This is a genomic window from Vibrio sp. T9, assembly GCF_003123985.1.
Lineage (GTDB): Bacteria > Pseudomonadota > Gammaproteobacteria > Enterobacterales > Vibrionaceae > Vibrio > Vibrio diabolicus.
The window spans coordinates 687,480-745,150 of record NZ_NIGY01000001.1 but is presented as its reverse complement, the minus strand read 5'-3'; the positions used below and the strand labels follow the sequence as shown (position 1 = coordinate 745,150).

The window sequence follows — 57,671 nt, the reverse complement described above, 5'->3', positions numbered from 1 at the left end:
ACATGATGAAAGTGCTGGTGAAAGATATGAAGTGTTTTGACGAGTTTTATAAGCGCTTAGTTAATAGTGTAAAGGGATTGTCTAATGTGACTTCAACATTTGCTATGGAATCCATTAAATATACGACTGAGTTACCACTTCTCAACTAAATAGCTTTATACGAATTTTATTTAATGGTTACTCTACCTGTTAGCATTTTAAGTGTTAACAGGTAGCAGGGTTATTCTAACTAGGTTACTTTTTACTGGGTTGGAATAAATATAAACGATATTTATTCTCTCTTCTATTTCCGCATTAACTGTTTGTTTTTTATCCTTTATTAAGCGCCCATACAGCAAAACGCATGAAAAAATAACGCAATTTTTTCTCTTTATTTTTTCGTGTTTTATTTTTGTTGAATATTCATTCTTACTAAATTAATTAATTGGTTTAATTTAAACGTTTGCTTTGTGTTGTTTTGTGTATTTTAGTCACCACTTCTGAACATTTATTTTTATGCGTAATACAGTAGCAAATACTTAAGTAATAAAGTACTCAAAAATGGATATAGTGATTAATAAAACATCGTATTATTATCGCTAGCACTTATTTGTGACAAAGTGTTTCTAAAAATGAACAGAAAATATTATTTGCTTTTTCTCGCGGCTTTACTCGCTGGTTGTGGTGGTGGAGGTGACTCTAAAACGAACAATACAAAGACACCAACTACGATAACAAAGCAGAGCCGTCCACAGTTAAAAGCTGAAGACACGGTATTGAAGTTTGAGGGCGTGGGAACCGTTACAGAGGCAAAATTGAGCAATGTACATGGTTCGGTGTCTTATCAGGTCATTGACTCTAATCCGCTAAATGTTGTGAAAATTAATGACTCTGGAATGCTACAAATTTTGCGTCCAGGAACGGCAACAATTCTGGCTACGGATAGCAGTTCTGCTTATGAATCCTCTGAAGCACGATTTTCTATCACTGTGGAACGAGGTATTAACACAGACCTTTCGGTTAGTGATCTAAACTTCAATGCAATCGAATCTGAAGGGAAAGCGCTGACCGTTCGTGGCCAAAAAGGTGAATTGAGTTATGAAGTAGAAAGTGGTCATAACTTGATTCGGGTTGATCAGAACGGTTCGGTATATTCATTAGGCTCAATTGGTCAGGCGTCGGTACTGATTACTGACTCAGGTAACGAGCTTTATCTGCCGAAGCAAGTTCGCGCGACGGTGAAGCTTCATGGAGTAGCATCCGGGCAACTTCAATTCGCCTTGCTGGAAGACGAATATAGAAAAGGGCTGACGTTAGAACCTGCACGTTTAGATAAAGCTCAAACGCAAAGCATCACATACAAAATCATTCGCAGCGAACCAGACAACAAAGTTGCCGAGTTACTCAACCCTGAGTCAGGTGTGCTCCTTGTTCATAATGTTGGGCAGTTAACCGTTGAAGCGACAGCAACTTACAGCGATGCCTTTTTAGATAAGCAGCAAACGGCGCAATTTGTTGTGGATGTAAAACAAGGTCAACGCGAAGCAATCAGCGTAGCGGATGTTGTGAAAACTTATGAGGAAGGTGGCCGAATTTTCCCTAAGGTGACGAATGCTCGCGGCGACTATTCACTGCGAATTATTAGCGGCACAGATGTTATCGCTAAGTCTATGAGCAGTGAAGCACTGCTGATCAAAGGTGTAGGTACGGCTGAAGTTGAAATCTACGAGCATGAAATGCGTAATTATCCTGCAAGTAAAGCTCGCTTCAATGTTGAAGTTAATCGCGCGCCTCATCCAGTGATGAACGACATTGAAATGTCGCTTATTTATCAGCCTAGCCTCTCAATTCCTTTGGCATTTTCAGGACAAAAAGGCAACGTAAGCCTAGTCGGTAGTTTACCGGACGGCTTAAGAATGACCGATGGCAAGTTAGAAGTAGAGACGGCTGGAGAATATCGTCTTAAGTTTGAAGATGATGGTGGGGATTTATATCAACCAATTCAGTTTAATGTAGTCATCAAAGTAGCGAAGGCTGCGGGACAAGCCATGGTGACACAAGGTTATGAAATGGTGTATAGCAAAGACTATAGCTTTGATCTTCGTCGTGACTTTGGTTTAAGTACAAGTAACGATCATGTAGAACTCGTTGATAACACTGCTACAGATGTTATAGAGGTTACTGCGGATGGACGTGCCTATGTTTACAAAGCGGGTAAAGCGACGTTAACAGTTCGCAGACAGGAGAGCGTGAATTATACTGCGGGTCCAGATCAGAAAGTGTACGTTAATATTCTGAGTGCGCCGAGTCGGATTGATGTGCAATCCGATGTGGAAGAGACTTGGAAAACCAGCCAGCCTTATGTTCAAAAACCGACCATCTCTGGTACGGTTGGCGAAGTTTCGTATCGATTTGCAGAAAATGCAGCAACGGATGTGGTTTCCCTAGACAGCAAAACGGGCGAGATGCGCATCCTCAATGCTGGCAGCACAAGAGTTGTTGTATCGGATGCAGGGGACGATAAATTTACTCCGGGTGAAAGCAGTTTCTCTGTCACGATCAAACAGGGCACAAACCCTGTATCGATTGCTTATCCAACGGTAGACTTTTCAGCGGGTACTATTATCTCACCAGTGATGAGTGGAGGAGAGGCGAAAGCCAGCTATCGTCTTATTAACCAAAAAGATCCTGTGGTTGAGTTAGTCTCTTCTGAAACGGGGCGTTTGAAGATTTTGCACGCAGGCGAGTACCAATTAGAAGTGACGCTAACTGCACGTAACTATACAACTAAAACCGTATTGGTTAACGGCACCATTAATAAAGCGGATCATCCCGGTCTTACCACGAAACTTCAAACCGTTGAGTTTACGCCTTTCAAGGCAATTGACTTAGATTTCGGTAGAACGGTCGGTACTCGCACTTACTCATTTGGCGATACTGTGAGCAAAGATCTTGCCACGTTAGACAATGCGAATGCAGAGTTGACGCTAACCAATTACTCTCAATACCATTCTATTGCGCTAGACATCTCTGAGAGTGAATCGCGAGATTACAAAGCGTTACCAAGAACAAAAGTCACGGTTAGTGTCGATTTGGCAGAGTCGGGTGTTGCAGATAAATACACACAACTTAATAGCGAACAAACCGTCATTGTGAGCACGCTTAGTGCCCCACAGTTTGCCAATTTAGAAGAGAGTGAATTTGGTATCTTGGGTTCGCGTTCGGTACGTGAACCGACGGATGACGAGCTGCAAAAACACGGTAAAGGTAAGGTTGTGCTATTTATGTTTAAGCCAGTTGGTAGCGATGACCGAAGACAAGAAAAGGCAGCGTGGGTGCATGTTGCTCGATTCGATGGATGTACATCAGAGCTATTTGCTGATGACCTTAAGCCATTTAATGCAATTGGTTATGATGATCCAGGGTATTGCACCAGCGGTAGCACTATCCGTATGACTCGGTTCTTAGTGATTGATGATTCTAATTTGGAAGACATAGAGTATGAGTTGGCTGCACCGATCATTACTTACCGTCGTGGGGTGCGTGAATTTTTAGCAACGGATAAAGGTGGATTCTATGCTGACCCAAATGTCGTTTACGGGAAAGGCGAATACGGTTACCCGAAATCACTTTACGAATGGTCGGTCATTACTATGAAGTATCAACCAAATTAATTATCGTTTGATACCCACAAAAAAGGAGTGCTGAGCACTCCTTTTGTCGTTTAAGGTTTAGCGGTTACTTGGTATAGCGCATTACACCTTCTTGCACTGCGGTTGCCACTAAATGACCTTGCTGGTTATAGATTTCGCCACGCACTAACCCACGAGTATTACTCGCTGTTGGGCTTTCTATTGCGTACAACAGCCATTCATCCATTTTGAACGGACGGTGGAACCAGATTGAATGGTCAATGGTTGCAACTTGGAAGTTTGGCGTCATTAATGACACTTCATGTGGGTGCATTGCTGTCACGAGGAATCCCCAATCTGATGCATAGGCCAACAGGTACTGATGTATAAGCAGGTTCTCTGGCATTTCACCATTGGCACGAATCCAAAGATACTGTTTAGGCTCTGCTTTTTTGGGTTTTAGAGGGTTGATGACCGTAACAGGACGGGTTTCAATTGGCTTTTCACCACAAAATGTTTTGCGTAGTCGCTCTGGCAGGAATTCGGCTATATGGCTAGCAAGCTCACTCTCAGAGGCGAAGTTTTCTGGGCCAGGAATGTCTGGCATTTCCTTTTGATGATCAAACCCAGGTTGATCGCCATGGTAAGACGCCGTTAGGTAGAAAATAGGGCGTCCATTTTGAATCGCCTTAACGCGTCTGGTGCTGAAGCTACGGCCATCCCTTAGGTTTTCTACATCATAAATGATGGGCTTTTCTGGATCGCCAGGGTACAAAAAATAGCTATGGAAGGAGTGCACCGCGCGTGTTTCTTCAACGGTGTAGCGCGCAGCAGAAAGCGCTTGCCCAATCACTTGGCCGCCATACACTTGAGGCAAACCTAGGTTTTCACTTTGGCCACGAAACAAGCCTTCTTCTAATTTTTCGAGTTGTAGTAGGCTGAGCAATTCTCGTAATGGTTTACTCATTGTGTCTCCTCACCGTTGTCTTTCACTCCAACTTACCTCAACAGTCTCACTCTTGTGAAGTGCCATAGTTAAGAACTATTGAGTAACTTAGAAATAGTATTGTTCCGATTATGAAACAAAATCAATTGTTTGATAAATTCTAACTCAGTCAAACTATTGTCAAATAAACTGGCAGGAAGCAGACAGTTTTATATTCCACACCTATAATTGCTCCGGTTTAATACTCTTTTCGAGGAAGATATGAAAAAAACACTACTGCTTGTTACTTCTTTACTCTTTGGGGCTGCGTTAGTGGGTTGCCAAACTTCTCAAAATACAGAAATGGAATCTGCAGAGGCGTCAATGAAGACGATTACAGGTACAGTGGCTTACCGCGAGCGTATTGCTCTGCCGCCAAACGCAGTGGTTACCGTCGCGTTAGAAGATGTGTCTTTGGCTGACGCGCCAGCAAAAGTACTAGCAAAACAGACATTCGAAACGGAAGGTAAACAAGTTCCTCTTTCTTTTGAGCTGAACTACGATAACAATGAAATCAAACCAAACCATCGTTACAGCGTCCGTGCGCGTATTGAAGTGGATGGTAAATTGCGTTTTATCAGCGATACGCATAACGGTGTAATTACAGATGAAGCACAAACTCACCAGTTGGATATTCGTCTAGTTGGTACGCGTTAATATCAAACTCAGCGAACAAAAAATGGCAGCCTAAGGCTGCCATTTGTATTTTCTTAGCGAAATTTTTCCAATCTCAGATACTTCAATTCCTTCGGCTTCTAATTTCTTTGTTTGTCGTTCTAAATTACTGCCTTTTAAGGATATTTTTCCTTGACTATTTATCACTCTAAACCACGGGAGTTTGCTGTCCTCTGGCAAATTACCAAGCGCCTTACCAACATGTCTTGCGTAGCCCGGGTAACCTGCCATTTTTGCGATTTCCCCGTAGGTGGAGACTTTTCCTTTTGGAATTTGGTGAATTACAGCAAAGATTTGCGCTAAAAATTGGTCCATACTCAAAAGTGTCTATTGTGGATTACTAAGGAATGGTAAACCATCGGACTTGTATATTGCTAACGGTTCTTAACGTTTATATTGCCCGCGATTGACTTTTGTTGATCACATTTTATCTTCAGTCGTGCCGTATGTTAATGAGCGGTAAAAAGCATAAAACAAACACAAGCTAAGCTTGAATCTAGACCCTCTCAACGACTTTTAATCCCAGTTTTTGCCGTTGAGTTACCAAGTAGGTGGGGAAGCCAGGAGGCGCTATGATTTTATCGACACTTCAATTTTTCATTACGACTTTACTCGCAGTGGTGTGCGTTCGAGCGATGAGTTTGAGCGAGGGAGATATTCCTGTTCTTGCACTCATGATCCCGGCGTTGTGGATCTTGCCACAAGGCGGGTTTGCTGGCTTGGTGTTGCTGGGCGCAATGATGGCTTTTGGCGCTACGCTCTCAATGCAGCCAATCGCGCTATCGATTGGTATTTTGATCCTTTTCCCACTTTTAATGGTAGTGTTCTCTCGTAGAAGTTCGTTGGGCGTCCTACTCACCGCAGGCCTAATCGTACTTACGCTACAAGTCGGTATTATGGTCACGCAACAAGGTGGGAAGCTGGATGGATCCGCTTGGGTTACAGTGGTTCAAACTGTCGCGGTCATGGCGATGTGGTGGTCTGCTGTACATTGGACCCCTTCCAATAAGCACAGCTGGTGGCCGATGCTGTTGTTGTTCCCATTATGGATTGCTGGCTTGCCATATGCCGTTCTTGTGGCATTGAGCGTGACAGGAATGCTGGCTTCAATGGAAACCCTCGCGAAGCTTAAACACTCCATTCGTTGGAGTAAACTATTGTGCTGGACGTTACCGACCGTTGGCTTTGCTGCCTTAGTGGTGAGTCCGACTACAGATGTACCAAACCCTGTTTTTGTTGTTTGGATCTGTTTGTTAGGAACGGCTTGGATGACGGACTATATCTTACGTAGCAGCGATGAACAGGCAGAATTATGAGTATTTCGTCAGGTAAAAAGTGACACGTGCGGCAGACTATCGAATTGGTTGTGGAACAAAATGAAGATTAGTATATGTTCTTCATTTCATATTTACTAAACTTCCAATAATAATAACCACATTATAAGTGGTTGATTTAAGATAAGTTTGTCATGACTACCTTTGCTCGAACACTGTTGCTTTTTACTTGTTCCCTACTGAGTTTGAATGTAAAAGCTGAATCACCTTTAATTGCTCATTATAACGTTGCGACAGAAGCGGATGATGTCGTCACCCGTGTTCTTTTTAATGCTGCATCGAAAGAGTTCGGCTTTACCGTTCAATATGTGAACTATTCCAGCTTTGATGCCATTCTAAATTCCGTCGCGAATGGGGAAGCGGACTTTGCTGCGAATATCACTTACACAGAAGAGCGTGCTCAACGCTTTAGTTACTCCCGTCCAACTAATATCGAATATACCTACCTTTTTGGATTAAAAGACTCGACGTTGAGTGACATTTCACGAGTTGGCGTCCCTAAAGATACGGTTTATGCCGAATTACTTAAACAATACTACCCGGAGCTAAAACAGGTCTCTTATCAAGGTCATGAGCAAGCGGTAACGTTACTGAGATCAGGCGTTGTTGAAGGCGTAGTCGATGCCATCAATCAGCTTAAGCCGATGCTGCTGGAGGGCTTTGACGCTAAGATGTTGAATGATCAGATTTCGATAAAGCCAGTATCGATCATCAGTAAAAAAGATCATCACCTCGAAGAGTTGGATACGTTCGCTACGTTTATTCATGGGGAAGGAGTGCAAAAGCAACTTCGTGAAGAGATCTCCCAGTATCAATTTGAATTAAGGCGAGCGGCATTGCGAGAATCTATTCGCTTATTACCTCTCGATTTTAGTGAGCCTATACGGATCAAGCTCGAATCTATCTTTCCATATGTTGTTTACAACGAAGACGGCAGTATCGAAGGGATGACGGCAGATGTCGTCCTGAGAAGCTGTGAGATCTTGGCATTAAACTGCGTGATCATTAGTGAGCCAAATGAAAGTTGGGGTTCCATGTATCATGAGTTTATGCAGGGGAATTTTGAAATTTTAGCGCCCTTAACGGTCAGTCGCGAGCGGCATGAATTTAGTTACTTTCCCAAGCCCCATTACTCACCAGCATCCGTTATGGTCAAGCGTTTAGGTTACAAGCCGAACACTTACTCCCATGTGTCACAGTTGATCTCTGAGCGGATTGGTGTGGTTGAGGACGACTTTTTCGACCAAATGATGACGCAACTTTTACCGCTAAAAGAGCTGAAACGTTATCGTACCCAACAAGAACTCATTCAGGGTTTATTGAATGAAGAGGTCGATTACATTCCGATGGATACCGCGATGCTCAACCACTTTTTACGTCTGAGCGAGTTGGTTCCGATAGAGCAGGACACGGCGATTGGCGAGTTTTACCAGTCACAACTTTCTGTTGGATTGGTGGCGAACGAGAAAGGTGCCATGCTTGCTCCTTTTTTCAGTCGAGCGATAGCGATGTTGGAAGTTGATAAGATCATTGCCCAGTACGACCTGCGCCCAGATTGGCGTACCGCGCTTGAATATGAGGTTCGGCTGGCAACGCAAACGCAGGCTGTGTTTGTCTTTGTATTGTTGTTTGCGATTTGCGTTTCGCTTTATCTTTATCGTCAATCGAATACCGACAATTTAACGGGGTTAAGAAATCGCCGCGCGTTGCAAGTAAAACATCGAAAAGGCGTAAACAAAGAGCTATCCATACTTTACTTAGATATTAACCACTTCAAACGAATCAATGATACGTACGGTCACCGTGCTGGTGATGAGGTGTTGCAATTATTGGCGCTAAAAATTCATTATGTATGGTCAGGGAAAAGTTACCGGATAGGGGGAGATGAGTTCATCTTGTTGGGCTACCCGACTCAAGCAGAATTAAATAGGGCAATGAAAGAGCTCAGCAGAATTGATGTAAAAGGCAAACTGTGTAGTGAGTTAGAGTCTGTGGGTATCTCTATCGGTGTCTCTGAAAAAAGAGAACAGCACATGAGCTTAGAGCAAGCCATGCATTTAGCTGATGAAGATATGTATTCAAGTAAGCAGTCAACACGCCGCTATTCTTCTTCTCATCGTTACGTGGCTCAATCGTAGAGGAATGAATTGATCGAGTTTTGTCCAAACGGTAATGAAATGACGAAATTCAAGGTTTTTGCTCTTGCATTATGAGGGCTGATACTGAATAATCGCCCCATCGATTGAGGCAAGTCCTCTCGAAAAGAATTATGGGGCTCTGGTCCTCTCGCAACAATAGCTCGTGAACTCGGTCAGGTCCGGAAGGAAGCAGCCGCAGCGGGTGACTTGTGTGCCGGGATGTGGCTGGGGTCCCACCCTTTAAAAGCCCTGCGTATATCGCAGGGCTTTTTTCGTTTTTGAACCCTCTTTTACTGCGTTTGCTCTTCAAAGTCTTCTGATGAATCAAGTTTCTTGAGGTTATTTAGGTATAATTTATAATCTCACGCGCTTGATACCGAACTGTCGTGAAGATTGTTTCGAGTACATTCGCCGAATAACCATTTTCACCTGGGATACTTTAATGATTTCAAAAAACCAATTAAAACTGCTTCGTGCTTTAGGTCAAAAGAAACAGCGTAAAGCGCATGGCTTATTCCTAGTTCAGGGTGAAAAGAACGTTTTAGAGCTGGCAAGTAGTTCATTAAAGGTGAAGCATGTCTTCGCAACCGAGGCATTTCTCGAACAAAACGCTAGTACGCTAAGTAGTTTTGATTGCATTGAAGCATCGCTTGACGACCTGACCAAAGCGAGCACTCTCGTGAGCAATAACGCGGCCATTGCCGTGGTTGAAATCCCGAGTGTAAAAGTGCCTCAAGCAAAAGGCTTGATGATTGCGCTAGATGGCGTATCTGACCCAGGTAATCTAGGAACGATTATTCGTGTCGCAGACTGGTATGGCATCAAGCACATTATTGCTAGTACAGATTGTGCTGATCCGTATAACCCTAAGACGATCAGCGCGACCATGGGCAGTTTTGGCCGCGTACAAGTGAGTCTGGTGGATTTGCCAAGTTACTTAGAAGAAGCCAATTTGCCAGTTTATGGCGCGTTTCTGGAAGGGGAGAGCGTTCATAAAACGGAATTCGCTGCTGAAGGTATTTTGTTGATGGGCAGCGAGTCCCACGGCGTACGTGAAGAAGCTGCGAAGCTCGTGACAAATAAGATCACGATTCCGGCATTTGGTGGTGCTGAGTCGCTGAATGTCGCAATGGCAACCGGTATTATTTTAGACAACATGCGTCGACATCATTGTTAATGTAACTATGCGCCAATAATGAAGCCAGTCAATTTGACTGGCTTTGTTGTATTTACCACCTGTTAAAAATCAGCCTATTTGCAAGTTGTACTCAATTAAACAACAGTGAATGCCGATGATGACTTAATTTTGATTCAGATCAATAGGCTGCACCTATAAATAAAATTACTCATTTCCATTTAGTAAATTCAGGAAATTAGGCGACACTTATCTAAAGGCCGCAATAAAATGCCCTTAAGGAGATAAGAATGCATTCATTAAAAGTAAAAGATTACATGACGTTGCAAGCGGTGACCTTCACTAAAGATATGTCACTTTCGGCTGCTTTGAATAAAGTCATGCAAAGCGTCACATTAGGTGGACCCGTCATTGATGAGAATGAAAAGGTAGTTGGATTCTTATCAGAGCAAGACTTGTTAGATAAATTGGTGAAAGCGAGTTATCACTGCCAAGATACGCATACCGTTCAAGAGTGTATGCATGACGATGTTTTATCTGTTTCTCCAGACATGTCAGTGATTGAGTTGGCTGACATGATGAAGATTGGTAAGCCAAAAATGTATCCAGTGGTTGACGGCAAAGGTAAATTGGTTGGCGTTATCACTAGGCGAGATGTGCTGCGCGCCATCGGGATGACTTTAAATGAGTGTTTTAAGCATCCAGTTTAACCTTTTTGATCAAATTTCATAGGTGCTTGATTTTAAATAAGTCATTTGGAAAGACGCTTCGGCGTCTTTTTTTATTTTCAATCGACGAGTTTTTAAAAAATTACCTTGACCTTGGAGCTAGCTCTAAGGTTTATCCTTAGTCATAGGCAAAGAGCCTACACCAATAAGGAAAATAAATTATGTGTACGAAACATCAAGGTTGCCAATCTAGCAAAATCAAAACTGCGGTGCCGCTTGGCGCGAGCGAGTCGTGCTGCGCACCAGTAAAATCTTCACTCAACATTTCTCAAGCTGGCGTAGAAGTGTCCGAAAGTTCATGTTGCAGCGGAGGGAGTTGTAGCGCCGACCCAGGTGAGGAAGAAGAGCCCTCAAGGGAGAGTGATTCCTCAATTCGAAACTCGTGGCTTGTGTCAGGTATGGATTGCCCTTCATGTGCGCAAAAGCTTGAGAAGGCTATTACGTCTTTGGAAGGTGTTAACCAAGCAAAAGTCTTATTTGCAACAGAAAAACTGGTTGTCGATTTTGACGATCGCGAGCTGACCTCTACGATAGAGCATACAGCCCAACAAACAGGTTTTCCGCTTTCTTCACTCGATGCTCCAAAACCAAATACTGCAACGAAGGGCTGGCGTGGGGTAGTAAAAGACAACATTCAAATTCTCTCTATTGCTAGTGCGATGGTTGTCGCGGCAATAATTTCTAAGATCGACCCTCAAATAAGTACTTGGTTATTCACGTTGACCTGTTTACTGGGTTTATACCCAATTGCGATTAAAGCGTTCAAGTTGGCGCGTAGCGGTACGCCTTTTGCGATTGAAACGTTAATGAGTGTGGCAGCGCTCGGCGCTTTATATTTAGGTGAAACCGCTGAAGCGGCAATGGTGTTATTGCTTTTCCTTATTGGTGAAAAGTTAGAAGCATATGCATCATCCCGCGCTCGAAGTGGTGTCCAAGCGCTAATGGACTTAGTCCCAGAAAATTCAATTTTAATTGTTGATGGTGAGCGTAAAGAGGTGCCTGCAGCTCAGCTTAAGCCGGGGGATATTATAGAAGTTGCCCCCGGTGGTCGTTTGCCAGCGGATGGTGTGTTGCAAGATGCGCTTGCAAGTTTTGACGAAAGCGCGTTAACGGGAGAATCCGTTCCCGTTGAGCACCAAACGGGTGGCAAAGTGATGGCCGGGGCTGTGGTTGTCGATAAAGTCGTTCGTTTACAGGTGACTTCTCGTCAAGGCGAGAATGCGATTGACCGAATTCTCCATTTGATTGAAGAAGCAGAATCTCGTAAGGCACCATTAGAACGTTTTCTGGATAAATTCAGCCGTTGGTATACGCCGCTGATGATGTTGGTGTCCTTGATGGTTATCGTCACGCCACCACTGTTGTTTGCTCAACCATGGGAAACGTGGATTTATCGAGGACTTGCCCTGTTACTGATCGCCTGTCCGTGTGCGTTGGTTATTTCAACGCCTGCAGCGATTACTTCTGGCTTGGCGGCTGCGGCGAAGCGGGGGGCATTAATCAAAGGTGGTGCGGCGCTTGAGTTGCTTGGTAAGGTGGAGTCCGTCGCATTTGATAAAACCGGTACATTGACGCAAGGTAAGCCGCAGGTGACCGACGTCTTTGCTTTTGATGTAGATGAAGACAAGTTACTTAGCCTGACAGCCTCAATCGAAGTTGGCTCAAGCCATCCTCTCGCGGTTTCTTTAGTTAATAAAGTGCAACAGCAGGGGCTTACTATTCCTGAAGCGCTAGATAAAACCGCGCAAGTGGGCTCTGGTGTCACAGGTTACGTCGATGGGAAAATAGTCCAAGTAGTCACGCCTTCTAAGGCCGATTTCCCACTTTCTCAAGAAACCGAAGAGCGAGTGGTGACGTTGGAACAACAAGGTAAAACGGTTGTTATTGTGCGTTACGATTACGAGGTCATTGGCGTGATCGCATGGCAAGATACATTGCGCCCAGATGCCCAAGAAGCTATCGCTACGTTGAAGGAGCTTGGGATAACGTCGGTGATGCTAACCGGTGACAACCCGAGAAGTGCTGAAGCAATGGCGACCAGAATAGGCTTGGATTATAAAGCAAGCTTATTACCAGCAGATAAAGTGCATTACGTCGAGAAACTATCACAGCAACACACCGTTGCAATGGTGGGAGACGGTATTAATGATGCGCCAGCGATGAAAGCTTCGAGTATCGGTATTGCGATGGGAGGCGGTACGGATGTTGCTCTGGAAACGGCCGACGCGGCATTAACGCACAATCGTCTGATTGAGTTACCTGCCATGATAGAACTATCGCGTGCGACGTTAAGCAATATTCGTCAGAATGTTGCGTTAGCGCTTGGTTTGAAAGGCGTTTTCTTGGTTACAAGTTTATTGGGCATTACGGGTCTATGGGTGGCGGTATTAGCCGACAGCGGCGCAACTGCACTGGTTACGTTAAATGCGTTGAGATTGCTCCGTTTTGAGTCCAAGCAGGCCAAGTGACCTACCTAACTAGCTAATAAAAAGCCCGAGGCATTCGTGTCTCGGGCTTTTTTAACCGTATCGACGAAATCTAATAATATGTTTTAGTTTGTTTTTGAAATCACGCATCGCTATGCAACAAAATGAGCCAAACTCCCCAAAAGTGTGATCATTGCTTGTTTTGGGTGAAATTGTAGTTTCATTACATTTTCTCATTGTGATTGTGATCACTCTATGTTGGTGAAAGGTTCGCTACAGTGCATTTGTACCCAACAACTGATTAATGAGCTTATTGTTCATAAAATAAGCCACAATAAGGAGCGACTTATGTCTCAAGCTGTATTTCATTTAGGTGTTACTGAAGCTGATCTTAATGGTGCGACTCTAGCCATCATTCCTGGTGATCCAGCGCGCGTTCAAAAAATCGCAGAACAAATGGAAAACCCAGTATTTCTAGCAAGTCACCGTGAATACACGCTATACCGTGCCGAATTAGACGGTAAACCTGTTGTGGTTTGTTCTACAGGTATTGGTGGCCCTTCTACCTCTATCGCAGTTGAGGAACTCGCGCAGCTTGGTGTTCGTACTTTCCTACGTGTTGGTACAACTGGCGCAATTCAACCGCATGTAAACGTAGGTGACATGATCGTAACGACGGGGTCAGTTCGCCTTGACGGTGCGAGCCTGCACTTTGCGCCAATGGAATTCCCAGCAGTTGCTGACTTTGAAGTAGCAACTGCAATGAAAGCGGCAGTAGAAGAGTCTGGCGCTGCGGTTCACATGGGTGTGACGGCTTCAAGTGATACTTTCTACCCAGGTCAAGAGCGCTACGACACGTTCTCTGGTCGCGTTGTTAAGCGTTTCCAAGGTTCTATGCAAGAATGGCAAGACATGGGCGTACTTAACTTTGAGATGGAGTCTGCAACATTGCTAACAATGTGTGCGAGCTCTGGTCTAAAAGCAGGTTGTGTAGCGGGTGTAATCATCAACCGTACACAAAAAGAGATTCCAGATCATTCAACTCTGAAAGAGACGGAAGCTCGTTCAATTAAGGTGGTAGTAGAAGCAGCGCGTAAAATGCTGTAAGCCGCGATAATTGGCATTTTAAACAAACGGAAAAACCAGAGGCACGCCTCTGGTTTTTTTCTACCTATCTAAACCCACACTTAAAAATTAGGTATAAAAAAAGCAGCCTGTAACGCTGCTTTTGATCATTTTGAATTCTAGCTTTTATCGCTGATGTTAGATCTCGTCCGAGCCACCTGCGTCTTTAAACCAAGCCGTTAGGTGCGTTCTTAAGTCTTTAAGCTCATCAGGGCCAATCAGAGCTAGCCCCAAATCTTCTGCACGAGTAATGTCATTGTGACGAAGCGGTCGGAAGCTCACCAGCATTGCACGTGCTTGTAAACCACCTAGCAGATCTCTGAGGGATTCTAGCTTGTACAAGGTGTCATCGCCGTCATCTCGCATGCCTTTGGTTTTACACTCAATGATGTGGAGCTTGTTGTTTACCACCGTTGCAACATCCAACTCATTGCGTACTTCGCTTTCACCAAGTTTGCGATAAACCTGAACATTCAAAGAGCGATCTTGAATCGTCGGCATTGTATCTTGAATTTGCTTGACCGTGCTGTGTACCAGAGTCTCTAACCATTCACCGTTTGAAAAGCGGCGTGCATCTTCATCTGCAAACGTTAGAACGCCATTCTCATAAGTGGCGATTTGCGCTTCCACTAAGTCCGAAAGCAGCATGTTGAGCTCACGGTAGCCTTGTTGCTTTTCAGAAAGCTCCACATCAAGTTTTTGCTCTTTGCGGCATGTGGTTGCAAGGTAGTTAAGAGTCGCTAAGCCTGGACCAAGTTCAAGCGCATTTGAGGCCCAGCGTTCACCAAGTTCATACAGTTTTTTATCAAGAAGAGGAGGTAAATCAACGTGGTGGAACTCGCCGCGTGCGCCGAAGATAGTGAGGTAGTCAGCAATCGTAATGTGGTCTTCGACCTGAGTATCTTCTTTGCCATCTGGGTATAACCAGCAAAGCTTATCGCTACTTGGCTCAACCACAAAAATTGGCCAGCGATAGGTACGGAAAACCTCGTACACAGACAATAAGCGATGACGAAGACCGCAACTGGCGTTCAATTTCACATCTTCGCCGCGCTCATGGAGATCTTTTGCCAGTTTTTGAATCGCTTGTTTGATCAGCGAAGTATTGACGGCGGATGGGATTTCAAAAAATTCGGAAGTAATGTCTCGTTGCTCTAAAACGGCACTCAGTCGGTCAAATATATCTAACTGGCTCTTGTCTCCGATGAAGACGATATGTGTGCTTAGCGTACGATTATCTAATAGAGGAGTGACCAATCTCACTGGGTCTTGGTCGATAATACCAACATGAACAGCCATAGATTTTCCTTTTTATGAGGCCGCTCGAAAAGAGATGTGCAAGGGGATGAGCTGGCCATATTAATCATATGTAGACATGGCCGATAAAAAACAAGGGCGACTTAACAAAAAGTCGCCCTTATACAGTTGATTGCACTAATTAATGCTTAAATTTATAAATTATTTATAACTTAAAGCGGTGAACCAATTCATTCTGTTGATGAGCCAAGTGAGTCAGGGATTCACTGGTCTGTGCGATGCTCGACATAGCTTGGAAGCTTTCATCGGCGATACTATTGATATCTTCAATACTGCGTGCGATGTCTGCTGAGGTTTCACTTTGCTCTGCTGCCGCTTGCGAAATATGCGTACTCATTTGGCTGATTTCGATGATTAGCGCTTGAATCTCTTCCATTGAGCTGTTCGCTTTTGATGCTTGCTCAACAGACATCTCCATATCGCTCATACAGCTTTGTATTACTTGATTTGCTGACTGAGAGCTGGATTGCAGATTACTGATCATCGATTCAATTTCAGTGGTGGACTGAGTGGTTCTGGATGCAAGCACACGCACCTCATCGGCCACTACCGCAAAGCCGCGACCTTGCTCGCCAGCGCGAGCCGCTTCAATTGCTGCATTCAATGCCAGTAGGTTAGTTTGTTCAGCAATGTTGCGAATCACATCGAGGATAGAACCAATTTGACCACTCATTTTTTGAAGTTCAGAGACAGCGGAAACGGATTCGTTCAAACGCGTTTCCAGTTGATTTATGGTCGAGATATTGCTGCTCATGACATTTCTGCCTTCTTCAGAGGCAGATTCGACACGCTGCACCATTTCTAGTGAACCTTGTGCACTTTGAGCGACTTCTTGCACTGAGTGAGACATTTCCGTCATTGCGGTCGCAACGTTTGCTGTTTGCTCACGTTGTGAGCTTAATTTGCTTTGCGCTTGCGAAGACGTGCTTTCGTTTGTTGCTGCGGTCGAAGATAGGTTCTCTGACGCTTCGTTGAGTTTCACTAAGATCTCGTGAAGACTGTCGGCTAGTGAGTTAATGTGTCCACTCACTCGGCTGAACTCGTTGTTATAGCGAATATCGATACGTTGTGTCATGTCACCTTCAGTCAGGCTTTCAAGCACTTTTAGAATACGAGTCAATGGTTCGCGAACGCTATGCGCGATGTGGTAGCCAATCGCTGTGGCAAGTAGCACGACGACAACGCCAATGATGATGGCTTTCGTCACACCCGCAGAATAAATGTTACCAGCGTCTGCTAACGATTCATTAAGTTTATCCGTTGCGGTTGACGTAAATTGCTCAAGAATCGCCATGGTTGAATCAACTTTATTCGCTAGGTTGGCGATGTTGTTGTATAGCGCTGCACGAGCATTGAGGTAATTATTGTGCTGGTCTAAGACACCTCCACGCATTCCCACATCGCGTGTGAATTGTTCTACCGACTCACCAAACGCTGTTTTTAGTTCAGGTAATTGAGTAACTAAACCACGGAAAGCATAGTTCAAATGAGTCACTGCTTTGCGGTTTTTGGTCACGGCTTGCGTAACAAACTCAGGATCAGAACTGGCGAGGGCATCAGAGGTTATAACTTCCGCATCTTTTAGCTTAATGAAGTAACTCTTCGCCATGACTTTGACAGAAATGCTAGTTTGATCTGCCACATATTCTTTAAGGCCGACCGACAACTCGGTATTCAGCTTTTGGAAGCGACGTGACGATTTTTGCACTTTTTCTTGCGCAGCGAACATCGCTTCGTAGTTGTCCATGGCTTCAAGAGCTTCAGTAAAATAGCTCTGCTCTAACGCTTTTAATTGTGAAAACGGTTCGGCAAGAGAAGGATAGATTTGGCTCGCAGTTTCCAGTTGACCCAAAGTGGATTCGAAACGTTGTTGAGATCTAGCAAATTCCTGACGCATTTCATCCATGCGTTGTTTATTCTCTGTCGTCAGAAAATCTTTAAACGATTTGTCGGCAGAAAGCAGTTCAACACTGGTTTGGTTAGATAACGATACCAGTGGTAGGGATGATTTAGACACGGTGCCAAACTTCCCGTGAATATCACTCATTCCTCCCATCATAATGGCAATTGTGACGGCAAATAGGATGATGATCAGAGCAAAGCCCGCATACATCCTTTTAATAACTGAACCTCGCATAAGTGAGCTTCCTCTCCCAAAATAGACAAGCTACCCAAGAATTTTGAGCTTACTTGGGTATAAAAATAATAATTGTCTTAAAAAAGTAACAAAATTCATTGGATTGTATTGAGTTTGTGACGCGCATTTTATGACGCACACGACAAAAAAAGCTTCGTTAATTAGCGTTTGATTAATAATGTTAAGTGAACACTGTTTTTATTGAGCTCCGCTTTTGGTTGGCGCATACTAATTGGGGTCTAATTACCTTTATAAAATGGAGTCCTCATGGCGGAAGAAACGATCTTTAGTAAAATTATTCGTAAGGAAATCCCTGCCGATATTCTTTATCAAGATGAGTTGGTGACTGCGTTTCGCGATATTAACCCGCGCACACCGAGCCATATTCTCATTATTCCGAATAAATTGATCCCAACAACGAATGATGTTGAAGCTGAAGATGAAGCAATGATGGGGCGTTTGTTCACTGTTGCTAAAAAACTGGCGAAAGAGGAAGGCATTGCGGAAGACGGCTATCGCCTGATCGTTAATTGTAACCCGCACGGTGGCCAAGAGGTTTACCATATTCACATGCACCTATTAGGCGGTCGTCCTCTAGGTCCAATGGTATTGAGCTAAGCTTTAAAAAGTGGGTGGCGCAGTTCACCCACTTCTTTTTCCTGTCGAATGACACATTTGTGGAGATAAATGTGAAACTAGGTGTAAAGCTGTTAGGGCTGATGAGCTGGGCTTTAATGGCCTCTGGCTGCGCGAATTTGTCTGCGGGCAATCTGTTTAGTCACTACAGCAACCAGAATCAAGACGTTTATCAAGCCGTTGTAGCAGGGGAATATGCGAAAGCGAAACAACTTCAATCGAGCGAAGTGGGTGGCGAGATACTTGGCAACTTTGAAAAGGGCCGTATTTCTTTTCTTGCTGAAGATTACCCGACAAGTTTGAAAGCACTGGAAAATGGTGATCGTGCCGTTCGTGTTCAGCAAGATCGCGCGACTATTTCTGTGTCAGAAACGGCAACGAGCGTCGGCTCTCTCGCAGTGAACGACAATCTCCAAGATTATCATCCCGCCGATTATGAACTTGGCTTTCTGCACCTTTATCTCGGGCTAAACTATTTACAGAAAAACGATTTGGAAGGGGCGCTTGTTGAAGTGCGTCGAGCCAATCAAGTTCAGGAAGCGGCAAGAAAGGCGCGTGAAAAAGAACTAAAAGCAGCAGAAAAAGACCTGAAAAAGCAAGGCATGTCTGCCAATTTAGGCAGTGTGTTGGCGAGCTACCCTGATGCTGGTAAAAAACTAAGCGCAGTACAAAACGGCTATTTGTTCTATCTTTCTGGCTTGTTATATGAAGCGTCACGAGATTTAAACAGTGCTTATGTTGATTACCGACGAGCACTCGCTGTGATGCCAGACAACAAACAAGTTGTTGAAAGCACGCTGTACGCCGCTAAGAAACTAGGCATGCGTGAAGACTTACGCATGCTAGAGAAACGGTATGGTAAAGCACCTTCTGGGTTAACTCAGTCTCAAGGTCGAGTCATCGTTATTGATGAACAAGGCGTTGTGGAGGCTTTGAAAGGTTGGCGTATTGATCTACCGATTTACGACAGTCGCGATAATGGGGCTATTTATTCGTTGGCGCTTCCTTATTATCCGAATCGGGGTGCTCAACGTTTTAGCGATGTGGTTTTAAATGGTCAGGTATTGCCTTCTAGCACGCTGACTGATGTTAATGCGATGGCACAAAACGATCTTAATGAACGTCTGACTACAATGGTGATCCGTCAAGCTCTTCGCGTTTGGGCAAAAGATCGAATCCGAAAAGAGGCGGCGAAAAAAGGCGATGATGTGGGTAACATACTTTTCAATGTATGGAACACATTGACCGAGCAGCCGGATACGAGAAGTTGGCAAACATTACCAGCGCAAGTGAAAACGGCATCAAAAGTCGTGAAACCGGGAACACAAAGTTTAAACTTGGGTGATCAAACCTATCAGTTTGAAGTGCCTGCACAGCAGACTACATTGGTATGGGTCTCTCGTCAGGGAACGCACTCAACCGTGTGGCATAAACAGCTAGGGAGACTGTAATGAAAGCATGGCTTATTTGTTTAGCAATGGCTATTGGTTTAGTTGGATGCGCCGAAAACACGGCTGGTATTCGAATTGATGGTCAAACGCAAAAAGTATTTTTTAATGATAACGTTTTGGGTAGTCGCTTATTAGTTGACAACATCACCACCACTTACGTTGATGATCGTCCACGTGGAGTGGTGCAACTAAGCAGTAACTATAAAGGTGACCAGCACATTCTTTACCGCTTCTATTGGTATGACAATAATGGTTTAGAAGTGAATACCAAGCCTGGCCCATGGCGCAAAATGATTGTGCGAGGGTTTGAGCAAGTCACGTTATCTGAAGTTACTGTGAATCCAAATGGCACCAAATTCCGTGTTCAAATTAGAGAAGCACAAGACAATTAATCTTAACGGCTTTGCCGAAGCTGCCGCGCTAACGATGCGCTGGTATTGAAAAACTAAGGAACTCTCATGAAAAAAAGTATTATTGCTCTTTTAGGTCTTGCCGTCATTTTGGGTGGCTGTTCTAACAAAGTCTCTTACGGCGATGCGCAAGCAACAGAAACCACAACTATCGATTTTGGCTCAACAGATTTACAAAAAATCGCGGCTGAAATGGTGGATAGCATGATGATGTCGGGTTCTGTAGCAGCAATTACTCGTGATCAACGTCCTATCGTTTTTGTTGAGCGAATTAAGAACAAGACCAGTGAACACATTGACACTGAATCCATTACCGACACTATTTCTACTAAGATGCTGAACTCTGGTAAGTTCCGCTTTGTTGATATGGATCGTGTTGAGTCTGTGCGTGAACAGCTTAACTTCCAAAACACGGATGAGCTGGTTAACCAAAGCACAGCGATCCAATTTGGTAAAATGGTGGGTGCGCAATACATGCTTTACGGTAACCTATCTAGCATCGTCAAAAATGCAGGTAGCGATAAAGATGTATACTACAAGATGACCATGCGCCTAATGGACCTAGAAACAGGCTTGATTGAGTGGGCGGATGAAACGGAAATTCGTAAAGCGCAATCGAAGAGCTTATTCGGTCTTTAATCGATACTGATGGAGAAGTCATCAATGGCATGGTTTTCTTGGCAACAAGCAAAACAGTTAGATCCGAGTCTTAATGCTCTCGATGGCTTCTTTACTGAGCCTCCGGTAAAAGTTCAAACCGTTACCGGGGGGCTAACCAACCGTTGTTGGCGGTTGGAATCCTCTCAAGGCCTTGTATACATCTGGCGACCGACCAGTAATGTTTGCAAGGCTTTTTCAATTTCTCGCCACAATGAATATCAAGTTCTGAATGCTATCTCTTCATTAGAAATTGGTCCTAAGCCAGTGTTTATCCACGAGCAAGGTTTACTGGTGGAATGGATCGAAGGGCAAGCACTTTCGGATGTAGGGCTACCAGTAAGAGATTTATTATCCATTGTGGCGACCATTCATCAGCACCCGATCAGCGCGCTCCCTTTGGTTCCATTTTCTTATATTTCTCGCATCGATCATTATTGGCTTGAGCTTGATGGTCAGTATGCGGATACGGAATTTGAGGCTCTATACATGAAGTGGCGCACGGAACCGAGTGTAGCGGCGGTTCCACTCGCTCTTTGTCACTTTGACCTGGGGTGTTACAACCTCGTTCGGGGAGAGAGTGGGGTGAAAGTCATTGATTGGGAATATGCTGGTATTGCTGACCCTAGGCTTGATTTGACCTTGACTATTCAAGTCGCGGGTGCGCCTGTGGAAGAGGCGGTGAAACAGTATTGCCAAATTCGAGGTATCGACGATACGTCTCTTTGGTTAAGTGGTGTACAGGCGTGGCAGCCAAGAACCCTAGTAATGGCGATGCTTTGGTATCTACTGGCCTATAAATTGTGGGGAGATGAACAATACTTAAACAGTGCGCATGAGTTGAAAGGCTCATTGTGTATGGAAGATCACTGTTTTGAGAACTCGTGATATTTTCCCCTTTAACAGTAAGGAAATAGTGGTAGTTTTAATAAAAGTACCAGATACACACAGGGAGAGGTACACATGATTATTTACTTACACGGCTTTGACAGTACAAGCCCGGGTAACCACGAAAAAGTTCTTCAACTGCAATTCATCGACGACGACGTTCGTTTTATCAATTACAGCACCCTTCACCCAAAGCACGACATGCAACACTTGTTAAAAGAGGTGTCTAAAGTTATCGATCAATCGGATGATCCAAACCCGTTAATCTGTGGGGTTGGTTTAGGTGGTTATTGGTCTGAACGAATTGGTTTTCTATGCGGTATCAAGCAAGTGATGTTTAACCCGAACTTGCACCCAGAAAAAACGATGGCTGGTCGAATCGATCGCCCAGAAGAGTACGAAGATATCGCAACAAAATGTGTTGATCAGTTTCGAGCGAAAAATCAGGCGCACTGCTTGGTGATTTTATCCAAAGATGATGAAGTGCATGACAATGCGAAAACTGCAGCTGAGTTAGAAAAATACTATCAAATCATTTGGGACGAAACGCAGTCCCACAAGTTCAAAAAGATCTCTCACCATTTACAAGCGATGAAGGCATTTAAAAATACTTAAGAGTGTTTGAGTGTGAACAGTAAAGCGGCATTTTTTATCGGCTGCTTTGCTGCGACCCCCTCTTGTGAGTATGCCGAGTCACTTTCTCTTTAAAGGCCTCATTTTCTTGGTTTAGCGCTCAGAATATTGTGTTCTCCTTACCGTTTTCTTACTTCCATCCTATGTGGCACGAATACCTTGTTGTAGAGTAGTCGAAAAGTAGTCAATCCGTACTCGTCACACGGATTTTGGTTGCCTTCAAAGTACGTCTCTATATAATGAACTAGACTAAAATAATTTGATAAATATCAAAAAAAATTGAGAGCGAGTAATAAACTTGCCCAAAAATCTCTGGCGTCGTATGCGTACCAGACAAATATGCTGATTCCTAACAAGTTATTGATAGATAAAGAATAAAATTAGGCAGCAGTTTTTAATCCAAATAAATTGAAACACCTCTAAGAACCAAGAATTCATCGGTTGGATGTATGGCACAGCATGTCTGTGAACCATGCATCGAGCTGAACCCCATATATTCATTTTTGTAGAGGAAAATCATTGTGACACGCATTATCGTTGTAGGCGGCGGTGCTGGTGGTCTTGAGTTGGCAACTAAGCTTGGCCGAACTCTAGGTCGCAAGAACCGTGCGCAAATTACGCTAGTAGATCGTAAAGCGAGCCACTTGTGGAAGCCATTATTGCATGAAGTTGCAACTGGCTCTTTGGACGAAGGGGTGGATGCTCTGAGTTATCGAGCTCATGCAAAAAACCACAGCTTCGACTTCCAAATGGGTAGCCTTCAAGACATCGACCGCGAACGTAAAGTGATCATCTTAAGTGAGCTTAAAGATGAGCATGGTGAGCTTCTGATGCCAAGCCGCGAGCTAGAATACGACATTCTGGTCATGGCGATTGGTTCAACATCAAACGACTTCAACACTCCTGGCGTTCGTGAGAATTGTATTTTCCTAGACAGTCCAGAACAAGCGCACCGTTTCCGCACAGAAATGAACAATGAGTTCCTAAAACTGCACGCGAAAAACGGTAACGGTACGGTGGATATCGCGATTGTTGGTGCTGGTGCAACTGGCGTTGAACTATCAGCTGAGTTACATAATGCTGTTAAAGAGCTGCGCACTTACGGCTTTGGCGATCTTGACTCTAGCAAGTTGAACGTCAATCTGATTGAAGCAGGTGAGCGTATTTTACCAGCGTTACCTCCACGTATTTCTTCTGCTGCTCATCAGGAGCTGGTGAAGTTGGGCGTAAATGTACGCACGGCAACCATGGTGACTAAAGCTGAAAAAGATGGCCTCACCACGAAAGATGGTGAGAAGATCCCGGCACAAATCATGGTTTGGGCTGCGGGTATTAAAGCACCAGATTTTATTAAAGATATCGCTGGTTTAGAAACGAACCGTATCAACCAGCTGGTAGTGAAAAATACACTACAAACGACGCGTGATGATGACATTTTCGTTATTGGTGACTTAGCACAATGTACTCAGGCTGATGGTTCGTTTGTTCCACCACGTGCGCAAGCTGCGCACCAAATGGCAAGCCAAGCATTCAGCAACATCGTTGCGAAGATCAACGGACGCGAGCTGAAAGATTATGTGTATAAAGATCACGGCTCATTGGTGTCTCTAAGCCGTTTCTCTACCGTTGGTAGTTTGATGGGCAACCTAACCAAAGGGTCGATGATGGTAGAAGGCCGTATTGCACGTGTCGTTTATATCTCGTTATATCGAATGCACCTGATGGCGTTGCACGGCGTATTTAAAACCGGACTGATGATGCTTGTGGGCCGTATCAACCGAGTACTGCGTCCAAACCTTAAGCTTCACTAAGACGCTAAATTCACATCTACGCGGATTGCGCGGATGCTGTATCTTCGAAATATAAAAAGCCACCGCAAGTCGGTGGCTTTTTATTTATGTTAGATCTGCCGGTAAAAGTGAGTACACAACACCATCCTTAGGCTTACCATGAAAAATAAACCGGTTTCTGGCGATGGTTTCTTTTTGTGCACCGACTGACTCAATTAAGGTTTGGCTTGCTTCGTTGTCGGGGTCACAGACAATTTCCAGTCGAGTTAAACTCAGCTTTGCAAAGCAGAATTCAGCCAAGGCTCTAACGGCTTCTTGAGCATAGCCCTGTCGTTGATAGCGGTCAGCAACCCAGTAGCCAATACTTGCCATATTAAACGTGTGATATAACTCGTTTACGGCGGCCATTCCTACTAAAGTGTTACTTTGTCGTTCATAGATACCGAAACCGAAAGCTTCTGTTTTTACCCAGTTAAGTCGGGTTGCCAACAGGAAGTCCTGTGCATCTTTCAACGTAACGTTTTGATTACACCAATCTAGCCACTGGTGTAGGGAAGGGGACTCTGCAAGCAAACGTTGTAGTGAGTGAGCCTCTTCAGAAGGGATGAGCTTGAGCGCTAAGCGGGGCGCAATGATTTCAAAATCTGGACTCATGAACTGATACGACTTCCATGTTGAGTGTAAGTAATTTGAAAACTGTCTATTTCATACTGTAACGCAGTTATTTTCCTTGCTCTGCGTTGGTTAGGAATAACTGAGGACATAACAGATAAAAACAAAGCGCAGCAAATGCTGCGCTTTGTTGAATCACTCGTACTTATCGAACGCGACGAACTTGAATGATCATGCCCATCAATGGGTTGTCTAGGTAATGAGTCTCACTACTACGCATACGGCGTTTTTGATCCATTCGATAGCTCTTGAGGAACTTTTCTTCTGTTATTGTAGGGGAGATTTCCGCCAAGTTACCCACTTGAACATTACCATCGACCTCACCTAAATCATCCGCCAATTGCTCGGTTGAAGTTGGTTCAAAACGCACTTCTCTAACACTTGGCTCGCGCAGGTCTAGTGTCGTTTCAGCGAATAGATAATGCTGCACGTAAATTTGGAATCGACCGTCTAGTTCATACAAAGGACCGTTGACTGTTTCTTCACTGTAACCGTCAGTGGAAAATGTCTGAGTACTGCCATTGATTGGACTACCATCTGCGTGATAAGAATCAGAAAAATCTCGTCCACCAACAATACGGAAAATTGGGGCGCTAGATTTGCCTCGGTCACCTTGACGCCATGCTACGTGTTTAAGCACTTTAAACCCAGCATGGTTGTTTAATGCCGCTTCTTGCGCATTCAGGCGGAAAGATGAGCGTGGCAGTAGTGTTACGCCTTTAGAGCGACGGTATGATTCACTCTCTAAGCTGCCGACATTTTCCATATCGATTTTTGGCAGTTGATTCGGCCAAGATTCAGTGGTGCTTTCAGCGTCGACTGCTCGCTTGAAAATGATCACTTCAATATCAAATTGACGCTGTGCCCAAGAAGGCATTGAGACACATAGAAGCAATAACGGGATCAGTATTCTCATTCGACTATTAGCTCGTTGGTAATAAATTCTGTTTAAAATCATTCAGTAAGTCTTGAACAAACTGAATGCGTTTACGTCGGTCCGCCAATGGTACGCTAAACTTGAACTTAGTTGGACCTTCCATTGCAAATTTTTGCGGCTGTGATTGCAGCAGTTTAACCAAATACGCTGGATTTATGTCAGCATCAGGGTAAAACTCGATAAATCCACCTTTATCATGGGCTTCTATCTTTTTCGCTTTTAGGCTACCAGCCGAAATTTTCAATTCTGAGACAGCAAGTAAGTTCTTCGTCGCGTCTGGAAGCAGTCCAAATCGATCAATAAGTTCCACTTTGAGCTCTGAGAGTTCTTCACCACTCGTAACGCTCGCAATACGTTTGTACATCGACAGTCGTGTATTCACATCCGGGATGTAATCGTCTGGCAAGAGCGCTGGGATTCGCATTTCAACTTCAGTTTGTTCACGAAGCAGCTCGTCCAAAGAAGGTTCTTTACCTTCTTTCAATGCTTGGACTGCTTGTTCCAGCATTTCCATGTACAGTGTAAAACCAACCGATTGAATTTGCCCACTTTGCTCGTCACCAAGCAGTTCACCAGCCCCACGGATTTCTAAGTCGTGAGTTGCTAGAGTAAAGCCTGCGCCTAAGTCTTCCAGTGAAGCAATCGCATCAAGACGCTTGATAGCATCTTTGGTCATGGCTTTTGGATGTGGCGTTAATAAGTAAGCATAGGCTTGATGATGAGAGCGTCCAACACGGCCACGCAATTGGTGCAGTTGCGCTAAACCAAGGTTGTCTGCACGATCCATAATAATGGTATTCGCTGTTGGTACGTCGATACCGGTCTCGATAATAGTTGTACACACCAACACATTAAAGCGCTGGTGGTAGAAATCATTCATGATGCGCTCCAGTTCGCGCTCACGCATTTGACCATGTGCCACGGTAATTCGTGCTTCAGGAATAAGCTTTTGCAAGTCTTCCGCGGTTTTCTCGATAGTCTCTACCTGATTGTGCAGGAAGTAAACCTGACCACCACGCATGATTTCACGCAGTACCGCCTCACGGACCACAGATTCTTCTCTTTGACGAACAAAGGTTTTGATGGCTAAACGACGCGCTGGAGGTGTCGCGATGATAGACAGATCGCGCATGCCACTCATGGCCATATTCAAGGTACGTGGAATTGGTGTTGCGGTGAGGGTAAGAATGTCCACATCCGCACGCATTGCTTTGACTTTTTCTTTTTGACGAACCCCGAAGCGGTGTTCCTCATCAACGATCAACAAACCTAAATCTTTGAATTTAATGTCGCTCGAAAGCAGCTTATGTGTACCAACGACAATATCGACTTTACCATCGGCAACGTCTTGCAAAATGACTTTTTGTTCTTTGGCCGATTTAAAACGAGACAGTACTTCAACTCGGATTGGCAAGTTGGCAAAACGGTCACGGAAGTTTTCGAAATGCTGCTGAGCAAGTAAGGTTGTTGGTACGAGTACGGCGACCTGTTTACTGTTATCCGTTGCGACAAATGCTGCGCGCATAGCGACTTCCGTTTTCCCAAAGCCCACGTCACCACACACTAAGCGATCCATCGCTTTTGCTTGGCACATGTCAGACAAGACGGCATTGATGGCCATCGCTTGGTCATCCGTTTCTTCAAATGGGAACGTTGCTTTAAACGTTGCGTATTGCCCACGATCTAGCTCAAATTTGAAGCCCGGTTTTAATTCTCGTTTAGCGTAAACATCCAGCAACTCAGCCGCGACATCACGCACTTTTTCTGCCGCTTTACGACGTGCTTTTGCCCAAGCCTCGCCACCCAATTTATGCAGTGGTGCACTTTCTTCAGCACCGCCTGAATAACGGCTAATAAGGTTTAGTGATGAAACTGGTACGTAGAGCTTGGCATCGTTTTGATACTCAAGGGTGACGTATTCCGTTTTCATGCCACCGGCTTCAAGTGTTTGTAAACCGATGTAGCGGCCAATACCGTGATCAATATGAACCACGGGTTGACCGGGTTTCAATTCCGCAAGGTGGCGAATAACGGTGTCACTGTTGACTGCTTTTTTATCTTTGCGGCGTCGCTGGATAACGCGGTCACCGAGAAGATCACTTTCACAGATCAGAGCGAAGTTCAGCTCTTCGTGAATGAAACCATGCTCTGCAGCGCCTAAGATCAAACTGAAGCGATCACCCGAATCTAGAGCTTGGTAAAGTGAGCCATATACGACTGGGCGAACTTTGATGCCTTGCAACAGTTCCGTTAGTGCTTCACGACGACCTTCTGACTCTACCGAGAAAACAATTTTGCCGCTGAATTGCTCACTGAATTGACGAAGACGCGAAAGCGGTTCTTTATTTTGTTGCTGAACGCCAAGCTCGGCTAACGATTGTACTGGTAGGTTTTGACGACCAGCACGCTTAACCACTTTCTCTAGGCTCAATTGAGCCATAGGGAGCTGTTTTAGTTGGCTGAAGAGTTCGTCTTTTTTCAGCCAAAGTTGTTCAGGAGTCAAAAGAGGACGTAGTGGATCAACTTTTTTCTGGTCGTACCGATATTCGACATCGGTTAAGAAAGTATCGACCGCAGATTCAATATCACCATATGTGATGACTTGAGAGTCTTCTGGCAAATATTCAAATAAAGTCTCGGTATGGTCAAAAAACAGCGGTTGCCAATACTCAATACCAGCGGGCCAAGTGCCTTTGGTCACTTGCATGTAGATCGACTCTGGCTCTCGGCGTGCTTCAAATTGGGTGCGCCAACGTGTACGGAAATCCTCAATCGCTTCTTTAGTGGTTGGGAACTCATGCGCAGGCAGCAATTGGATTTGCTGAATATCGTCGATAGAGCGTTGGTTCTCTGGATCAAACGTGCGAATGGTATCTATCTCATCATCAAAGAAGTCGATGCGATACGGGTCATCGCTGCCCATAGGAAAGAGATCCAGAATCGATCCACGGCTCGCGTATTCACCTGGCCCAAATACTTGGTCTACGTGGCGGTAGCCCGAATTTTCAAGTTGTACACGTAGTTTCTCAAGCGAGAGTTGATCGCCGGTTTTCACCATTAAGGTATGTTGCAATAGAAAATCACGTGGCGACTGTCGCTGCAGCACCGTACTGACTGGCACGATGGTAATGCCATTACGTTGGCTTGGCAGTTGGTATAGGCGCGCGATACGTTCAGAGATAATTTCTTGATGCGGAGAAAAGTTATCGTAAGGCAGCGTTTCCCAATCAGGGAACAGGCTTACTGTTTGTTCGGTGAATTGCTCAATCTCTGCCTGAAGCTTTAAAGCGATTTGCGGGTCAGGCACGATGAGTAGCGAGTGACTCGAATGCTGCTTGGCTAGCTCAGCAATAGCTAGAGGTAGAGCCGCGCCCGGTAAATTACCTAGCTGTTTTTTGTCGCCACGCTCAGAAGGATTGGTGACGGAAAGAATCGTTGCTTTTGTCATAGGAGTTATTTTTTATCTCGCTCCATCGAGCGCTGACGTAAAAGTTTTTGTTGTTGATATAGTGCCGCTTTTATGAGCAAATCTTGGTCAGATTCACGTAGCATCTTATATCTAAGAGTGATAATGAAATCTTGCTCTGAAGCATCACATTCTTCTACTTGAGCGTAACCGTAAATCGCTGCAGCAGGATGATCGAGAAACAGTTTAACACGAACGAGTTGTTGGGCAGATAGCGCTGTATCTGAACGGTAACTGAGTTGGCTGGCACCAAACTTCGTGGTTTGGTATCGAATGGAGGCGTCATCTTGTTGTGAAAGCATAAAGCTCAACAAGAGGTTAAGTTTCGCGTTTTGCGTATCAAGCAAGTTAATCACATGCTTTAAATCTTTGTTTTTTAGCTCTAGACGTGCATTGTCTGCCAACATATCTAGATGGCTAAATTCGCTGGCAACAATAAACGGTGCTGGAATTTCGGAGACAAAGGTTTCTTCATCTGGCAAAGCAAAATCCGCACTCAACGTTTCGACGTTGATAGTGAGATTATGATGGACGGTAAAGTATTCTTGCTCTGTCATATAGTCGGTCCTTTTGCCAGCGAGCGCTCCCTGTTCACTCAACAAACAAAGAGAAGTAGGGCACTGATTATCGCTAACTGAATGAAGTTATCAAGTTTACCTGATTTGTCCTTGAACTTTTTGCCCTAAATACAGACTTATTGCATGTCGTTGACAAATTTAGCGATTCTCTTGTCTTCTTAATGAGAAGAGTAAGGTAAGATAATCCGCTAAAGCTTTATATCAAAACAACCAGTTGGTTTGTCTTATATGTATCATCCTATCTCATTGTTTATTGGCTTAAGGTATCTTCGGGGACGCTCTGGAGATAGGTTCAGCCGATTTGTTTCTTATATGTCGACGGCGGGTATTACGATCGGTGTAATGGCGTTGGTGACGGTTCTTTCTGTGATGAACGGGTTTGAATCGCAGTTAAAAGAACGCATTTTAGGTGTGCTACCTCATGCCGTTGTTTCGCAACACGATGGAAAAACGCCTATGACCGAGTCTGCTCCTCCATTTGTTCAAGCGATGTCGAGTGAATCTCAGCCGGAGCCTATCGTTAGAGGAGAGGCTGTTATTCAGAGTTCTGCACAGCTGACGGCTGGTTACCTCATCGGTATTGAACCTAAGAAAGGCGATCCGATTAGCAACCATTTGATTGCCGGACGATTATCGTCACTTCAAGCAGGTGACTACAATGTATTTTTGGGTCACAGTTTGGCGCGTTCACTAAAGGTCTCAATCGGGGATAAAGTGCGCTTGATGGTGACCAACGCGACGCAGTTTACCCCACTTGGTCGTATTCCTAGCCAGCGAAACTTTACTGTCTCAGGCATTTTCAATACGGGATCGGACGTTGATGGTCAATTAATGATTGTGAACATGACGGATGCATCTAAGCTGATGCGTTTCCCTAAAGACACGGTTTCTGGTTGGCGTGTCTTTTTCTCTGACCCATTTATGGTGACGGATTTTGCTGACCAACCCATGCCTGATGGGTGGCAATGGAGTGATTGGCGCGAACAGCGTGGTGAGCTTTTCCAAGCGGTGAAAATGGAAAAGAACATGATGGGACTTATGCTAGGTCTAATTGTGGGCGTTGCTGCATTCAATATTATCTCCGCTTTAATCATGGTGGTAATGGAGAAACAATCAGAAGTCGCAATACTGAAAACTCAAGGCATGACTCAATCTCAAGTGATGACCATTTTCATGGTACAAGGGGCAAGCAGCGGTGTAATTGGCGCGATTGTCGGTGGCGCTGCGGGGGTGATCTTGTCACTTAACCTGAATGCGATTCTTGAATCTGCTGGTGTGGCGCTATTCAGTTTTGGTGGTCATCTACCCATCTTGATTGATTCACTGCAAATTCTTTTAGTGGTGGTGTTGGCGATTGCTCTTAGCCTTGCTGCTACGCTTTATCCTTCTTATCGAGCATCTTCTGTTAAACCTGCTGAGGCACTTCGCTATGAATAAGCTATTAGAATGTCGTGATATTCGTAAAGTCTACCGAGAGGGTTCGTTAGATACGGAAGTGTTGAAAGGCGTAAGTTTCGATATCGATAAAGGGGAGCTGGTTTCTATTGTTGGCTCTTCTGGTTCCGGAAAAAGTACCTTATTGCATATTTTAGGGGCGTTAGATGACGCAACTCATGGTGAAGTTGATTTTCTAGGGCAAAACCTATCGGCTTTAAGTTCGAATAAACAGGCGGCTTTACGCAACAAGCACCTTGGTTTTGTATACCAGTTTCATCACTTGTTAGCTGATTTTACTGCGCTTGAAAACGTGGCGATGCCACTGATGATTGGCGGTGCTAAAGTAGCGGATGCAAAACAGGCGGCTAAAGCGCTGTTAGATAAAGTTGGTTTGAGTCATCGGATGCAACATAGACCCTCCGAGTTATCGGGCGGTGAGCGTCAACGTGTTGCGATTGCGCGTGCATTGGTGAATAAACCTGATCTGGTTTTGGCCGATGAACCTACGGGGAACTTAGATCACAATACGGCACTGTCTATCTATGATTTGATGCGCGAGCTCAATAAAGAGTCAAACATTGCATTTTTGGTTGTCACGCATGACAAAGAGCTGGCAGCGAAAATGGATCGTCAAATGCACATGCAAGATGGTTTGCTCGTAGATCGTTTTGTGACTGATACTGCGTCTGCGGAGGGCTAATTTTGTTTTCATCTTTAGCATTGATGATTGGTGGTCGCTTCAGTCGAGCGAAAAAGCGCAACAAGATGGTGTCTTTCATTTCGCTTTCTTCAACGATTGGTATTGCGGTTGGTGTAGCCGTGATCATTATCGGTCTTTCTGCAATGAATGGCTTTGAGCGCGAGCTGCAATCGCGTGTGTTGTCAGTTATTCCACACGGTGAGTTGGAAGGCGTTAATGGTCCGCTTCATAACTACACCAAAACGATGAATCAAGCCCTAAACCATGAAGATGTTGTTGCGGCAGCGCCGTACGTTCGTTTTACGGGGTTAGCAGAAAAAGGCAGTAAGCTAAAAGCGATAGAAGTTCGTGGCGTAGAGCCTACTTTCGAGCAAGCGGTGTCGAGCTTATCGAATTTTATTGACCAAGAAGCTTGGCAAAACTTTTATGCTGGTCAGCAGCAAGTGATCTTAGGCCGAGGTGTAGCAAACGAGCTAAATGTCGCCGTGGGGGATTACATTACGTTGATGATTCCGCAAACCGGCGGCGCAAACAAAGTGCAGGCTCCTAAGCGTGTGCGCGTGAAGGTGTCAGGGTTCTTAACGTTGAATGGCCAAATAGACCACTCTTTAGCGTTAGTGCCATTAGCGGATGCTCAGCAGTACGCAAGGTTAGGGGAAGGGGTTACTGGCATTTCACTAAAAACGGATGATGTTCTCAATGCGCCTTCTATTGTTCGTGAGGTAGGTAGCATGGTGGATGTTTACGTGTATTTGAAAAGCTGGCAGCAAAAGTTTGGTTTTTTGTATCGCGATATACAACTCGTGCGCACTATTATGTACTTGGTGATGGTACTCGTGATTGGTGTGGCATGTTTTAACATTGTGTCTACGCTGATGATGGCAGTGAAAGATCGAGCCGCAGAAATTGCAATTTTGCGAACAATGGGAGCAAAAGATAGCCTAATCAAACGTATCTTTGTTTGGCAAGGCGTGTTCTCTGGTGTATTTGGCAGTCTCGTCGGCAGTGTTATCGGTGTCTTAGTGGCGTTAAACCTGACTCCGTTAATTAAAGGGTTAGAGAGCTTAATTGGTCATCAGTTTTTATCGGGTGATATTTACTTCGTCGACTTCTTACCATCACAGTTACACTGGCCAGACGTAGCATTGGTGTCGGTGACGGCGATCGTTTTGAGTTTGCTTGCAACGTGGTATCCCGCTTCTCGCGCCGCGAAGTTAAATCCGGCAGCGGTGCTGAGTTCTAAATAACCAACCGTTTTACAATACGAGAAAAGCAAAAAGGACCGAATTCGGTCCTTTTTTGTATTTATCCAACTTGAGCGACATCGTGTTTCATTCTAACTGTTAGGTGCCCCTCAACTGATAGCGCAAATGCTGATTTTTATGCAGTAACGTCTTATCTTATTTTGCGTTTTTGCCAGCTCCGAACCACTGAGTAGCGCCAAAGTCCTCTAATGCCGAAGTAGCCAATAATCGCGGATATGACACCACAGATAGCACAGCCTAATAAGAATGGAGGGCCAATAGTGCTCATCTGTTGCATGATGAATTCCCACGAAAGTTCAAAGTGGAAAGGTTGCGGAGGAACATGCATCACTAAAGCGCCAAGCTTATACGCAAAATAAAATAACACAGGCATGGTGATGGGGTTGCTTATCCATACCAAAGCGACGGAGAGAGGTAAATTGACGCCAAGCATGATTGCCAAACCTGCAGCCATGATCATTTGGCTTGGTAGCGGAACAAATGCCATAAATAACCCGACAGCAAAAGCCCCAGACGCCGAGCGACGATTTAAACACCACAAGTTCGGGTTGTACAACACATTGCCGAAGACCTTCAATGCTTTTTGGCGTTTGATCAATTCATGATCTGGCATGAAGCGTTTTATCAGCTTTCTAGGCATAGGACAGCATGACTCTCTCAGAAAAAAGTTGGACCTTGGCGTTATTTGTAGCGAGCGTAATTTCGTCAGCTTGGTGGCCGACAATACCAGATTGGCGTTGGCTGCTGCTGGGAATAATAACCACTGGCTCAATAATCAAATTACGTCGTGGCTTAATTAGCATAGGCGCAATTGCGGGCTTTATGGTTGTCATCGTCCACGGCAATGTATTGGAGTCTCAGAGACAAGCCCTTTTTCAAGCAGGGGAGAATATTACCATAATTGGTAAAGTTGACAGCCCTTTTACGCAAATAAGTCACGGATATGAAGGCATTGTGGCTCTAAAAAAGGTAAATTCTCAAACTCTGTTACCTTTTCTTAAACCTAAAATCCGTCTTATTACGCCTTTTCCACTCGATGTTAACAGTGAGTTTACGACATCCGTCTCGTTAAAGCCGATTACAGGCCTACGCAACGAAGCTGGTTTTGATGCCGAAAAGCACGCAATGGGTAAAAGCATTATCGCACGCGGTGTTGTTAACAAGGATGTTACCTGGATTATTCGCTCTACTACATCTTTGCGCCAAGCCATTATCGCTGATGTTTCGGAGGATGTGTCCTCCCTTCATCATTTCTCGTTAATAAATGCGTTAGTTTTTGCCGATCGCTCTTGGTTATCTAAGGAGGATTGGCAAGCACTCAGAGACAGTGGTTTACTGCACTTGGTCTCGATTTCGGGCTTACATATTGGTATGGCGTTCACTTTTGGGCTAGTGGTGGGCGGTGCCATTCGTTATGCGTTACCTCAATACCAGCTATTGCCTAGCTTATGTGGGCTGATGTTTGCCGTTGCCTATGCTTGGTTAGCTGACTTCTCATTACCTACTACCCGCGCGGTGTCGGTATGTATTATTTACGTCGTTCTCAAATATACCTTAGTGCACTGGGCTTCCTGGCGGGTACTTTTGCTCGCGGTAGCGCTACAACTGCTTGTTCAACCTTTTGCATCGTATAGCATGAGTTTTTGGTTATCGTATTTGTCAGTTTGCGCAGTGTTGTTCGCAATCAATTTGATTCGGCATCAAAACGGGGGCTGGAAGGCGAAGTTAAAAGTGCTACTGCTTACTCAATTGATGTTGAGTGTGTTAATCGTGCCTATTAGTGGCTATTACTTTTCTGGTTTCAGTTTGTCATCAATTGCATACAACTTGGCGTTTATTCCTTGGTTCGGATTTATCGTTGTGCCTTTGATGTTTCTGGCCCTGTTCTCATCTTTATTTCTTGAAATGATAGCAAAGCCTCTGTGGCAGTTGGTGGACTGGTCATTGCAGCCATTGAGCACGTCAATTCAGTACGCGATAGGCTCCTGGCAACCCATTAGTATAGAAATGACAGGGTTGATTCTGGCGGGAATTATTTGCTTGGTGTTTCAACGATTCATGTTTCAGTACGGGTGGTGTTTGTTACTTGGCATTGTAATTAGTATTAAGCTCACATCGGAATATGATCAGCAACATTGGCGCATTGATGTACTAGATGTGGGCCATGGCCTTGCGGTGATTGTAGAAAAAGACGATAAAGTGTTGCTCTATGATACAGGTAAAGCATGGCAAAATGGCAGCATTGCGGAGCAGGTAGTCACTCCGGTCTTGCATAAACGAGGTTATGAAAGCATCGATACGATGATCCTCAGCCATTCCGACAATGACCATGCAGGAGGACGCTTGTTCATTGAAGATGCCTTTTCGCCACAGCGCAAACTCAGTAGCCAAAATTTTATCGGATATGAGTCTTGTACTCGCGGCGAACATTGGAAATGGCAAGGATTAAATATAGAAGTACTTTGGCCTCCTGCTGTTGTTCAACGTGCATATAATCCGCACTCCTGTGTGCTACGTCTTACCGACCCTATTTCTACGTTCAGTATGCTTTTTACTGGTGATATTGAGACCATTAGCGAGTGGATCTTGCTCAGGGGGCCTGAAAAGTTAAAAAGTGATGTGATGTTGGTCCCTCATCATGGTAGTAAAAGTTCGTCGAATCCTCGCTTTATTGAAGCGGTAAACCCGAGTGTGGCCGTTGCTTCTTTGGCAAAAAATAATCAATGGGGAATGCCGGCAGAACATGTTGTTGCAGCATATCGCAAGCTTGACATTACTTGGCTTGATACTAGGGAATATGGTCAGGTAAGCTTCTCTATTCACCGTGATAATTGGCGCTCAGAAACCAAACGTAGCGATACATTTGAGCCTTGGTATAGGCAGATGCTGCGTAAGGGAGTAGAATGAGAGTCTTAATGTAAGAAAATAAAGCACTTCTATGTCGATAAATACTGATGAAACGACTTGGCAGACGTTTAAGCGTCTATGGCAATTTATTCGCCTTTACAAGTCAGGTCTTGTCGTTGCAGTCATTGCATTAGTTATTAATGCTATATCAGATACCTATATGATTTCCCTATTAAAACCATTACTAGATGAAGGTTTTGGGAACGCTGAATCTGATTTTCTACGCACGCTTCCATTGATTATTTTTGCCATGATGTTTGTCCGTGGCATAAGTGGATTTGTCTCCACATACTGTTTGAGCTGGGTATCCGGCAATGTGGTTATGCAAGTCCGCCGCATGGTATTCAATCACTTTATGCATATGCCAGTGTCTTACTTCGATAAGGAAAAAACGGGCAATTTATTGTCACGTATTACCTACGATTCAGAGCAAGTATCTGCGGCAACCAGCCAGGCGTTAGTGAGCATCGTTCGCGAAGGTGCAAGTATCATTGGCCTGTTAGTCCTGATGTTTTACAACAGCTGGCAGTTGTCGTTAGTGCTGTTTGCTGTTGCTCCCGTTGTCGCGTGGGGTATTGGTGTCGTTTCTAAACGTTTTAGAAAAATATCCAAAAATATGCAGACAATGATGGGCAACGTGACTGCGTCAGCAGAGCAGATGCTGAAAGGCCATAAAGTCGTGCTGAGCTACGGTGGCCAGGATATCGAGCGTCAACGATTTGAGAAGGTCAGCAACCAAATGCGTCAACAAAGCATGAAGTTGGTGACAGCTCAAGCAGCGGCTAACCCTATCATCCAAATGATTGCGTCACTTGCTATTGTTGCCGTTCTTTACTTAGCAAGTATTGACTCGATTAAAGAGCAACTGACTCCAGGTACATTTACCGTTGTCTTCTCTGCGATGTTTGGTTTGATGCGTCCGCTTAAAGCGCTTACTAACGTTACCTCTCAGTTCCAACGTGGTATGGCCGCGAGCCAAACGCTCTTTGCGTTGATTGACCTTGAGCCTGAGAAAAACGAAGGTAAGTTGACAGTTGAACGCGCAAATGGCGATGTTTCAGTTAAAAACGTAAGCTTTACTTATACTGGCGCAGAAAAGCCAGCATTGGAAAATGTCAGCTTCGATATTCCAAGAGGGAAGACCGTTGCGCTGGTTGGTCGTTCCGGTTCCGGTAAAAGTACCATCGCGAACTTGTTCAATCGTTTCTATGATGTTGATAGTGGCTCCATCACATTAGACGGACATGATATTCGTGAATACGAGTTAAAGAACTTGCGTCAGCAGTTTGCGCTAGTATCACAAAATGTGCATTTATTTAATGACACGATTGCAAACAATATTGCTTACGCAACGGATGGAAAATACGAGCGCAGTGATATCGAGAAAGCGGCAAAACTCGCGCATGCTATGGAATTCATCAGCAAAATGGATGATGGACTTGATACCATGATTGGTGAAAATGGCGCGAGTCTATCTGGCGGTCAACGTCAACGTGTCGCTATTGCACGTGCTCTATTGCGTGATGCACCGGTATTGATTCTTGATGAGGCGACCTCTGCTTTGGATACAGAATCCGAACGCGCTATCCAAGCTGCATTAGATGAGCTGCAGAAAGACAAAACGGTACTCGTGATTGCGCACCGCTTGTCAACTATCGAGAAAGCTGATGAGATTCTTGTGGTTGATGATGGCGCCATCATTGAGCGTGGCAACCATGCCGATCTTATTGCAAAAAATGGTGCGTATGCACAATTGCACCGTATTCAGTTTGGTGAATAGACGCGGTGGTTGAAAAAATCTGGTTTGAAAACCATCCAATAAAATACCTCTTGTGGCCGCTTTTGTGGCCACTGAGTGTATTATTTGGATCAATAAGTAAGTCTAAGCGAAAGCAATATCAAACAGGCCGTAAGCAAGCCTACAACGCGCCTATCCCTGTTATTGTTGTCGGCAATATCACAGCTGGTGGTAATGGCAAAACACCAGTTGTGGTTTGGCTTGTTGAGCAACTGCAACAGCTTGGGCTTAAGCCAGGGGTCGTTTCTCGTGGCTATGGAGCAAAAGCTCCTGCCTATCCGTTAGTGCTAAAAGAAGATACGCCTGCGAAACATTGTGGTGATGAGCCTAAGTTGATTCATCGCCGCACAGGAGCGCCTGTTGCGGTAGACCCGGTGCGTTCAAATGCAGTGAAAGCACTGCTTGAGTCAGGTGTGGATATCATTATTACGGACGATGGGTTACAACATTATGCGTTAGGCCGTGATATTGAGTTAGTGATTGTGGATGGGAATCGCCGATTTGGGAATGAAAGCCTCATTCCGCTTGGCCCACTTCGTGAAGGGGTCGAGCGTCTTGCTGAAGTCGACTTTATCATCACCAATGGCGGTCAAGCACATACGGGCGAAATCGCAATGACTTTAGCGCCATCTAAAGCCATTAACCTCAAGACTAAGCAACTTGTGGACGTTTCTGAGTTAAAAGAGCTAGTGGCATTTGCAGGGATTGGGCATCCACCACGATTTTTTCATACACTAAACTCGATGAACGCAGATGTTAAAGTCACAAAAGGTTTTGCTGACCATCAAGACTTTGACCAACAAGAATTAGAAGCATTGGCTCAACAAGGGGCCAATGTGATTATGACCGAGAAAGATGCTGTCAAGTGCAGCCATTATGCGCAAGATAATTGGTGGTATCTGCCTGTATCTGCCCAGTTTGAACCAAACGATGCAGAGCAAATTTTAAATAGAATAAAAGAGGTTAAAGCGGCTTATGGATCACCGTCTGCTTGAGATTGTAGCTTGCCCTGTTTGCAAAGGTAAGCTGACGTACGATAAAGAGAATCAAGAGTTGATCTGCAAATTGGATCGCCTCGCTTACCCGATCAAAGAGGGTATTCCCGTTCTGCTCGAGCCTGAGGCTCGTACTATGAGTATGGATGAGGGACGCTAATGTCTTTTACGGTTGTCATTCCTTCGCGTTACGCATCGAGCCGCTTGCCTGGTAAACCGTTAGCGGATATTGGCGGTAAGCCTATGGTTCAGTGGGTTTACGAGCAAGCGCTACAAGCGGGTGCGGAAGATGTTATCGTGGCAACTGATGACGAGCGTGTTGCTGATGCTGTCTCGTCGTTTGGTGGAAAAGTCTGTATGACCTCTCCTAACCACGAATCAGGTACTGAACGCCTTGCTGAAGTTGTTGAAAAGATGGCTATTCCTGCAGACCACATTATTGTTAATGTGCAAGGGGACGAGCCTTTGATTCCACCGTCTATCATTCGTCAGGTTGCTGATAACTTATCGGGGTGTGATGCTCCGATGGCGACATTAGCCGTAGAAATAGACTCGGAAGAAGAAGTGTTCAATCCGAATGCAGTTAAAGTTGTGGCTAATGAGCAAGGCTATGCGATGTACTTTAGTCGAGCAACTATCCCTTGGGATCGCGATAACTTTGCCAAACAAGACAAAATCATTGCCAACCCATTAATGCGTCATATTGGTATTTATGCTTATCGAGCTGGTTTTATTAATACGTATGTAAACTGGGCTCCGAGCGCATTGGAGCAGATCGAGTGCCTTGAGCAACTACGAGTGCTTTGGTACGGTGAAAAAATTCATGTAGCGGTAGCGAAAGAAGCGCCAGCAGCCGGCGTTGATACGCCAGAAGATCTAGAGGCGGTGCGCGCTATTGTGGCGAAGCAAGCATAACTAAAGGTCACATTGAATTAAGAACGAGAAAGGCTCCTGAATTAGGAGCCTTTTTGTTGCTTATGCCCAAGTATTAGTTAGATGTTTGTGTCATATTGATTCCGTTTAGGGCAGGTCGCTAAGACTTCTCGGTGACCTGTGTCTTTTACTTCTTGCAGAATGACATCAAATCCCCACAATCGGTATACGTGTTTCAGAACTTCTTCGTAACTGTCATCAAGCGGGATTCGGTTATGAGGTACGTATTGCAACGTGAGTGAGCGATCACCACGAACATCGACATTAAATACCTGAATGTTTGGCTCAAGATTAGATAAGTTGTACTGAGCGGCTAAGGTTTCTCTAATGCGTTTATAACCCATCTCATCGTGTATCGCGGCGACTTCAATAAAGTTTTTGTGGTCATCATCGTTGATCGCAAACAGCTTGAAATCACGCATTAATTTCGGAGAAAGGTATTGGCTAATGAAGCTTTCATCTTTGAAATTATGCATCGCGAAATGTACCGCATCTAACCAATCTGTTCCTGCCAAATCCGGAAACCACTCCTTGTCCTCATCAGTTGGTTCTTCACAGATACGTTTAATATCTCGGAACATAGCAAAGCCCAAGGCGTATGGATTAATACCATTAAAGTAAGGGCTATTATAAGGCGGTTGAGCTACCACACTGGTATGGCTATGTAAGAACTCTAGTATGAACTTTTCGGATACCAAACCCTCATCGTAAAGATGGTTGAGAATGGTGTAATGCCAGAATGTTGCCCAGCCTTCGTTCATGACCTGCGTTTGTTTTTGCGGATAAAAATACTGACTGATTTTGCGTACAATCCGAACGACTTCACGTTGCCACGGCTCTAGTAGCGGGGCATGCTTTTCGAAAAAGTAGAGCAAGTTTTCCTGAGGCTCGCTTGGGAACCGCTCTTTAAGATCTTCCTCTTTGGTTTTGGCTCTTGGTACTGTGCGCCACAATTCATTCACTTGAGACTGTAAGTATGCCTCGCGTTCTTCTTGTCGCGCTTTCTCTTCGGTAATGGAGATTTTCTCTGGTCGCTTGTAACGATCCACACCAAAGTTCATTAAGGCGTGGCAGGAGTCGAGCAGTTTTTCCACTTCCTGTACCCCATATCGCTCCTCACATTCAGCTAAATACTTTTTGGCAAACAGCAAATAATCGATGATGGAACTAGCGTCCGTCCAAGTTTGGAACAGATAATTACCTTTGAAGAAAGAGTTGTGCCCGTAACAAGCGTGAGCAATCACTAGCGCTTGCATTGTCACGGTATTTTCTTCCATCAAATAGGCGATACACGGATTGGAGTTAATGACAATCTCGTAGGCTAACCCCATTTGACCATGCTTATAGTTCTGCTCCGTTTGGATGAACTTCTTACCAAACGACCAGTGGTTGTAATTGATGGGCATACCAATACTTGAGTAGGCATCCATCATTTGCTCGGAAGTAATCACTTCTATCTGGTTAGGGTAAGTGTCTAGGCGATAGTGTTGTGCGACACGCTTAATCTCTTTGTGGTAGCGTTCCAACAGCTCAAATGTCCAATCCGGTCCATCTGGCAGCATTTTACTATTACGCTTCTTAGGCGCCTCTCCTGAGAGGTTTTTCGTTGCGGTACTCATCGCTAGCCTCCTTACGCCGTTTCTTTTTGGAATAGTTCACGGAAGACTGGGAAAATATCCTCCACAGAGCGAATGTTTTTCATTGCGAAGTTCGGAAATTCATCGGTGAGCTTTTCGTACTCATGCCATAGAGTTTGGTGCGAGCGTCGCGTAATTTCTATGTAGGAGTAGTACTGACAGTTTGGCAGTAGTTTGTTCACTAATAGATCGCGGCATCTTGGCGAGTCATCTGCCCAGTTATCGCCATCGGATGCTTGCGCAGCATAAATGTTCCATTGTCCAATTGGATAGCGCTCTTTTACGATTTCGTCCATCAGTTTCAATGCGCTGGATACAATAGTGCCCCCGGTCTCTTGTGAGTAGAAGAACTCGTGCTCGTCCACTTCTTTCGCTTGGGTGTGGTGGCGAATAAAGACAACGTCTACATTCTCGTAAGTACGAGTTAAGAACAGGTATAACAGAACGTAAAAACGTTTTGCGATGTCTTTCGTTGCTTGATCCATCGAGCCCGATACGTCCATCAAACAAAACATCACAGCTTGACTAGATGGTACAGGGCGTTTTTCATAGTTTTTAAAGCGTAAGTCGAAGGTGTCAATAAATGGAACCCCCTCAATTTTCTTACGCAGCTCTTCAATTTCAGCCTTCAAGCGGTTCTCTTCAAACTGCTGAGCGGGTTCAATGTTTTTGATACGAGCAAGTTCATCTTCTAGCTCTTTGAGAAGACGTTTCTTACCTGCGGTCATTGCCGTACGTCGTGCAAGAGATTGTTGTAGCGAACGTACTACCGCAATGTTTGAAGGGATACCAGCAGTTTGAAAGCCTGCGCGGTGCGTTTTCCATTCAGTAATTTTGGCAATTTGGTTTTTTTCTAGATTAGGCAGCTCGAGATCTTCGAACAAAATATCTAGGTACTCATCTTTTGATATTTGGAATACAAATTCGTCTTGGCCTTCTCCATCTGGACTGGCATTGCCTTCTCCCGAACCACTACCTTGACCGCCACCTTTAGGACGCTCAATTTTATCACCAGTAATGAACTGGTCATTGCCGGGATGAACTCGTTCGCGAACACCACCTTTGCCTTGATGAAAGATCGGCTCATTGATGTCTTTGTGAGGGATAGAGACGTCTTCGCCCGTTTCCGTATTCGTAATCGAGCGTCGATTCACTGCGTCTGCTACCGACTCTTTTATTTGCTCTTTGTGGCGCTTCAAGAAGCGCTGTCGATTAACAGCGCTCTTGTTCTTGCCATTGAGCCTTCGGTCTATAAATTGCGCCATGAAATAGCCCTCTTCATGTTTCACAAGCGACCTAACTCAATACTGGGTTAGGATGACTTACGTACTCGTAGGTACCACTCAGAAAGTAGGCGAACCTGTTTCTCGGTATAGCCTTTTTCCATCATGCGAGCGACAAAGTCGTCATGCTTCTTCTGATCTTCAGAAGAGGTTTTCGCATTAAATGAGATAACCGGAAGTAGCTCTTCGGTATTGGAGAACATTTTCTTCTCGATTACTGTGCGCAGTTTTTCGTAGCTGGTCCAAACCGGGTTTTGACCATTGTTATTCGCTTTCGCACGAAGCACAAAGTTAACGATTTCGTTTCGGAAATCTTTCGGGTTAGAAATACCAGCGGTTTTCTCGATCTTCTCTAGCTCAGCGTTGAGTGAAGATCGATCAAATAGCTGACCAGTTTCTGGATCTCGGTACTCTTGGTCTTGAATCCAGAAGTCTGCGTAGGTGACATAGCGGTCGAAGATGTTCTGACCGTATTCAGAGTAAGACTCGAGATAAGCGGTCTGAATCTCTTTACCAATAAATTCAACGTAGCGAGGCACTAGGTAGCCTTTCAAGAACTCGAGATATTTCTCTGCCGTTTCAGCAGGGAACTGTTCACGTTCAACCTGTTGTTCTATCACATAGAACAGGTGTACAGGGTTGGCTGCCACCTCGGTTTGGTCGAAGTTAAATACGCGCGACAAAATCTTAAAGGCGAAACGTGTAGAGAGACCATTCATGCCTTCATCGACACCCGCATAATCACGATACTCTTGATAGCTTTTCGCTTTCGGATCGGTGTCTTTTAGCGTTTCACCATCGTAGACGCGCATTTTTGAGAAAATGGATGAGTTTTCAGGCTCTTTCAGGCGTGAAAGAATACTGAATTGCGCTAGAGTTTCGAGCGTGCTTGGAGAACAAGGAGCCTGAGACAGCTCACTGTTTTCAAGCAGTTTTTGGTAAATTTTCACTTCTTCGGATACGCGGAGACAGTAAGGTACTTTTACAATGTACACACGGTCGAGGAAGGCTTCGTTATTTTTGTTGTTACGGAAGGTCTGCCACTCAGATTCGTTCGAGTGAGCCAGAATCATACCGTCGAATGGAATCGCAGATAGACCTTCAGTACCGTTGAAGTTACCTTCTTGCGTTGCCGTCAATAGTGGGTGAAGTACTTTGATCGGCGCTTTGAACATCTCAACGAATTCCATTAAACCTTGGTTTGCTTTACACAGCGCACCGGAGTAGCTGTAGGCATCTGGGTCGTCTTGCGAATAATGTTCGAGTTTACGGATATCGACTTTACCAACCAGTGATGAAATATCTTGGTTGTTTTCATCCCCAGGTTCTGTTTTAGCAATACCGATCTGATCGAGAATTGAAGGGCGAACTTTCACTACCTTAAATTTAGTGATATCGCCGCCAAATTCATGAAGGCGCTTAGCGGCCCATGGCGACATAATCGAGCGAAGATAACGTTGCTCGATACCATATTCTTTTTTCAAAATATCGCCGTCTTCCGTGGCTTTGAATAGACAGAATGGATGGTCATTCACTGGGCTACGTTCGCCATTGGCAGTAAGTACATAGATAGGCATCTGTTCCATCAGAGCCTTAAGCTTTTCAGCAAGTGAGGACTTACCACCGCCGACAGGACCGAGTAGGTAAAGGATCTGCTTACGTTCCTCTAAACCTTGCGCCGCGTGTTTTAGGTAAGACACAATTTGCTCTATGGCATCTTCCATACCATAAAAATCTTTAAAGGTTTCATAACGAGAGATAACACGATTCGAGAAGATGCGGCTCAATCTCGGGTCTTTTGCCGTATCGATTATCTCTGGTTCACCGATCGCCATCAGTAGGCGTTCTGCTGCATTAGCATAAGCGCTTTTGTCATCCTTACACAGGGCTAGAAACTCCTGTAACGACATCTCTTCATCTTTTGCAGCTTCATATCTTGATTGATAGTGGTCGAAAATACTCATGTCGCTTTCCCCTTTAATAGTCAGTCTACCGACGAACGTTGATTCAGGCTTTCCCACCTATTGTTATGCTCCTTGTTGTTTGAATATACGTCCTGTTATCACATTTGGTTCGTACAGAATGTAAGATTGGCGACACCAAAGACTTTGCTTTATGGACAGTTTTTTCATTACAACGGTGAGCGGTGGGTATGAATCTTTCAATCACAGCCTTTCTCTACTTAAGCCTAGTCGGGGATTTGCAATTTTGCTTAACAATTATGAATTTATTGCAAAAGTGACATTTGAATCACTCTTTCACTGAAGATGAATTTATGTCGTGAATAGGTGCAATAGAAATCAGATATTTGGCAAAGACAGAAGGGTCTCAGTGATTCATTGCTCTACATCGCACAAGGGAAGCGTAAGAAGGTGAAAAAGCAGCGGTAAGGTTGTGACAGGGCAAATAAAAAAGGAAAGCGAGTGCTTTCCTTTTCGTAGACGAATATTTTATGCGCTGAAGATTTGTGCAAGCTCGTTTTCGCATAAATGGTACTGACGAGGGCAGTTGCGCCAAGTTTGTAGCATACGACGGTATTTATCCAGCATTGGCATTTGGCTGTTAAAGTGATGGTCTGCTTTATCAAATTGAGGGTACAGACCTTCAGAATCAATAAGGAAGCGTACGTAATGGACTTGTTGGGCCTCCGAAGCAATATCAAACCCAAGGAACTGCAAGCGGCGCTGATCCACTTTGTTACGATCTTCGGTATCGAGCATGTTGTAAGATTCTTGCATCGCGTGATACATCTCCATAACGTCGATGATCTCACGACACTCCGCTTCTGACAGACAGCCGAAATCTTTATTCAACTCACGCATTTGTAGCTCATAGCCACGTTCAACGATCGTTTGTAAGCGTTTGTATTTGGCCGCATTACTTGGATCAAGTTGAGACATAAGGTTGTATTGGTTTGATAGAATCAAACGTTGAGCGTTTGACATTTCCATGATGACCTCACTAGATATCTAATACATTTTTAATGTGCTTAGGTTAACGCTTAAGACATGAGTGAAACATGATCTCAACACATATTTAATACTAAAAAATGGCAAGAACTGTCACTTTTGACCAGTTTAAAAACACTTATTTATGGTAATGATTGTATATGTAGTCTCGGTCTGAAAATACTCTTAGCCACTCTGGCTTGAATACGGTTAAAACCGCCAGTGACATACCATTTAATAGGCCCTCAGGGAAGGCAAGCAACGGTACAAAAATAAAGTAGTTATGTTGAATGGTTTCCCAATCGTAATGACCAACCGATAAATGGTAAAAGGAGTTAATCAGCAGATGCAGGCTTCCTGTTATCGCGCCGTTGAAAAAACCTGCAACGAAGATGAATACAAAAATGTTTCTTGGCAAGTAGTGATAACTCAAAAGAAAGACGAGGTAACTAATGAAGATAGGAAGCAGGGCAGACAATACTAAAGACGTGGGTAACTGCAACAACGACACATCATGTAGCAGGTGGTTGACCAGCATTGCAGGGATACTGATTAGAAAGGCCATACGCCAACCATACATCATCGTCAGCGTTGTTAGCGCGAGAAAATGAATCTGTAGTCCTTCTTTTACGCCAGCTTGAGTTGCCCATAAGATACTGAAAAAAAAGAGTGTTGCAAAAACGAGGTGCTGAAATGCTTTTTCCTTTTCAAGCTTGGGCCAAACTACTTTTTTCCAATCTGGTAGACAGTAGGCGAGCACTATCCAAAGTATGACAACCAGCGAGCCCAAGTTAAACCAATCCATGTTACTACCTTCCTATGCGATCGTGACGCAATCATTTCTATTGTTCTTTTTATACCTAAATCACCTCATAGAGATTCATTGAAGGTACTTAGGTATAGTTAAAAAAATACCAGCAATATGCTGGTATTTTAAAGAGGTTAGTCTTGCTGTTCACTTAGTATTTTACGTTATCGTTGTACTGCGCAAGAATGGATTGAATCTCGTCCATCGTTTCTTTCGGTGGAGGGTTTACCCCTTCGAGTGGGTATTCTAAGCCCAATGCTTCCCATTTATGGGCACCCAATTTGTGATAAGGAAGTAACTCGACCTTTTCGATGTTATCCATATCTTTAATAAACTCACCAAGCATGTGTGCTGCTTCAGGGTCATCCGTGTAACCAGGCACGACTACATAGCGAATCCAAGTTTTCTTTCCGATTTTTTGCAAGTAACGAGCAAAATCCAATGTACGTCGGTTCGATACGCCGATGAGATCTTGGTGCACTTCATCTTTCATGTGCTTGATATCAAGCATTACTAAGTCTGTTGCATCCAGTACTTCATCGATAACATCAGTGTGTTTACGAACATAACCGTTCGTATCTAGGCACGTATGGATACCTTCTGCTTTAGCTGCGCGGAAAAAGTCCCGAACAAATTCAGGCTGAAGCATCGCTTCGCCGCCAGAACAAGTAACGCCACCACCTGATGCATTCATGAAGTGACGGTAACTTTTCGCTTCGGAAATGATCTCTTCAACCGTAACTTCTTTACCATCATGCGTATCCCATGTATCGCGATTGTGGCAATACTTACAGCGCATCAAACAACCTTGCAAGAAGACGATAAAACGAATACCAGGTCCGTCTACGGTACCACATGACTCAAATGAGTGAATACGACCAGTTGTTGACATCTTTTGCTCTCATTACTAGTAAATTCTAGCTGTTATTTTATTACAAAAAGCAGGGTTAAAACAGCTTTGTCGGTACTAAAGGCAAGGTTATGTGAAGAAAGAAAATAGATAGACCAATCTAAATAAATGCTTGATCACAGGGTTGGTTAATACCAAACGAGAGAACTTGCCTTGTATTTAGATTGGTGTGGATACAGGGATAAGTCAGCTTTTAGAAAAAGGCGAACACAGAGAAGGAACCTGTCCCATAAACATCAGTTTGGGATTCTTCATAATCTGGCGTTTTTATCGTAAAGGTTAGGCTTGCACCGTAATTTTGGTTATACCAAGTTGCACCCGCTACGGCGCTTGCTTGCCAATTTTGCAGTGTGACGTCGTATGGCGCGGATGGCTCAGGAATACCAGGGCGATCGCCTTCGATGGTCATGTCATTGAAACGGTAACGACCTTCAAACCCCGTAAATAAGAACCAGCTTGAAGTATCCTGTGCGAGCATACTCGCTGAGAACGGGCTCTCAACACTAATATTGGCGGCTCCGATGCTGCTTGCTAGGTTTGTACCCCAACGAAACATGACGCCTTGAGAGACATCACTACGGAAGTTACCCGCATTGATATCGTTAATGTTGGTGATTTCCCATTGCGTTTTTTGTTCTTCGCTGCGCATCAATTTATTAAATACGCGGTAGCCAAGGCTAAACGCCACTTTATCGTCGATCTGGTAATCCCAACCTTGTGGGTCAGTCGAGCCTGTTATGCCGTGAACGATTTCTTGCGCTTTTTCTGAAAGCGAACTTTCACCTGTTGCACCGATGGTGAAGTTGTAGCGGACGGCCTTATCATCAGTCAAAGAAAGATAGTTGATCTCAGTATGTAGATAACCCGCATATGGGCGATCATTGAGCAGTGGATAATCCGCTTCAATGTCGCTCGGAGTCCACATTTTGTGGCCAAGAACCAACTCTATTTTATCGATATTGGCGTGTTCTGAGTCAGCCAGACTCAGCCATTTCCATTGGCTTTCTTGTTTCAGTTGGCCTGTTGCGTAGGAAAGAAAAATACCATTTGTGTAGTCTTGGTCGACGCCGAAAATACCATCATTGTCGAGTGTAAAAGAGACCGTAGATTTAGTGGATGCCATCGCAACTGGAGAAAGAAGAGTAAGAACAATTAATTTACTGAGTTTCATATACTTTATTTACTAACTTTTTTCGCATCATACGTAAGAATGTGGGCAAAATCTTTCGTAATATCACAACTTTCATTCAAGAAATAAAAAAAGGCTGATGCTTAGAAGCATCAGCCTTTGTTGTATCACTAAAACGTTATTTCATTAAAGTCTTATAGAGACTCTGTGAATGTACGTGCGATTACGTCAGCTTGTTGCTCTGCAGTTAGAGAGTTAAAGCGAACAGCGTAACCAGATACACGGATTGTTAGCTGAGGGTATTTCTCTGGGTGCTTAACGGCGTCTTCTAGAGTTTCGCGGTTAAGAACGTTCACGTTTAGGTGTTGACCACCTTCGATCCCCGCTTCGTGGTGGAAGTAACCATCCATCAGGCCAGCAAGGTTAGCGCGTTGTGAACCCTCATCTTTACCTAGTGCATTAGGTACGATAGAGAATGTGTAAGAGATACCATCTTGTGCGTCAGCAAACGGCAGTTTTGCAACTGAAGTTAGTGATGCTACGGCACCTTTCTCATCGCGACCGTGCATTGGGTTAGCACCTGGAGCAAATGGAGCACCAGCACGACGACCGTCAGGTGTGTTACCAGTTTTTTTACCGTAAACCACGTTTGAAGTGATAGTAAGAATTGACTGAGTAGGGATTGCATCACGGTAAGTCTTAAGCTTACGGATTTTGCCCATAAATACAGAAACAAGTTCACATGCGATATCATCAACGCGTGGGTCGTTGTTACCAAATTTAGGGTAATCACCTTCGATTTCGAAGTCGATTGCTAGACCGTCTTCGTCACGGATTGGCTTAACTTTTGCGTATTTGATTGCAGACAGAGAGTCAGCCGCAACAGATAGGCCAGCAATACCACAAGCCATAGTACGTTTAACGTCACGGTCATGTAGAGCCATTAGTGCCGCTTCGTAGCTGTACTTGTCGTGCATGAAGTGGATAGCGTTTAGTGCAGTCACGTATTGCTTCGCTAGCCAATCCATGAAGTGGTCCATTTTCTCCCACAACTCATCGTAGTTCAGTACATCGCCTTCGATCTTCGGCATTTGTGGACCAACTTGGATTTTTAGCTTCTCATCCACACCACCGTTGATGGTGTAAAGCATAGTTTTCGCAAGGTTAGCACGAGCACCAAAGAACTGCATTTGCTTACCAACAACCATTGGAGATACACAACATGCGATTGCGTAGTCGTCAGAGTTCATGTCTGGACGCATTAGGTCGTCGTTTTCGTACTGGATTGAAGAAGTATCGATAGACACTTTCGCACAGAACTTCTTGAAGCCTTCAGGTAGTTGCTCAGACCAAAGAACAGTGATGTTTGGCTCTGGAGAAGGACCCATTGTGTATAGTGAGTTTAGGAAACGGAAGTTTGTACGAGTAACTAGCGTACGACCATCAAGACCCATACCACCCATAGACTCAGTTGCCCAGATAGGGTCGCCAGAGAATAGATCATCGTACTCAGGAGTACGTAGGAAACGAACCATACGTAGTTTCATTACGAAGTGGTCGATCATTTCCTGAGCTTGTTCTTCTGTGATGCGGCCAGCAGCGATATCGCGCTCGATGAAGATGTCTAGGAACGTAGAAGTACGGCCTAGAGACATTGCCGCGCCGTTTTGAGATTTAACAGCAGCTAGGTAACCGAAGTAAGTCCACTGGATAGCTTCTTGTGCAGTTTCAGCAGGACGAGAAATGTCACAACCGTATTTTGCAGCCATTTCTTTGATTTGACCTAGAGCACGGTGTTGCTCTGCGATCTCTTCACGAAGCTGCATTGTCATTTGTAGGTCTTCGCCGTTCTCGAAACGCTCTTGTAGAGAAGAGAACTGTGCGAATTTATCCTTCATTAGGAAATCAATACCGTATAGAGCAACACGACGGTAGTCACCGATGATACGACCACGACCGTATGCATCAGGAAGACCAGTCAATACGCCAGACTTACGACACGCCATGATTTGTGGAGTGTAGATGTCGAAAACGCCTTGGTTGTGAGTTTTACGGTATTCTGTGTAGATTTTCTTAACTTGTGGGTCAAGCTCGCGGTTGTAGGCTTTGCATGAACCTTCAACCATACGGATACCACCGTTAGGGATGATCGCACGTTTTAGAGGAGCGTCAGTTTGAAGACCTACGATAGTTTCTAGGTCTTTTTCGATGTAGCCTGCATCGTGAGCAGTGATGGTAGAGATAACTGAAGTATCAAAATCAACAGGAGCGTGAGTCGCGTTCTCTTGTTTGATGCCTTCCATTACCTTAGCCCAAAGCTTGTTAGTCGCTTCAGTACCTTCAGAAACTAGGAAAGATTCGTCGCCTTCGTACGGAGTGTAGTTCTTCTGAATGAAATCACGAACGTTTACTTCGTTTTGCCAGTCGCCTGCAGCAAAACCTTCCCAAGCTTTAGCAAATTGCTCTGCCATGACATACCTACCTTTTTAGTAGAAAAAAATACGTACTGCTTCGCCGTTGAGCCAGCTATCCCCAAGTTAAAGAGGGGAACAGTACACTCTTATGAATAACAATATTTATAGTCTTAAATTTAAATGTTCGAGTTACAAAACTATAAATATTGTCACTAGTTTTAACGTTTCTCTTTTTAAGCAACAGTTAGAGGTTAAACTAAAATTTTTTTGCAAACCTTAAACTAAATCAATAAATCCTCAAAAATCTCGATAAAAATGGGGTAGCGACTAGCGCTACCCACACATTTTCTGAACTGTCAGCTTTACAGCCAAGCTTGGATGCCATACTGGCCTTCAAGCATACCAACTGCAAGCATAGCAACTAAACAGATAATAAGTACGCTTACTGGGATCACAATCTTGTCTACAAATGACAAGCGAGACGCGCGCTCTTTATCACCAATTAAGCCGTTGTTATCTAAAAGCATAGTTAGTGCCCAAGCTAGAACAGGGTTAACGACTGCTGAACCAAAGATACAGATGCCTGCTGCTTGTGAATCTTTTGAGTCTTTCACCATCTGCATGCCTGCTTCAAGTAGTGGTAGAGAGACACCAACGAGAAGAGCAACGCGCATAACTGGTGGCCATACTGCAACATCCATAGGGAAACCAAGGATTGCAACAATAATACATAGAGAACCTAGTAAGATTGCACCGCCAGGAATAGGGCGCTTCGCGATTGCTGCAGGGATCATGTAAGTCCCCCAAGATGATGTGATGTTACCACCACCGACAGCGGTACCGACCATTTGGCGCACAGAACACATTGTCATTGTGTCATCAACGTCCATCAGTACTTTTTCACTCTTACGTGGGTAGTTCATTTCTTGGAAGATGCGGTGACCCAAGAAGTCAGGAGACCACATTGCTACAGCAAGAATTGCGAATGGTAGAGAAGCGATGAAGTGTTCCATATTAGGAAGACCAAGCATCCAACCTTCTTCTGTTGAACCCCACCAGTAGATTGGGTTTAGGTTTGGAAGACCCGTCTCGGTTACGAATTTAATATCGAAGCCTGCGCCAAGAACAAGTGCGATTGCAAGGCCAGTGAAGGCACAAACAGGGATTGCTAGCCAGCGTTTGTTCACTTTAGCAAGAAACGCGTACAGGCCAATGGTAACCGCAAGAACGATTAGACCGATGTAACCCATGCTACCTGCGGCAACTGTGTCGGATTGCAAACCAACAGCCCAAGCTTGAATGGAATTAATTTGGCTCATCGTTCCGGTTAAACCCAAGAAGATGAGAAGGCCACCAGCCGTACCTTCAGAGGTGAGGTTAACCAGTTTTGAACCACCTTTTAACAGGCTCAGAATTAAACCAAACACACCAATAAGAATTGCCAATGCAAGAGGGTGAGCACCAGCAAGCGCGATGGTACCAATAAGAGGGATCATTGGGCCGTGGTTACCTGCTAGGTTGGCTTTAGGGTTAATAAAGCCAGAAGCAAGTACACAGAAAAGAAGTGCAGGGATGAGCATCTCTACACGGGCAACTTCGATGGCGAAATCTTTGCCCAGGTTAACATGGTCCCATGCGGCAGTTAGGCCTTCAGCCCAAGACATCATTACCGCAGAGTACATCGCGATAATACCAATCGTACCGGCAAGTGCTGGAACAAGATCTTCAAGTTCAAAACGGAAGTCACGACCTGGCAAGTTTAAGCCGAAACGACGCGGCTTCATAATTTGTAGTTCGTGGTCTAGGTAGTCTGAACGGCTTGCGAACTCAGATGCTGGACGATGAAGCTCACGGTAGCTCTTGGTCTCGATATCTGAATCAGAGTGCGTTTTGTTAACTGCGTCTGACATAGATTCCTCATATATTTAAAAGTTATGAATTCTTCATTCAATTGTGTTAATCCGCATCCTGCGGCACGCTTATGCTAGCTATTATTAGATTTGTTACACGTCGACATTGTGCCTAAGCATAGCTAATAACTTATTGTGTTGAGGCACAAAAAAATCCTCATCTTTTGGCAGGAGTCTAGCAAGATAGCCATTTAGGGTGATTGATTTAGATCACTTTAAGAATGGTTGTGAAATAAAACTACAGAAAGTTTCTGGCATGCGAATGAGATGGTGAAATCTTGTGTAATTTCATTACACAAGTTGCATAAAATTAGAATTTGTTGCTCTTATCGTTCGGGGATGCGGGGTAAATATCAATATTCATGATGATTATATAAAGCTGGCTTTATTCTTGCTTTCTACAGGGCAAAGACGATTTTTTTGGCTAATCATTGCCGCTCAGTTTAGGAAAAAGACATGAAACAGCTTAAAGTACTGCCACTAGTGGCAATCATCTCAGGGTTAATGGTCGGTTGTGGCGGCGGTGGCGGTGGCGGCGGTGGTGCTGCGCCGAAAACAGCGTTTACTTTTGATTTTGCTATACCAGCAACAATGACTGAAAGTGAAGCTACTGCGAAAGGTTGTACGGTGTATGACCACAAAACTGAGCTAAACGGTGATAAAACGGTTTTAACCTATAGCGCAGCGTCAAAAGAGCAAGTGACTAACTATGTTATCGGTTACTACTCTGATGCAGATGGCAAAAGAGCCGGAGACATCATCAAACCAACCACTGATAACTTTAAGTTTTATCTTGAAGATATTCCTGACGGCGGCTTTGTAACGTTTCAAGCAATAGAATTTAACGGTAGAGAAGCTCGCGTAAATACGTTTTCAAAAGAATTCTTACAAGATAAGAAACTACGTAATGCCACGTTTGCCCTTAACCGAGACTCTTTGAACAAGTGCTTTACTGGCGGTAACTTAGCAAGCAATAAGTTTACTAACCTAGATTACCGAAATGCTGAATCAGGTGGTGGAGACTACAACTTTGTCTCGCAAACCGATATTTTCACGTCACCTAACCCTGATATGTTGCCTACCGATGAGCTTATGGGGCTTAAAGGTGAGCCTACGGCGTTGTTCCAGTATGAATCTGGTTCAAGCGACAAAGCGCTTTACCAGTATGGTATTGGTTCGTGGGGGACTGGTGAGATCGCCTTAGTCAGAGCGGATAATACGTCAAACATTTATTCGTCTTCTGATTATACTTACGACACTCTCCACATTGGTTTTATTACTAACGGCTTTGCGTATGATGCGCTGAAGCTAGATAAAACGGCCGTTGAATATAATCGCCCTAGTGCAACGAATAAAGAAACTTGGGTCTACATGGCGTTCTCAGAGAATCAAGTTAATGGTTGGGACTCTCTACTTAACGAAACGGTCTCTGATGGATGGGATATTGACGTTGATCCAAGCTCTTACTTAAATATTGATAACCTGCCAAACACAAAACCAAGTGTATCAACACAAGGAAGTGCAGACTCGGTGATTGATCTGGACATGGGTTTAACATCGTCTACAGAAGGCTTTACTCGTGTCGCTTACTTTGCGGCTTCAGGCGACTATAAAGTCACACATCGTATTTTCACAAAGAGCGACAGTGACTCTGTTGTTGTTCCTGAGCTCCATTACTACAATTTCCCAACATCAGCCGTTAACGGTTTGAAAGTTTCAGCTTCGGACGATTTTAATCGCACTGCTTTGGTATTGAGTGACGATAGCAATATCGACTCTAAAGTTTTCATGAGCTTCTTTTCTAATGGTGAAGCGTCAGAGCCTGAGCTAGATGAAGACTTGGATGGCATCATTACTTCTGAAAAAGAAGGCCTAGAAAATGAAGTGACATTACGTACTTCAAACTCATTGGTAGTCAGTCGTTTTAATTAATTCATTACGACCCTAAATAAGTTTCAATTAACACTTTTGTAAATTTATTAAGCCCCTTCTAAAGGGGCTTTTTTATATTTAATATTCAGCTTTTGAAGAATAAGTTGCTATATATTGCATATTAATTTGGCTATCGTATCTTTCTATTCGAATTATTTAGGTTAATAATTTGTTGCAAGTTTCAGGGTGTGGTGCTAATTTGTTCCGAATTAGAGAGGGCGGAGTCCCTTAATTGCAGTGACAAAAACACAGGGAGTAGAGCGCATGAATGATGTACCAGCGCTAGATATAAAAGACCTGCACAAAACATTTGGACAAAATGAAGTTCTCAAGGGAATTTCTCTTGCCGCGCACAAAGGAGATGTCATCTCCATCATTGGCTCTTCCGGTTCTGGTAAGAGTACCTTTCTTAGATGTATCAACTTGCTAGAAACGCCTACCGCAGGCGAAATTTGGGTGAATGGTGAATTAATCCAAATGAAGAACAACCGAGCAGGGGAATCCGTTCCTGCTAATGAAAAGCAAGTGCAACGTATTCGCTCACGTCTAGCGATGGTGTTCCAAGGTTTCAACTTATGGTCACACCTGACAGTACTAGAAAACGTGATTGAAGCCCCTGTTCATGTTCTAGGCGTACCAAAAGCCCAAGCGATTGAAAACGCAGAAGTCTTGCTTAAGAAAGTAGGCCTATATGAGCGTAAAGACTATTATCCTGGACACTTATCTGGCGGTCAGCAGCAACGTGCCGCTATTGCCCGTGCGCTAGCAGTTGACCCTGAAGTGATGTTGTTTGACGAGCCAACCTCGGCGCTTGACCCAGAACTCGTTGGGGAAGTATTAGGGGTAATGAGAGATTTGGCAGATGAAGGACGAACCATGCTGGTGGTCACGCACGAAATGGCGTTTGCGCGAGACGTATCAAACCATGTGATGTTCTTGCATCAAGGCTTAGTGGAAGAACAGGGAAATCCAGCTAAGCTATTTACAAACCCGGATTCAGAACGATTACAGCAGTTTATCTCATCCATTTACTAATATTTTTAGGCGGCAGACTATTGCCTCCTAAGCCAGCACAACAAACAAAACGAAATAAAATAGCAATCACAGGAGTATGGAAATGAAAAAGTGGTTATTAGCAGCAACGATCGCTGCAACGGCAGTATCTGGTGTCGCTCAAGCGAAAGAATGGAAAACAGTTCGCTTCGGCATTGAGGGTGCTTACCCTCCGTTTAGCTGGACAGAAACTGATGGTTCTCTGAAAGGCTTCGACGTAGACATGGCCAACGCGCTTTGTGAAGAAATGCAAGTGAAATGTAAGATTGTCGCGCAAGATTGGGATGGCATCATTCCTTCTCTATTAGCGCGTAAGTACGACGCAATCATCGCTGCGATGTCTATTACTGAAGAACGTAAGAAGAAAGTCGATTTCACTGGCAAATACGCACTGATTCCAAACAAATTTATTGCCAAGAAGGGGGCGAATCTGGATTTTGACAACCTAGATGGCAAGAAAATCGCCGTTCAACGTGCAACAACACACGACAAATATCTGACAGATAACTATGGCGATAAAGTAGAGATTGTTCGTTACGGTTCTTTTGATGAGGCTTACCTAGATTTAGCCAATGGTCGTGTTGCCGCTGTATTGGGAGACGCCTCTGCTCTAGAAGAAGGTGTGCTTAATAAAGCGGGCGGCGACGCGTACGAGTTTGTTGGTCCGTCATTGACCGATCCTAAGTGGTTCGGTGAAGGTTTTGGTATTGCCGTGCGTAAACAAGATAAAGATCTAACGAAGAAATTGGACGCGGCGATAATTTCACTACGTGAGAAAGGTGTTTATCAAGAAATTGCTGGTAAATACTTTAACTACGATGTGTACGGTGAATAAACCGTAATTAAGCGACCGTTGGCTTGTTCCTAGAAGTAGTCAACGGTCGATTTTTTGAGTTTAGGGATTAGGAACTCACCTATGCTAGATTTACAAGGATACGAAGCTTCGATTTTAAAAGGGGCTTTAGTAACGATAGAAGTTGCAGTGCTTTCACTCCTTCTTGCCGTGATCTTAGGTATGCTTGGCGCATTAGCTAAGTTAGCGCCTTACAAATGGGCAAGGGCGATTGCCACTCTTTACACCACCGTCATTCGCGGCATTCCTGATTTGGTTCTGATGATGCTGATTTTCTTTGGTGGACAAATACTTTTAAACAATAGCCTGTACTCCATTAACGAAACGCTCAATGAGTGGTTTGCTTCGAGTGATCCAAACCATGAATGGACGTCTTACTTACCCGACTATATTGATGTCAGCCCATTTATTGCAGGTGTACTCACGATTGGTTTTATCTTTGGTGCCTACATGGCGGAGACTTTTCGCGGAGCGATCATGGCGGTGGACAAAGGTGAACTAGAAGCGGCGAAAGCTTATGGTATGAGCTCAGCCTTATCGTTTAGAAGAATCTTACTGCCTCAGATGATTCGTCATGCATTACCTGGATTTGGTAATAACTGGTTAGTGTTACTCAAGACCACTGCGTTAGTTTCCATCATCGGCCTGGATGACATGGTGAGAATGAGCTCGTTGGCGGCGGGTACGACGAAAATGCCGTTTACCTTTTACATGGCTGTCGCGCTCATCTTTCTGTTTTTTACCAGCGTTTCGACCGGGCTACTCAAGCTTGTTGAGCGTAAGTTCAGTATTCATGCGAGGTAAGTTATGGATTTTTCTTTGATTATTGAAAGTTTCCCAACTTATCTTCAGGGACTTTGGACGACAGTTTGGCTGGTAGGATTAGCGTTGGTTATCGGTTTGTGTGTCTCGATTCCATTAGCCGTGGCACGTAATAGTACGAATTATGCCTTTAGCTTACCTTCTTGGGGATTCATTTACTTTTTCCGTGGAACGCCGTTGTTGGTCCAGTTGTATTTGATTTACTACG

The 57,671-nt window shown here is 44.3% G+C and carries 47 protein-coding genes and 1 other RNA gene (2 of these 48 cut by a window edge); 30 read left to right on the top strand and 18 right to left on the bottom strand.

Annotation, left to right across the window (positions count from 1 at the left end; translation table 11 throughout):
• Together CBX98_RS03400 and CBX98_RS03395 are read left to right on the top strand one after the other, a co-directional pair.
• Positions 1–149, top strand: partial view of an Lrp/AsnC family transcriptional regulator gene (locus CBX98_RS03400; protein WP_005390577.1) — the 3' portion only. Its footprint begins 316 nt before the window's first position; 149 of the gene's 465 nt are visible here — the last part of the coding sequence; its start codon lies beyond the left edge, outside the window; the stop codon is at positions 147–149.
• 462 nt (positions 150–611) lie between these two features.
• Entirely contained in the window at positions 612–3,653 is a 3,042-nt protein-coding gene (locus CBX98_RS03395) for a D-Tyr-tRNAtyr deacylase (protein ID WP_109168577.1), read from the top strand.
• A 64-nt stretch (positions 3,654–3,717) separates the two neighbouring features.
• Here the strand turns inward: CBX98_RS03395 and tesB are convergent, their stop codons facing one another.
• On the bottom strand, positions 3,718–4,578 hold the full coding sequence (tesB, locus tag CBX98_RS03390) for an acyl-CoA thioesterase II (protein WP_005390581.1): 861 nt from the start codon (positions 4,576–4,578) through the stop codon (positions 3,718–3,720).
• 240 nt (positions 4,579–4,818) lie between these two features.
• Here tesB and CBX98_RS03385 point away from each other — a divergent pair, with 240 nt between their 5' ends.
• A complete protein-coding gene (locus tag CBX98_RS03385; RefSeq protein ID WP_012842007.1) occupies positions 4,819–5,253 on the top strand; it encodes a YbaY family lipoprotein in 435 nt (144 codons plus the stop codon).
• Positions 5,254–5,283: 30 nt separating this feature from the next.
• Here the strand turns inward: CBX98_RS03385 and CBX98_RS03380 are convergent, their stop codons facing one another.
• Positions 5,284–5,586, bottom strand: coding sequence for a DNA base-flipping protein (locus CBX98_RS03380; protein WP_005390592.1), 303 nt, complete (start codon positions 5,584–5,586; stop codon positions 5,284–5,286).
• Positions 5,587–5,843: 257 nt separating this feature from the next.
• Here CBX98_RS03380 and CBX98_RS03375 point away from each other — a divergent pair, with 257 nt between their 5' ends.
• The 7 genes from CBX98_RS03375 to udp all read left to right on the top strand — a co-directional run bounded on the left by CBX98_RS03375 (position 5,844) and on the right by udp (position 14,139).
• Complete coding sequence (locus tag CBX98_RS03375) at positions 5,844–6,587, top strand: hypothetical protein (protein ID WP_046874702.1); 744 nt, start codon at positions 5,844–5,846, stop codon at positions 6,585–6,587.
• Positions 6,588–6,739: 152 nt separating this feature from the next.
• On the top strand, positions 6,740–8,743 hold the full coding sequence (locus CBX98_RS03370; protein WP_109168576.1) for a GGDEF domain-containing protein: 2,004 nt from the start codon (positions 6,740–6,742) through the stop codon (positions 8,741–8,743).
• A gap of 137 nt (positions 8,744–8,880) precedes the next feature.
• An RNA gene (gene ffs, locus CBX98_RS03365) (signal recognition particle sRNA small type) lies at positions 8,881–8,977 on the top strand.
• A 208-nt stretch (positions 8,978–9,185) separates the two neighbouring features.
• Positions 9,186–9,920 carry an RNA methyltransferase gene (locus CBX98_RS03360; RefSeq protein ID WP_109168575.1) on the top strand — a complete coding sequence of 245 codons (735 nt, stop codon included), beginning with the start codon at positions 9,186–9,188 and terminating at the stop codon, positions 9,918–9,920.
• Positions 9,921–10,168: 248 nt separating this feature from the next.
• Positions 10,169–10,588 (top strand): CBS domain-containing protein, encoded by a 420-nt coding sequence (locus tag CBX98_RS03355; protein WP_005390603.1) that lies wholly within the window; start codon positions 10,169–10,171, stop codon positions 10,586–10,588.
• A gap of 179 nt (positions 10,589–10,767) precedes the next feature.
• Complete coding sequence (locus tag CBX98_RS03350) at positions 10,768–13,074, top strand: zinc/cadmium/mercury/lead-transporting ATPase (RefSeq protein WP_109168574.1); 2,307 nt, start codon at positions 10,768–10,770, stop codon at positions 13,072–13,074.
• A gap of 306 nt (positions 13,075–13,380) precedes the next feature.
• Complete coding sequence (gene udp, locus CBX98_RS03345) at positions 13,381–14,139, top strand: uridine phosphorylase (protein ID WP_012842006.1); 759 nt, start codon at positions 13,381–13,383, stop codon at positions 14,137–14,139.
• 156 nt (positions 14,140–14,295) lie between these two features.
• On the opposite strand, the gene CBX98_RS03340 is transcribed toward udp, so the two are convergent.
• Positions 14,296–15,456: a DUF1887 family protein gene (locus CBX98_RS03340; protein WP_005390608.1), complete on the bottom strand. Its 1,161-nt coding sequence runs from the start codon at positions 15,454–15,456 to the stop codon at positions 14,296–14,298.
• 163 nt (positions 15,457–15,619) lie between these two features.
• Positions 15,620–17,611, bottom strand: coding sequence for a methyl-accepting chemotaxis protein (locus CBX98_RS03335; RefSeq protein ID WP_109168573.1), 1,992 nt, complete (start codon positions 17,609–17,611; stop codon positions 15,620–15,622).
• 267 nt (positions 17,612–17,878) lie between these two features.
• Between CBX98_RS03335 and hinT the strand changes: the two genes are divergently transcribed.
• The 7 genes from hinT to CBX98_RS03300 all read left to right on the top strand — a co-directional run bounded on the left by hinT (position 17,879) and on the right by CBX98_RS03300 (position 24,097).
• Positions 17,879–18,229: a purine nucleoside phosphoramidase gene (gene hinT / locus CBX98_RS03330; RefSeq protein ID WP_005390611.1), complete on the top strand. Its 351-nt coding sequence runs from the start codon at positions 17,879–17,881 to the stop codon at positions 18,227–18,229.
• A 71-nt stretch (positions 18,230–18,300) separates the two neighbouring features.
• Positions 18,301–19,698 carry a hypothetical protein gene (locus tag CBX98_RS03325; RefSeq protein WP_109168572.1) on the top strand — a complete coding sequence of 466 codons (1,398 nt, stop codon included), beginning with the start codon at positions 18,301–18,303 and terminating at the stop codon, positions 19,696–19,698.
• Positions 19,698–20,090 carry a YcfL family protein gene (locus CBX98_RS03320; protein WP_005390620.1) on the top strand — a complete coding sequence of 131 codons (393 nt, stop codon included), beginning with the start codon at positions 19,698–19,700 and terminating at the stop codon, positions 20,088–20,090. Before CBX98_RS03325 ends, CBX98_RS03320 begins: the two co-directional genes overlap by 1 nt.
• Positions 20,091–20,156: 66 nt before the next feature.
• Positions 20,157–20,747: a penicillin-binding protein activator LpoB gene (gene lpoB / locus CBX98_RS03315; protein WP_005378467.1), complete on the top strand. Its 591-nt coding sequence runs from the start codon at positions 20,157–20,159 to the stop codon at positions 20,745–20,747.
• Positions 20,748–20,771: 24 nt separating this feature from the next.
• Positions 20,772–21,653: a thiamine kinase gene (gene thiK / locus CBX98_RS03310; RefSeq protein WP_109168571.1), complete on the top strand. Its 882-nt coding sequence runs from the start codon at positions 20,772–20,774 to the stop codon at positions 21,651–21,653.
• A 75-nt stretch (positions 21,654–21,728) separates the two neighbouring features.
• Positions 21,729–22,268 carry an alpha/beta hydrolase YcfP gene (gene ycfP, locus CBX98_RS03305; protein ID WP_012842003.1) on the top strand — a complete coding sequence of 180 codons (540 nt, stop codon included), beginning with the start codon at positions 21,729–21,731 and terminating at the stop codon, positions 22,266–22,268.
• A 539-nt stretch (positions 22,269–22,807) separates the two neighbouring features.
• Positions 22,808–24,097 carry an NAD(P)/FAD-dependent oxidoreductase gene (locus CBX98_RS03300; RefSeq protein ID WP_005390626.1) on the top strand — a complete coding sequence of 430 codons (1,290 nt, stop codon included), beginning with the start codon at positions 22,808–22,810 and terminating at the stop codon, positions 24,095–24,097.
• A gap of 84 nt (positions 24,098–24,181) precedes the next feature.
• Here CBX98_RS03300 and CBX98_RS03295 read toward each other — a convergent pair whose 3' ends face one another.
• The 4 genes from CBX98_RS03295 to CBX98_RS03280 all read right to left on the bottom strand — a co-directional run bounded on the left by CBX98_RS03295 (position 24,182) and on the right by CBX98_RS03280 (position 29,708).
• Complete coding sequence (locus tag CBX98_RS03295) at positions 24,182–24,730, bottom strand: GNAT family protein (protein WP_047008529.1); 549 nt, start codon at positions 24,728–24,730, stop codon at positions 24,182–24,184.
• Between the two features lie 163 nt (positions 24,731–24,893).
• Positions 24,894–25,664 (bottom strand): peptidoglycan binding protein CsiV, encoded by a 771-nt coding sequence (locus CBX98_RS03290; protein WP_074191059.1) that lies wholly within the window; start codon positions 25,662–25,664, stop codon positions 24,894–24,896.
• Positions 25,665–25,671: 7 nt separating this feature from the next.
• A complete protein-coding gene (gene mfd, locus CBX98_RS03285) occupies positions 25,672–29,133 on the bottom strand; it encodes a transcription-repair coupling factor (RefSeq protein ID WP_109168570.1) in 3,462 nt (1,153 codons plus the stop codon).
• 5 nt (positions 29,134–29,138) lie between these two features.
• Complete coding sequence (locus CBX98_RS03280) at positions 29,139–29,708, bottom strand: hypothetical protein (RefSeq protein WP_006742154.1); 570 nt, start codon at positions 29,706–29,708, stop codon at positions 29,139–29,141.
• A gap of 249 nt (positions 29,709–29,957) precedes the next feature.
• On the opposite strand from CBX98_RS03280, the gene lolC reads away from it, so the two are divergent.
• From lolC to lolE, 3 genes are read left to right on the top strand one after another with little or no spacing between them, the layout of a single operon-like run.
• Positions 29,958–31,166, top strand: coding sequence for a lipoprotein-releasing ABC transporter permease subunit LolC (lolC, locus tag CBX98_RS03275; protein WP_053349430.1), 1,209 nt, complete (start codon positions 29,958–29,960; stop codon positions 31,164–31,166).
• Entirely contained in the window at positions 31,159–31,866 is a 708-nt protein-coding gene (gene lolD / locus CBX98_RS03270) for a lipoprotein-releasing ABC transporter ATP-binding protein LolD (protein WP_005378457.1), read from the top strand. Before lolC ends, lolD begins: the two co-directional genes overlap by 8 nt.
• A gap of 2 nt (positions 31,867–31,868) precedes the next feature.
• Positions 31,869–33,113 carry a lipoprotein-releasing ABC transporter permease subunit LolE gene (gene lolE / locus CBX98_RS03265; protein WP_109168568.1) on the top strand — a complete coding sequence of 415 codons (1,245 nt, stop codon included), beginning with the start codon at positions 31,869–31,871 and terminating at the stop codon, positions 33,111–33,113.
• 148 nt (positions 33,114–33,261) lie between these two features.
• Here the strand turns inward: lolE and CBX98_RS03260 are convergent, their stop codons facing one another.
• Positions 33,262–33,771, bottom strand: a complete 510-nt coding sequence (locus tag CBX98_RS03260; protein WP_006742150.1) for a DUF2062 domain-containing protein — start codon at positions 33,769–33,771, stop codon at positions 33,262–33,264.
• Positions 33,772–33,779: 8 nt separating this feature from the next.
• Between CBX98_RS03260 and CBX98_RS03255 the strand changes: the two genes are divergently transcribed.
• The 5 genes from CBX98_RS03255 to kdsB are packed head-to-tail and all read left to right on the top strand — an operon-like array spanning position 33,780 to position 39,746.
• A complete protein-coding gene (locus CBX98_RS03255; protein WP_109168567.1) occupies positions 33,780–36,038 on the top strand; it encodes a DNA internalization-related competence protein ComEC/Rec2 in 2,259 nt (752 codons plus the stop codon).
• Positions 36,039–36,069: 31 nt separating this feature from the next.
• Positions 36,070–37,818, top strand: coding sequence for a lipid A ABC transporter ATP-binding protein/permease MsbA (gene msbA / locus CBX98_RS03250; protein ID WP_006742148.1), 1,749 nt, complete (start codon positions 36,070–36,072; stop codon positions 37,816–37,818).
• A 5-nt stretch (positions 37,819–37,823) separates the two neighbouring features.
• A complete protein-coding gene (gene lpxK / locus CBX98_RS03245; RefSeq protein WP_109168566.1) occupies positions 37,824–38,831 on the top strand; it encodes a tetraacyldisaccharide 4'-kinase in 1,008 nt (335 codons plus the stop codon).
• A complete protein-coding gene (locus tag CBX98_RS03240) occupies positions 38,812–38,991 on the top strand; it encodes a Trm112 family protein (protein ID WP_005390649.1) in 180 nt (59 codons plus the stop codon). Before lpxK ends, CBX98_RS03240 begins: the two co-directional genes overlap by 20 nt.
• Positions 38,991–39,746 (top strand): 3-deoxy-manno-octulosonate cytidylyltransferase, encoded by a 756-nt coding sequence (gene kdsB, locus CBX98_RS03235; protein WP_005390653.1) that lies wholly within the window; start codon positions 38,991–38,993, stop codon positions 39,744–39,746. The genes CBX98_RS03240 and kdsB overlap by 1 nt, the downstream gene beginning before the upstream one ends.
• A gap of 77 nt (positions 39,747–39,823) precedes the next feature.
• Here the strand turns inward: kdsB and CBX98_RS03230 are convergent, their stop codons facing one another.
• The 9 genes from CBX98_RS03230 to CBX98_RS03185 all read right to left on the bottom strand — a co-directional run bounded on the left by CBX98_RS03230 (position 39,824) and on the right by CBX98_RS03185 (position 52,803).
• Positions 39,824–41,383 carry a SpoVR family protein gene (locus tag CBX98_RS03230; RefSeq protein ID WP_006742146.1) on the bottom strand — a complete coding sequence of 520 codons (1,560 nt, stop codon included), beginning with the start codon at positions 41,381–41,383 and terminating at the stop codon, positions 39,824–39,826.
• 11 nt (positions 41,384–41,394) lie between these two features.
• Positions 41,395–42,666, bottom strand: coding sequence for a YeaH/YhbH family protein (locus tag CBX98_RS03225; protein WP_005390656.1), 1,272 nt, complete (start codon positions 42,664–42,666; stop codon positions 41,395–41,397).
• A 47-nt stretch (positions 42,667–42,713) separates the two neighbouring features.
• The gene (locus tag CBX98_RS03220) at positions 42,714–44,648 is read right to left on the bottom strand and encodes a PrkA family serine protein kinase (RefSeq protein ID WP_005390658.1); all 1,935 of its coding nucleotides are present in this window, start codon (positions 44,646–44,648) and stop codon (positions 42,714–42,716) included.
• 486 nt (positions 44,649–45,134) lie between these two features.
• Positions 45,135–45,635 carry a YfbU family protein gene (locus CBX98_RS03210; protein ID WP_005390659.1) on the bottom strand — a complete coding sequence of 167 codons (501 nt, stop codon included), beginning with the start codon at positions 45,633–45,635 and terminating at the stop codon, positions 45,135–45,137.
• Between the two features lie 136 nt (positions 45,636–45,771).
• Positions 45,772–46,437 (bottom strand): energy-coupling factor ABC transporter permease, encoded by a 666-nt coding sequence (locus CBX98_RS03205; RefSeq protein WP_006742143.1) that lies wholly within the window; start codon positions 46,435–46,437, stop codon positions 45,772–45,774.
• Positions 46,438–46,591: 154 nt separating this feature from the next.
• Complete coding sequence (gene pflA, locus CBX98_RS03200) at positions 46,592–47,332, bottom strand: pyruvate formate lyase 1-activating protein (protein ID WP_005390663.1); 741 nt, start codon at positions 47,330–47,332, stop codon at positions 46,592–46,594.
• Positions 47,333–47,543: 211 nt separating this feature from the next.
• Positions 47,544–48,521 carry a lipid A deacylase LpxR family protein gene (locus CBX98_RS03195; RefSeq protein ID WP_172605913.1) on the bottom strand — a complete coding sequence of 326 codons (978 nt, stop codon included), beginning with the start codon at positions 48,519–48,521 and terminating at the stop codon, positions 47,544–47,546.
• Positions 48,522–48,673: 152 nt separating this feature from the next.
• Positions 48,674–50,950 (bottom strand): formate C-acetyltransferase, encoded by a 2,277-nt coding sequence (pflB, locus tag CBX98_RS03190; RefSeq protein ID WP_005390666.1) that lies wholly within the window; start codon positions 50,948–50,950, stop codon positions 48,674–48,676.
• Positions 50,951–51,255: 305 nt separating this feature from the next.
• Complete coding sequence (locus CBX98_RS03185; RefSeq protein WP_005390668.1) at positions 51,256–52,803, bottom strand: DUF3360 family protein; 1,548 nt, start codon at positions 52,801–52,803, stop codon at positions 51,256–51,258.
• 456 nt (positions 52,804–53,259) lie between these two features.
• On the opposite strand from CBX98_RS03185, the gene CBX98_RS03180 reads away from it, so the two are divergent.
• The 5 genes from CBX98_RS03180 to CBX98_RS03155 all read left to right on the top strand — a co-directional run.
• Positions 53,260–54,735, top strand: a complete 1,476-nt coding sequence (locus tag CBX98_RS03180) for a hypothetical protein (protein ID WP_053807156.1) — start codon at positions 53,260–53,262, stop codon at positions 54,733–54,735.
• A 264-nt stretch (positions 54,736–54,999) separates the two neighbouring features.
• Positions 55,000–55,770 carry an ABC transporter ATP-binding protein gene (locus CBX98_RS03170; RefSeq protein ID WP_005378438.1) on the top strand — a complete coding sequence of 257 codons (771 nt, stop codon included), beginning with the start codon at positions 55,000–55,002 and terminating at the stop codon, positions 55,768–55,770.
• Positions 55,771–55,852: 82 nt separating this feature from the next.
• Complete coding sequence (locus CBX98_RS03165) at positions 55,853–56,623, top strand: ABC transporter substrate-binding protein (RefSeq protein ID WP_012841998.1); 771 nt, start codon at positions 55,853–55,855, stop codon at positions 56,621–56,623.
• Between the two features lie 81 nt (positions 56,624–56,704).
• Positions 56,705–57,445: an ABC transporter permease gene (locus CBX98_RS03160; protein WP_006742137.1), complete on the top strand. Its 741-nt coding sequence runs from the start codon at positions 56,705–56,707 to the stop codon at positions 57,443–57,445.
• 3 nt (positions 57,446–57,448) lie between these two features.
• Positions 57,449–57,671 carry the beginning of an ABC transporter permease gene (locus tag CBX98_RS03155; protein ID WP_109168564.1) on the top strand. Its footprint extends 455 nt past the window's final position, so only the first 223 of its 678 coding nucleotides appear in the window; the start codon lies at positions 57,449–57,451; its stop codon lies off the right edge, out of view.

What these genes read in the sequence shown, in the direction of transcription:
- CBX98_RS03395 (WP_109168577.1), top strand. Translation starts at nt 612, where the DNA reads ATGAACAGAAAATATTATTTGCTTTTTCTCGCGGCTTTACTCGCTGGT.
- tesB (WP_005390581.1), bottom strand. Translation starts at nt 4,578, where the DNA reads ATGAGTAAACCATTACGAGAATTGCTCAGCCTACTACAACTCGAAAAA.
- CBX98_RS03385 (WP_012842007.1), top strand. Translation starts at nt 4,819, where the DNA reads ATGAAAAAAACACTACTGCTTGTTACTTCTTTACTCTTTGGGGCTGCG.
- CBX98_RS03380 (WP_005390592.1), bottom strand. Translation starts at nt 5,586, where the DNA reads ATGGACCAATTTTTAGCGCAAATCTTTGCTGTAATTCACCAAATTCCA.
- CBX98_RS03375 (WP_046874702.1), top strand. Translation starts at nt 5,844, where the DNA reads ATGATTTTATCGACACTTCAATTTTTCATTACGACTTTACTCGCAGTG.
- CBX98_RS03370 (WP_109168576.1), top strand. Translation starts at nt 6,740, where the DNA reads ATGACTACCTTTGCTCGAACACTGTTGCTTTTTACTTGTTCCCTACTG.
- CBX98_RS03360 (WP_109168575.1), top strand. Translation starts at nt 9,186, where the DNA reads ATGATTTCAAAAAACCAATTAAAACTGCTTCGTGCTTTAGGTCAAAAG.
- CBX98_RS03355 (WP_005390603.1), top strand. Translation starts at nt 10,169, where the DNA reads ATGCATTCATTAAAAGTAAAAGATTACATGACGTTGCAAGCGGTGACC.
- CBX98_RS03350 (WP_109168574.1), top strand. Translation starts at nt 10,768, where the DNA reads ATGTGTACGAAACATCAAGGTTGCCAATCTAGCAAAATCAAAACTGCG.
- udp (WP_012842006.1), top strand. Translation starts at nt 13,381, where the DNA reads ATGTCTCAAGCTGTATTTCATTTAGGTGTTACTGAAGCTGATCTTAAT.
- CBX98_RS03340 (WP_005390608.1), bottom strand. Translation starts at nt 15,456, where the DNA reads ATGGCTGTTCATGTTGGTATTATCGACCAAGACCCAGTGAGATTGGTC.
- CBX98_RS03335 (WP_109168573.1), bottom strand. Translation starts at nt 17,611, where the DNA reads ATGCGAGGTTCAGTTATTAAAAGGATGTATGCGGGCTTTGCTCTGATC.
- hinT (WP_005390611.1), top strand. Translation starts at nt 17,879, where the DNA reads ATGGCGGAAGAAACGATCTTTAGTAAAATTATTCGTAAGGAAATCCCT.
- CBX98_RS03320 (WP_005390620.1), top strand. Translation starts at nt 19,698, where the DNA reads ATGAAAGCATGGCTTATTTGTTTAGCAATGGCTATTGGTTTAGTTGGA.
- lpoB (WP_005378467.1), top strand. Translation starts at nt 20,157, where the DNA reads ATGAAAAAAAGTATTATTGCTCTTTTAGGTCTTGCCGTCATTTTGGGT.
- thiK (WP_109168571.1), top strand. Translation starts at nt 20,772, where the DNA reads ATGGCATGGTTTTCTTGGCAACAAGCAAAACAGTTAGATCCGAGTCTT.
- ycfP (WP_012842003.1), top strand. Translation starts at nt 21,729, where the DNA reads ATGATTATTTACTTACACGGCTTTGACAGTACAAGCCCGGGTAACCAC.
- CBX98_RS03295 (WP_047008529.1), bottom strand. Translation starts at nt 24,730, where the DNA reads ATGAGTCCAGATTTTGAAATCATTGCGCCCCGCTTAGCGCTCAAGCTC.
- CBX98_RS03290 (WP_074191059.1), bottom strand. Translation starts at nt 25,664, where the DNA reads ATGAGAATACTGATCCCGTTATTGCTTCTATGTGTCTCAATGCCTTCT.
- mfd (WP_109168570.1), bottom strand. Translation starts at nt 29,133, where the DNA reads ATGACAAAAGCAACGATTCTTTCCGTCACCAATCCTTCTGAGCGTGGC.
- CBX98_RS03280 (WP_006742154.1), bottom strand. Translation starts at nt 29,708, where the DNA reads ATGACAGAGCAAGAATACTTTACCGTCCATCATAATCTCACTATCAAC.
- lolC (WP_053349430.1), top strand. Translation starts at nt 29,958, where the DNA reads ATGTATCATCCTATCTCATTGTTTATTGGCTTAAGGTATCTTCGGGGA.
- lolD (WP_005378457.1), top strand. Translation starts at nt 31,159, where the DNA reads ATGAATAAGCTATTAGAATGTCGTGATATTCGTAAAGTCTACCGAGAG.
- CBX98_RS03260 (WP_006742150.1), bottom strand. Translation starts at nt 33,771, where the DNA reads ATGCCTAGAAAGCTGATAAAACGCTTCATGCCAGATCATGAATTGATC.
- CBX98_RS03255 (WP_109168567.1), top strand. Translation starts at nt 33,780, where the DNA reads ATGACTCTCTCAGAAAAAAGTTGGACCTTGGCGTTATTTGTAGCGAGC.
- msbA (WP_006742148.1), top strand. Translation starts at nt 36,070, where the DNA reads ATGTCGATAAATACTGATGAAACGACTTGGCAGACGTTTAAGCGTCTA.
- CBX98_RS03240 (WP_005390649.1), top strand. Translation starts at nt 38,812, where the DNA reads ATGGATCACCGTCTGCTTGAGATTGTAGCTTGCCCTGTTTGCAAAGGT.
- kdsB (WP_005390653.1), top strand. Translation starts at nt 38,991, where the DNA reads ATGTCTTTTACGGTTGTCATTCCTTCGCGTTACGCATCGAGCCGCTTG.
- CBX98_RS03230 (WP_006742146.1), bottom strand. Translation starts at nt 41,383, where the DNA reads ATGAGTACCGCAACGAAAAACCTCTCAGGAGAGGCGCCTAAGAAGCGT.
- CBX98_RS03225 (WP_005390656.1), bottom strand. Translation starts at nt 42,666, where the DNA reads ATGGCGCAATTTATAGACCGAAGGCTCAATGGCAAGAACAAGAGCGCT.
- CBX98_RS03220 (WP_005390658.1), bottom strand. Translation starts at nt 44,648, where the DNA reads ATGAGTATTTTCGACCACTATCAATCAAGATATGAAGCTGCAAAAGAT.
- CBX98_RS03210 (WP_005390659.1), bottom strand. Translation starts at nt 45,635, where the DNA reads ATGGAAATGTCAAACGCTCAACGTTTGATTCTATCAAACCAATACAAC.
- CBX98_RS03205 (WP_006742143.1), bottom strand. Translation starts at nt 46,437, where the DNA reads ATGGATTGGTTTAACTTGGGCTCGCTGGTTGTCATACTTTGGATAGTG.
- pflA (WP_005390663.1), bottom strand. Translation starts at nt 47,332, where the DNA reads ATGTCAACAACTGGTCGTATTCACTCATTTGAGTCATGTGGTACCGTA.
- CBX98_RS03195 (WP_172605913.1), bottom strand. Translation starts at nt 48,521, where the DNA reads ATGAAACTCAGTAAATTAATTGTTCTTACTCTTCTTTCTCCAGTTGCG.
- pflB (WP_005390666.1), bottom strand. Translation starts at nt 50,950, where the DNA reads ATGGCAGAGCAATTTGCTAAAGCTTGGGAAGGTTTTGCTGCAGGCGAC.
- CBX98_RS03185 (WP_005390668.1), bottom strand. Translation starts at nt 52,803, where the DNA reads ATGTCAGACGCAGTTAACAAAACGCACTCTGATTCAGATATCGAGACC.
- CBX98_RS03180 (WP_053807156.1), top strand. Translation starts at nt 53,260, where the DNA reads ATGAAACAGCTTAAAGTACTGCCACTAGTGGCAATCATCTCAGGGTTA.
- CBX98_RS03170 (WP_005378438.1), top strand. Translation starts at nt 55,000, where the DNA reads ATGAATGATGTACCAGCGCTAGATATAAAAGACCTGCACAAAACATTT.
- CBX98_RS03165 (WP_012841998.1), top strand. Translation starts at nt 55,853, where the DNA reads ATGAAAAAGTGGTTATTAGCAGCAACGATCGCTGCAACGGCAGTATCT.
- CBX98_RS03160 (WP_006742137.1), top strand. Translation starts at nt 56,705, where the DNA reads ATGCTAGATTTACAAGGATACGAAGCTTCGATTTTAAAAGGGGCTTTA.